This is a genomic window from Nonomuraea cavernae (genome assembly GCF_040655715.1).
Lineage (GTDB): Bacteria > Actinomycetota > Actinomycetes > Streptosporangiales > Streptosporangiaceae > Nonomuraea > Nonomuraea cavernae_A.
Map to the genome: position 1 here is coordinate 238,461 of NZ_JBFAKL010000008.1, position 55,624 is coordinate 294,084.

The window sequence follows — 55,624 nt, forward strand, 5'->3', positions numbered from 1 at the left end:
GCGCCTCATGGACGTGACCAGGCCCTATCTCGACGACGACCTTCCGGGTGATCAGCGGCGCCGCAGGTAGGAGGCGGAGTCCACGGGCGTGACCGGGCCGCCGTGCGGCCCCCTCCGCTCAGAACATCCTCGGGATGAGGCTGCGCGTCCCGTGGATGAGGAACTTCTGGTACATCTCCTGCTCGGTCAGCCCGTGCTCGGACCCGGGCAGCGGATTGTCGCCGTGCTGCGCGTCCAGGGTCATCGAGTACGTGGTCGACGCGGCCATCCGGGGGACGAAGTTGCCGGTGTTCAGCGTCACCCCGTTCGGCAGGGCGACGTTGGTGCCGAGCACCCGCAGGCCGGGCACCTTCGACATCAGCGCCACGCCACCGTCGATGACCCCGTTGAAGGCCATGTTCGCCACGAAGTGCTCGCGGTAGGCGGTGAGGTTGTATCCGGCCGACCTGACATCGTTGCCGGCCAGGTCCGTCTTCATCCCGCCCAGGTAGTTGAGGCCCAGCGGAAGCACCACTTCGCCCGTGGCATAGGCCACGCTGTCGGCGACCCAGTAGAAAAAGGTGGGCAGGAGTAACTGGACGAACCGGTTGGCGGAGACCTTGAGCAGGATCGCCTTTCGTTTCATGATCGCCAGAAACAGTTTCCAGGTGAGCACCTGATAGCCGATGGTGTACATCATGTCCACCGTCAAAATCCAGCAGAGCACTTTCAGTGCGTGATTGATCTGCTCGATGACATTGGCGTAGGCGCGGCACGCCATCGCCGCCTTGCGATGCTTGAGAGAGACCTGGTAGACGGCTGGACCGTATTTCGTCGTCCAGAACTCCTTGAAAGCGTCGACCTCCGTACCGGAGCTCTTCTTCCACACCTCGGCGGCGGCCGAATTGGCCTCCTGAAAGTGACTGTCGATCTTGTCGGCGATGGCGTCGAGTTTGTCGGCCGCCTCGCGGATCCGGTCCGGGTCGCCTTCCAGGTAACGGATTCCGAACAGGAACTCGGGTGCGAACGCGCCGGCGAGTCCGGCGCCGGCCATGCCGCCCAGTGCGATCTTGCTGGCCAGCCCGATGGGCATGACGGCTTCCTCCGCTCAGTCGCTCTCGGCCAGCGTCACCGGCACGGCGATGTCCTTCTTGTCCTTGGCGAATTCGAGGAGCGCCATGATGGGGCCACTGTCGATCATGCTCGCCCAGTCGGCCGTCTTGACGTTCTCGCTCATCGCCAGCAGGCCCTTACCAATGGCCGCATAGGCGGCTCCGATGTCCTGCACGGCCTTTTCCAGGGCGTCGTCCGCGGCGTCGAAACCCGGGTGACCGTCCTGGCCCTTGCGGAAGATCTGGGCGGCCTCGTCGGTCGCCGGGTTGCCGAAGTAGGGGACGAGAGAGTCGAGGTCGCTGCGAGGCTGGGCGACGGCGCTCCTGAACTGGATGTCCTCGTCACGGATAAGCCTGCCGCTGTTCTCCATGCTTTCGTGGTCGGTGTGCCCCAACTTGCCTCCTTGATCGAATGAATGATCAATTCGCAAATCGTAAGGCTAGATATCGACGCCGTACGTTTCCATGACGTTAATCTTTTCGCTGCCGGACCGGAACGCGAATGTGCGAAGACCGTCACCTTGTCCGACGGTTAAGGTTCGAGAGAAGTTCGTCCGGCCGGAGCCCCGCCATGCCCCGCACGAACCTCGCCCACGCGCTCTAGACGGCGCGGCGCAGCGTGAGGGTCCACGATTGCTCGTTGACCTCGATCCCGTTCTCCGTCCCCCGCTCCTCCGACTCCAGCTCGAACCCGGCCTCCTGGTAGAGGCGCCGGGCGCCGGCCAGGCAGTCGCGGGTCCACAGCGTGATCCGCTCGTAGCCGCGCTCGCGGGCGTGGCGCACGCACTCCTCGACGAGCGCGCGCCCGAGGCCGAGGCCCCGGGCGGACGGCTCGACCAGCAGCATCCGCAGCTGCGCGGTCGTGTCGTCCTTGTGCACGCAGAACACGCACCCCGCACGCTCGCCGCCGACCTCGGCGATCCACCCCGCGTCGCGCGCGGGGTCGTAGTCGGCCACGATCCGGGCCACGAGCCGCTCGAATTCCATGCCCCAGCCCCACTCGGCGCTGTAGAGCTCGCCGTGCCGGTTGACCACCCAGCCCAGGTCGCCCGTGCGGGGCGGCCTGATGAGGTACGGCTCGCGCTCCGCCCGCCCGCCGAGCAGCTCCCGGATCGTCGCCATGCCGGCCACCATCCGCCGCTGCCGCTCGTCGGACAGCCCGGCCAGCACCTGCTCGATCCGCTCGCTGGAGCGCGCGTCGAGCTCGCCGAAGGTGGCCACGCCCGTCTCGGTCAGGCTCACCACCTGCTTGCGCGCGTCGGTGGCCGAACGCTCCCGTGAGATCAGGCCGCCGGCCTCGAACCGGCCGAGGATCCTGCTGAGGTAGCCCGCGTCGAGGTCGAGCAGGGCGCGCAGCTCGCCGGTCTCCAGCTGGCCGGCGTGCGCGAGCTCGAACAGCACTCTCACCTCGGTCAGCGAATAGGGCGAGTCGAGCATGCCCGCCTGGAGGATGCCCATCACCTTCGTATAGAACCGGTTGAAGGCCCTGACCTCAGAAACCCTTGCTTCTGTCAACAAATTCATTGCCTCAGTCAAGCATGAGAGGAACACTTTTGTGAAGTGCCTGTACATCGGCGGTTACGGTCCCGGCATCCAGACGATCGGCGACGGGCTGACCCGCCTCGCCTCGCCGTCGTTCCTCGCCGCGCATCCCACGCTGCCGGTGCTGTACGCCGTCGGGGAGCTGGCGCAGGGCTGGATCACGGCGTTCACGACCGAAGGCGGCCTCGCACCGCTGGACGAGCGCTCCAGCGACGGCGACAGCCCCTGCCACGTCGCGGTGCACCCCTCGGGCACGTTGCTCGCCGTCGCCAACTACGGAGACGGCACCGCCGGCCTGCACCACCTCGGCCCCGACGGGGCGTTCACCGGCGAGCCGATCGTGCTGCGCCACGAGGGGGCGGGCCCGGTGCCCGACCGGCAGGAGAGCTCACACGCCCATCAGTGCGTCTTCCACGACGACGTCCTGCACGTCAGCGACCTGGGCACCGACGAGATCCGCCGCTACACGCTCGACGGCACGCCGCTGGAGTCGCTGCGGCTCGACCCCGGCACCGGCCCGCGGCACATGGTCTTCACCGGCTCGCGCCTCTACGTGGTGGGCGAGCTCGACGGCATCGTCACGCTCATCGACGGCGAGAGCAGGCAGGGCACGCCCGCGTCCAGGCGTGAGGTGGTCAACCAGCCCTCCCACCTCGCCGTGGCGAACGGCCTCGTCTACGTGGGCAACCGCGGCCCCGACACGATCTCGGTGCTGCGGGCCGACGACCTCTCGCCCGTCGCCGAGGTCCCGTCGGGCGGCGACTGGCCGCGGCACTTCGCGATCGACGGCGACCGCCTGTACGTGGCCAACCAGCGCTCCGACAGCGTCACGGTGTTCGCGCTGGAGGACGGCGTCCCCGAGCCGACCGGCCAGGCGTACGAGGTCAGGAGCCCGTCCTGCGTGCTCCCCGCCTAGCCGGGGCCCCGGGACACCGGCCCGGGCGGTGCCGACGGTGCGCCCGGCTCCCAGGCCCGCGGAGGGTGTGACGTACGCACGGCCCCGCACCGGCCCGACGGGCGCCCGCGCGTCAGGGACGGGCAGGTCTCCGGTAAGGACTTCGCCAAGGGGGAGGAGCGTCCGGGGCCCGGCCCCGACCATGGGTGCTCGTGCGCCATGTCCTCGCCGCCCTCGTCCTGCTCGCCGCCGGTTGCGGCACCGCCTCCGCGCCCACCGGCCCCGAGCCCGCCCCGGCGTCCGCGCCCGTGGCCGCCTCCGAGCGGGCCGCGCCCGCGCCGCCCGCGGGAGCGGACCGGCCGTGGCGCATCACCGAGCGCGGCGGTGAGCACGAGATCGAGGGCTACGCCGACCGGGTCAGCGTGCTGCCGGGGGAGAGGTTCCGGCTGCTCGTCTCCACGTCCGCGCCGCGCTTCACCGCGTCGGCGTTCCGGATGGGCGCCCGGCCGGTCTCCGTCTGGCGCTCCGCGCGCACCGGCGGCGTACGTCAGCCGCCCCCGAAGGTCGTCGAGGGCATGGTGACCGCCGCCCACTGGAAGCCCTCGCTCACCGTCGACACCACCGGCTGGGCCGAGGGCGCCTACCTGGTGCGGCTGGACGCCTCCACGGGCGGCCAGCGCTACGTCCCGATCACCGTGCGCTCGGCCTCGGCCGAGGGCCGGGTGGTGATCGTCAACGCGGTCACCACCTGGCAGGCGTACAACCTGTGGGGTGGCCGCAGCCTGTACACCGGGCCCGGCGGCTACGACGACCGGTCGCGCAAGGTCACCTTCGACCGCCCCTACGACGGCTCGGGCGCCCGGCTCTTCCTCGACTTCGAGCAGACCGCCATCCAGCTGGCGGAGCGGAGCGGGATGCCACTGGCCTACCTGACGAGCCTCGACCTGCGGCCCGGCGCGCTGCGCGGCGCCCGCGCCGTGGTGTCGCTGGGGCACGACGAGTACTGGTCGCCGGAGATGCGGCAGGCCGTCACCCGGGCCCGCGACCGGGGCGTGAACCTGGCCTTCCTCGGGGCCAACGCCGTCTACTGGCGGATCGGGCTGTACGGCAGGATGATCATGTGTGACAAGGAGACCCAGTGCCCGCTCTGGCGGCACTCGGAGCCGGAGAGCGGGCTGGTCGGGCAGATGTACGACTGCTTCCCGGCCGAGGCGACCTACCGGGTGAGCCGGCCGGGCCACTGGATCTTCAAGGGCACCCGGGGCCGGAGCTTCCCGGGGCTCGCGGGCGTCGAGACCGACAAGGTGTCGCCCGATTCGCCGGTCAACGTCCAGGTGCTGGCCGAGTCGCCGGTCGACTGCGGCGGCCGGGCCACGGTCAGCAACACCACCTACTACACCGCCCCCAGCGGAGCCGGGGTGTTCGCCTCCGGCACGATGCGCTGGGTGTGCGGCATGAAGGGTGAGGCGTGCGGCCACGGCGTGACGCGGGCCGCCTCCGACTTCACCCGCCGCGCGACGCTCAACCTGCTGACCAGGTTCGCCAAGGGACCCGCCGGGCCGGCCTAGGACTGCTTCCCCCTGGCCCGCGTGATGGCGTCGAGCATCCGCCCGATCTCCCGCTCGGCCGGCTCCTTGGTCACGCCGAGCCCGGCGAGGGCCGCGACCGCCGGGTCGCCCTCCAGGGTGAGGGCGGCGAGCAGCAGGTGCTCGGTGCCCACGTAGTTGTGGCCCAGCCGCAGCGCCTCGCGGACGGTCAGCTCCAGCACCTTCCTGCCCTGCGTGCTGAACGCCGGAACTCCGGACGGCGGGTCGGTGGCGGGGCCGAGCGTGGGCGTCACCGCCTCCCTGACCTCGCCGAGCGTGACGCCGAGCGCCTCGACGGTCTTGGCGGCGAGAGCCTCGGGCTCGTGCAGCAGGCCGAGGACGAGGTGGCCGACGTCGATGTGGTCGTGCCCGGCCCCGCCGGCCTCCTCCTGCGCCTGCTTCAGACCCGTCAACCGCGCGTTGACGATCAGGATCAGTCGTGCGTGGACGCCAGCCGGACGGCCGCCTGCCAGCGCCGGTAGGCGGCGTCGTCGCGCTCACCGGGCTCGAACCGGCGGTCGAGCTGCCACGTCTTGCGCAGCTCGTCGGCCGAGCCCCACACCCCCGCGCCGAGCCCCGCCAGGAAGGCGGCCCCGAGAGCGGTGGTCTCCTGGATCACCGGCCGTTCGACCACCGCGCCGAGCTGGTCGGCCTGCAGTTGCATCAGCAGGTCGTTGGCGCTGGCCCCGCCGTCGGCCTTGAGCACCGGGGCCGACCCGCCGGTCATCACCTCGACCACGTCGCGCACCTCGAACGCGATCGCCTCCAGCGTGGCCCGGACCAGGTGCGCCCTGGTCGTGCCGCGGGTGATGCCGGTGATCAGGCCGCGCGCCTCCGGGTCCCAGTGCGGCGCGCCGAGCCCGGTCAGCGCGGGGACGAACACCACGCCCCCGCTGTCGGGCACCGTGCGCGCCAGCGCCTCCGACTCGGGGGCGGTGCCGATCAGCCCCAGCCCGTCGCGCAGCCACTGCACGGCCGCTCCGGTCACGAAGATCGACCCCTCCAGCGCGTACGTCAGCTCGCCCGAGGGTTTCTGCCAGGCGACCGTGGTGAGCAGCCCGGCCGCCGAGCGGACGATCTCGCCACCCGTGTTGGTCAGGATGAACGACCCCGTGCCGTACGTGCACTTGACGTCGCCCACGGCGAAGCAGGTCTGCCCGAACAGCGCCGCCTGCTGGTCGCCCGCGACGCCCGAGATCGGCAGGTCGAGCCCGAGGAAGGCGCCGGGGGCGGTGCGGCCGAGCTCGCCGTAGTTGGGCACGATCTCCGGCAGGGCCGCCTCGGGCACCCCGAACAGCTCGCACAGCTCCGGCTCCCAGCCGCCCGAGGCCAGGCCGTACAGCAGGGTGCGGGAGGCGTTGGACGGGTCGGTAATGTGCCGCGCGCCGCCGGTGAGCCGCGCGATGAGGTAGGAGTCGACGGTGCCGATCACCACGTCGCCGTCGGTGACGCCCGCCCAGGCGCGCGGATCGTGCTCGGCCAGCCAGGTCAGCTTGGAGGCGGTGAAGTAGGGGTCGAGCCGCAGCCCGGTCAGCTCCGAGACGCGCGGCTCGTGCCCCTGCTCCCGCAACCGGGCGCAGCTGCCGGCGGTGCGGCGGTCCTGCCAGACGATCGCCCGCCGCGGCGCGGCCAGGGTGCGCCGGTCCCACAGCACCGCGGTCTCCCGCTGGTTGGTGATCCCGACACAGGCCGGTGTCGAGGTCGCCCCGCGCAGCGCGGCGGCGCAGGCGCTCAGCGCGGCCTGCCAGATCTCCTCGGGGTTGTGCTCCACCCAACCCGGCTCTGGGAAATGCTGGGCGAACTCCTGGTAGCCCCTTGACTCGATCCGGCCGTCGTCGGTCACCACCAGTGCCGTGACCCCCGTCGTGCCCGCGTCTATCGCCAACACGCTCACGAATTCTCCTCCCGGAAGACGTTTCGCTCGGTACGCTCGCATTTGGTCTAGACCAATGCCCGCACAGGCGGGCACAATGCGATGCTGGTAGTGAAGCTCATCGGGAGGAACCCGTCATGCGTATTGGAGTGCTCACCGGGGGTGGCGACTGCCCCGGTCTCAACGCGGTTATCCGGGCCGTCGTCAGAAAGGGAGTGGGCGCCTACGGCCACGAGTTCGTCGGCTTCCGTGACGGCTGGCGTGGCCCCCTCGAAGGCGAGACCATGCCCCTGGACATCCAGGCCGTCCGCGGCATCCTGCCACGAGGCGGCACGATCCTGGGCTCGTCGCGCACCAACCCCATGAAGATCGAGGGGGGCGTCGACCGGATCAAGGACAATCTGGCGGTCACCGGCGTCGACGCGTTGATCGCCATCGGCGGCGAGGACACCCTCGGGGTGGCCAAGCAGCTCTATGACCGAGGCGTCAGGGTCGTCGGCGTGCCCAAGACGATCGACAACGACCTGTCCGGCACCGACTACACCTTCGGCTTCGACACCGCCGTCAACATCGCGGTGGAGGCCATCGACCGCCTGCACACCACGGCCGAGTCCCACCACCGGGCCTTGATCTGCGAGGTGATGGGCCGTCACGCGGGCTGGATAGCGCTGCACGCCGGCATGGCGGGCGGCGCCAACGTCATCCTCATCCCGGAGAAGCCGTTCGACATCGACCGCGTCTGCGAGTACGTCGAGTCCCGCTTCCGCACCCGCTACTCGCCGATCCTCGTGGTCGCCGAAGGGGCGCACCCGATCGAGGGCCAGATGGAGCTGCAGGCCGGCGAGCTCGACGCGTTCGGCCACGTGCGGCTCGGCGGCATCGGCGAGGTGCTGGCCCGGGAGATCGAGAAGCGCACCGGCAAGGAGGCCCGCACCACCGTGCTCGGCCACATCCAGCGCGGCGGCACACCGACCGCGTTCGACCGGGTCCTGGCCACCAGGTTCGGCCTGCAGGCGATCGACGCGGCTCACGAGGGCGACTTCGGGAAGATGGTCGCGCTGCACGGCACCGACATCGTGCGCGTCGGCCTCGACGAGGCGACGGCCGAGCTCAAGACGGTGCCCGTGTCGAGGTACGCGGAGGCCGAGGTCTTCTTCGGCTGACTGTAAGCGGCTTGCAAGCGGCGGGCCGTACCTTCTGAGTCAGCGGGGTTACCCACTACAACCCCCCTCAGGGTACGGCTTGCGCCGCGGCGAGTCGGCGGCCCACTACGCGTCGCAAGCCGTACCAGGAGATAGCTCAACCGCGGGGCGTGCCGAAGAGATTGGCTGACGGCGCGCCCTCGTCGCTTTTCTCCGCCTCCGTGCGGGACAGATACTCCTCCTCGCCGCGCAGCTCGCGTTCCGACGGCGACAGCATGACGGCGAGCAGGAGACCCACGGTGATCAGGCTGATGCCGACGATCAGCGGCAGCAGGAAGTCGATCCCCTTGGACCCGGTCAGCGGGGCCGTCGTCTCGTGCACGTCGACCGCCATCGCGAACATGCCGGTGTAGTGCATGCCCGTCACCGCGATGCCCATGATCAACGCCGCGCCGATCCGCTTGACGGCGCCCGTGACGCGGATGGTGAACCAGAGCGCCACGGTCGCGGCGGCGATCGCGATGAGCACGGAGAGCGTGACGACCAGCGGGTCGTAGCTGACGTGGCCGGACATGTTCATCGCGATCATGCCCAGGTAGTGCATGCCCGCCACGCCGACGCCCGTCAGCAGGCCGCCGCCGAGCAGGTACGCGATGCGCTCGCCGTGGTAGGAGACGAGGAACAGCCCGGCGCCCACGACCACGACCGCGAGGAGCGCCGAGGCGACGGTGAGCGGCACGTCGTAGCGGATCACCGTGCCGCGCACCCCGAAGCCCATCATGGCGATGAAGTGCATCGTCCAGATGCCCGTGCCGCCGAGCGCGATCGCTGCCCCGGCCAGCCAGAATCCTCGTTCCCTGCCCTCGACGAGGCGGGCTCGCGAAGCCAGCAGCAGCCCGAGCATGGATCCCACGCTGGACATGGCGTAGGCGAGAACGGGCGTGATGATCCCGTAGGAGAAATGGTCGATCGGCGACATGAGCCCCCCTCGGCAATTAAGGGAGTATGGGCGGTGTATCGCGGAAAGCACAACTACCTGTGTCGGGATCGTGACCTAGAGGAAGATGGGACACCACGGGAGGGGGCGGGATACATGGGTGGTTCCATGCCCCACTCCTGAACGGGCACCCGTGCGGCCGGCGGGGGCGGTTGGACGGGTCCGGTGAGGTGCGCCTGCCGCTGGGTGACGAGCCTGCGCCGCTCCAGCCGGGCGTCCAGCTCGGCGTCCTCGTGCAGCTCCTTCTCCGACGGCGCCAGGATGACCATGAGCAGCATGGTCAGCGTGATGAGGGAGATCGCGGTCATCAGGGGCACGAGGAAGTCGAGCGCGTCGGCGCCCGGCACGGCCCCCGGCTCCGCGTGGGGCGTGACGGCCATCGCGTACATCCCCGTGTAGTGCATCCCGGCCACGGCCGCGCCCATGACGAGCGCCGCCCCGGTGATCCAGATCGGTTTCCTGACCCGCATGGTGAACCAGAGCGCGACGGTCGCGGCCACCACGGCGATCACCACGGAGGCGGCCACGATGCCGCGGTCGTAGGAGACGTGCGCGGACATGTTCATCGCGTACATGCCCAGGTAGTGCATGCTGGCCACGCCCAGTCCGGTGAGCACGCCGCCGCCGAGCAGGGGGAGCGGCCGGCCCCCGCCGTGCGAGACGAGGAACAGGCCGGTGCCGACGACCACGATGGCCACGATCGCGGAGGCGGCGGTCAGCGGCACGTCGTACCTGATCTGGGTGCCCTCGACCGCGAAACCCATCATGGCGACGAAGTGCATGACCCAGATGCCCGTGCCGCCGATGGAGACGGCCGCGCCGAGCAGCCAGCGCACCCGGGCGCCGCCTCGGGAGGCCTGCGCCTGGGCGGTGAGCCGCAGGCCGAGCATGCACCCCAGGCACGACATCAGGTAGGCGAGCACGGGCGTGAGCGGGCCATGGGTGAAGTGATTCACAACCGACATTCGTCAAAGCTTCCTTGCGATAGGGGTCTCCCGGATCATGCCAGCCATCCTGTCCGATTCGCATGGATATCTCGACTATCTGTCAATTTTTCTTGTCGGAAGGGTGAAAAATCCTCATCCGCGACAAAGCGAGTACGGGCGTGGCGGCGGACTAAACTCCATGGGTCGCGGCGTTGCTTCTAACGCCCGTATCCCCGTCTTCCCCGGAGGTTCAGCCATGATGACGATGTCCGCCCTGGGCGAGCCGTGCGTTCTGCTCAAGCTGGGCGAGATCGTCCTCAAAGGCAAGAACCGCGAGCTGTTCGAGCGCCGCCTGATCAGCAACATCCGCGAAGCGCTCCAGGAGCTCGGCCTCAAGCTCGACGTCCGCCGCCGCCACGGAGTCGTCGCGATCTTCCTGCCCCCGGGCGCCACCGTCGAGGAGTCCGAGGCCGTGGCCCGCCGGGTCGCCGACGTGCCCGGGCTGGTCTGGATCCACCCCGCCTGGCGGGTCGCCAAGGACCCCGACTCGGTGCTCAAGGCCGGGATCGAGCTCTTCCGCGACCGCGAGGAGGTCAAGCGCGGCGCGGCGTTCGCGGTCCGCTCACGCCGCCGCGACAAGCGCTTCCCGATGCGCTCCAACGAGCTCGACCGGTTCGTCGGCGGGGCCATCAACGACGAGTACGGCCTGCCGGTCGACCTGCGCAACCCCGAGCTGACTCTCTCTATCGAGGTCGACCGCGACGAGGTGTTCGTCTTCACCGGGGGCATCCCCGGCCAGGGCGGGCTCCCGGTCGGCAGCAGCGGCCGGGCCCTGGTGCTCATGTCGGGCGGCATCGACTCGCCGGTGGCCGCCTACCGCATGATGCGGCGCGGCCTGCACGTCGACTTCCTGCACTTCTCGGGCATCCCCTTCACCACGTCCGAGTCGATCTACAAGGCCTACGCGCTGGTCAGGAAGCTCGACCGGTTCCAGGGCAGGTCGCGGCTCTGGGTGGTGCCGTTCGGCAAGGCCCAGCAGTCGATCCGCTCCTCGGGCCAGGACCGGCTCGCGGTGATCGCGCAGCGGCGGCTCATGCTCAAGACGGCCGAGGAGGTCGCCCACCGCATCCGCGCCTCGGCGCTGGTCACCGGCGACGCGCTCGGCCAGGTCTCCTCGCAGACCCTGACCAACATCACCGCCCAGGACCACGCGGTCGAGCTGCCGATCCTGCGGCCGCTGATCGGCTGGGACAAGACCGAGATCATGGCCGAGGCGCGGCGCCTCGGCACGCTGGAGATCTCCGAGCTGCCCGACGAGGACTGCTGCAGCCTCCTGGCGCCCAAGCGGGCCGAGACTCGCGCCAAGATCGAGGACCTGAAGCAGATCGAGAAGCGGCTCGACGCAGAGGAACTGGCCGTGCAGCTGGCCGACTCGATCCAGGAGTACACACTCTGACACCCGGCCTCCTCCACCCGGCGCGTGGGTGGAGGAGGCGGACGGTCCGCCGGTCAGGCGGGCTGTGCCACCGCGGCCGACTTGCCGAGGAGCGCCGGGAGGTCGCGCATGACCCCCGCCAGCTCCTCCAGGTCGCCGTCGATCAGCGCCTGCGGGCCGTCGCACAGCGCCAGCTCGGGCTGCGGGTGCACGTCGATGATCACGCCGTCGGCGCCGACCGCGATGGCCGCCCGGGTCAGCGGCAGCACCAGGTCGCGCCGGCCCCCCGAGTGCGACGGGTCGACGATCACCGGCAGGTGCGACAGGCGCTGGGCGACCGGCACCGCCGAGACGTCGAGGGTGTTGCGGGTGGCGGTCTCGAACGTGCGGATGCCCCGCTCGCAGAGCACGATGTCGAGGTTTCCGCGCTGCGCGATGTACTCGGCCGCCATCAGCCACTCCTCGATGGTGGCGTTCATGCCGCGCTTGAGCATGACCGGCCGGCCCGCCGCGCCGACCGCCTGCAGCAGCGCGAAGTTCTGCGCGTTGCGGGTGCCGACCTGGAGCATGTCGGCGTAGGACGCGACCAGCTCCACGTCCTGCGCGTCGACGACCTCGGTGACGATCGGCATCCCGGTCTCCTCGCGTACGTCGGCCAGGATGCGCAGCCCCTGCTCACCCAGCCCCTGGAAGGCGTACGGCGACGTGCGCGGCTTGAACGCCCCGCCGCGCAGCAGCGTCGCCCCCGCCGCCTTGGCCATCAGGGCCGCGCCGAGCGTCTGCCCCGGCGTCTCCACCGCGCACGGCCCCGCGATCAGGGTCACGGTGCCGGGACCGATCGGCACCCCGCCCACGTGCACGGTCGAGCGCTCCGGGTGGTTCTCGCGGCTCACCAGCTTGTACGGCGTCGACACGCGCATCACGTCGCGTACTCCGCGCATGCCCCGCAGGCCGGCCGCGTCCAGCTGGGTCACGTCGCCCACCAGACCTACGATCGTGCGCCGCACGCCCCTGCTCACGAACGCCTCCACGCCGGCCGCCTGGACGACCCCGACGATCGACTCGATGTCGTCCTGGGTGGCCTCCGGGCCCATAACGATGACCATCTGCTCTTTCTCCTCCGGAAACACGAGAAGGCCCCGGGTCCTTTCGGACCCGGGGCCTTCTGTTCGCCTGTCTGCTGGTTAGCGCAGCGTCAGATGGCGAACGGACTCGGGTCCGTCGCCATACCAAAACAGGAACGCCTGGCGCATAGGGCCCAACAATAGCGCACCCAACCCGGGCGCGAACCGGGGGCGGTCCGGTGGCAGGATGGCTCAAGACCACGAGAGCGTGCGATTGGAGTGATCGTGCAGGAGCCGCGCCTGCCCCCAGGCCAGTACGTCCCGCGCGGCCGTCCCGTGATTCACTACGGCAGGGTCCCCAAGTTCAGGCCCGACAGCTGGGATTTCCGCGTCTTCGGCGCCACCGCCTCCGGCGAGGAGCACCGGTTCGCCTGGGACGAGTTCGAACGGCTGCCCCGCACCGAGGTGGTGGCCGACTTCCACTGCGTCACCAAGTTCTCGCTCATGGGCATCGAGTGGCGCGGGGTGAGCCCGGCCACCATCATCGACATCGCGCCACCCGATCCAGGTGTCCGTTATGTGATGATCTGGGCAGAGTACGGCTACAGCGCCAACCTCAGGATGTCCGACTTCACCGCACCTGGCACCCTGTTCGCCATGGAGGTCGACGACAAGCCGATCGGCCTCGACCGCGGCTTTCCGGTGCGGATCGTGGTGCCTCACCTCTACGCGTGGAAGAGCGTCAAATGGGTGCGCGGCATCGAATATCTGCTGGAGGATCGGCGGGGGTTCTGGGAGGAGCGCGGCTACCACAACGTGGCCGACCCGTGGGGCGAGCAGCGTTACTCCTACCAGGAAGAACCTGGCGACGGCCCTCCGTAGGGTTTCCGCCCGCACACGGTCCGTGGCCCGCTACGGTTGCCCGCATGCTGACCACCGCATGTGTGGGGCTCTCCTCCTTGACCTTCGTCCTCGGCTACGGCCTTGCCCGGATCTCGCGGCGCGGCCCACGGACGCCCGAACGCCGGTACAAGGACGAGGCGATCTTCACCACGCTGCACCTCGCCGCGATGGCCGCCCCGGCGCTGCGCACGGGGCTGCACCGCGACTCGGCCCGTAAGGCCGTCCGTCACCTGCACGCCCTGCTCGGCACCTACGCCGTCGCGATCACCTCCACCGACGCGGCGCTGGCCTGGGACGGGCCGTGCACCGACGAGGTGCTCACCTACGCCCGCACGGCGCTGGCGGCCGGCCGGGCGCAGGTGTTCGAGGGGGAGCCGTACGGAGCGGTGGTGGTGCCGCTGACCGTGGACGGAAAGATCGTCGGGGCGCTGGCCGCGTTCGACGACGAGCTGAGCGCGGGGCTGGTCCGCACCGTCACCGAGGTGGCCGGCTGGGTGTCGGGTCAGCTGGAGCTGGCCGAGCTCGACTCGTCGCGCCGACGGGCGATGGAGGCGGAGATGCGGGCGCTGCGGGCCCAGATCTCGCCGCACTTCGTCTACAACGCGCTGACCACGATCGCGTCGTTCGTCCGCACCGACCCCGTGCGCGCCCGCGGGCTGCTGCTCGACTTCGCCGACTTCGCCCGCTACGCGCTGCGCCGGGCCCACGACTTCACCACCTTGGCCGACGAGCTCACCTGCGTCGACCGCTACCTGCTGCTGGAACGTGCCAGGTTCGGTGACCGGCTGCGCTTCAGCCTGCAGGTGGCGCCGGAGGTGCTGCCGGTGCCGGTGCCGTACCTGTGCCTGCAGCCGCTGGTGGAGAACGCCATCAAGCACGGCATGGGCAGCCGGGGCGGCAGCGGCGAGGTGCGCGTCGTGGCGCGTGACGCGGGCCCGGAGGCGCACATCTCGGTCGAGGACGACGGCGCCGGCATGGACCCTGAGCACGCCCGCCGGGTGCTCGACGACGATCCCCGGCGGGAGGGCAACGGCATCGGGCTGGCCAACGTGGACGTGCGAATGCGGCAGATCTACGGCGAGGGCTACGGCCTCGTCGTGGAGACGTCCCTGGGCGCGGGCACGAAGGTGCGGCTGCGCGTTCCCAAGGCTCAATTTAGCTCTTTGTAGCCAAATCTTTACGCGACGTTGGCATGTCCCTTGTGACCTTGGTGTTCATGCGGCAGCGTAGGACACATGCTGCGTCTGCTGGCCGTTGACGATGAAGTGCCCGCGCTGGAGGAGTTGGCATATCTCCTGCGCCAGGACGGCCGGGTCGAGCACGTCGCGACCGCGTGCGACGGGGTCAAGGCGCTGCAGGAGATGGTCCAGATGATCGGCACCGGCGAGCGGCTCGACGGGGTGTTCCTCGACATCCGGATGCCCGGGCTCGACGGGCTCGACCTGGCCAGGCTGGTGGGCGGCTTTCCCAGCCCGCCGCGGCTGGTGTTCGTGACCGCGCACGAGGAGTGCGCGGTGCAGGCGTTCGAGCTGGAGGCGGTCGACTACCTCCTCAAACCGGTCCGGGCCGAACGCCTGGCCGAGGCCGTGCGCAGGCTGGAGGCCGCCACCGCCCCGTCGGCCGAGCCGGGCCAGGACGACGTCATCCCGGTCGAGCTGGGCGGCCGCACGAGGTTCGTGCCGCAGCAGTCCGTCCTGTTCGTCGAGGCCCAGGGCGACTACGTGCGGCTGCACACGGTCGACGGCAGCTACCTCCTGCGCATGTCGCTGGCGGCCCTGGAGCGCCGCTGGGCCGAGGCGGGCTTCATCAGGGTCCACCGGAGCACCCTGGTCGCCGTGCGGCACGTCAACGAGCTCAGGTTCGAAGGCGGGAAGGTGACGCTGACCGTGGGCACCGAGACGCTCCAGGTCAGCCGGAGGCACAGCCGCGAGGTGCGCGAGCTCCTGGTCCGCCAGCACCGCAGCGTCATCGCCTAGAGAGCCGATCCGGCGCCGCCGCGGGCGGGTGTGAAGTGGGTGGCGGCGTGTCCGCGCCGCCGAGCCCATGGCCTTTGCCGTGATGGTTGCGATTTCCCTGGTCACGCCGGGGCGGCCCCGCATGTGCTGAATCGGGTACCCCTGCGACTCCCGTGCGCGAGGCGTTCACGAGCCCCATAGTCGACCGTTCGTCGAATCGGAAGGACCGCTCATCGCGCACGCACTCTCCGTATGACGATGACTACAGACCGTTCGACGAGCTGTGACCCAACGGGGTTTCGCCTTCAAGATCGCGACCGTAGTGTTTCGGCATCGGAAGCCACCCGGGGCATCGGGGGACAGGGCCGAGAGGCCCGCGTGATGCTCCGGTTCCAGGTGACCAGCTGGTCACCACGGTTGTCGGGCCCTTGACCGGGGGGTAGGGCCCGCCTGCCGGATACGTGAAGGGGCGCCCGCAGCGGCCGCGGAGACTCGGCGGCGATCCGGCCTTCCGGGGCGGTCGGATCGCCGGCGCGGGCGCCCCAACACGACGGCGAAACAGCCCAGCGGGTGGTGGATCACCCCGACACGGCGGTCGAACAGCTCAGCAGGTGGCGGGTCAGCCGTCGCGCAGCGACTTGAGCAGCTCGATGTCGGCGCGGTGCTTGTCGGCCTTGCCCGGCGTCTCGATGCAGATCGGCACCCCTGCCACCGCCGGGTGGCGCATCAGGGCGGCGAACGGCGCGCTGCCGATGTGGCCGGCGCCGATGTTCTCGTGGCGGTCCTTCTTGGACCCGCACACGTCCTTGGAGTCGTTGGCGTGGATCAGCTTCAGCCGGCCCGGGGCGATCCGGTGCAGGAGGTCGAAGGTCTCGTCCACGCCGCCCTCGGCCGCCAGGTCGTGGCCCGCAGCGAAGGCGTGGCAGGTGTCGAGGCAGACGCCCGCGCGCGGGTGCCAGTCGAGCGCCGCGAGGTAGGGCTCGAGGTCCTGGATCGTGGCGCAGAGCATCGCGCCCTGCCCCGCCATCGGCTCCAGCAGCAGGTCGGGCCCACCTTCGGGGATCTCGTCGAGCAGCGGCAGCAGGTGCTCGCGCACCTGGCGCATCGCGTCGTCACGTGACCCGGTGACCGCCGAGCCGGTGTGCACCACCACCCCCTTGGCCCCCGTCTCGACGCCGCGGCGCAGCGTGTGGCGGACCAGCGCGATGGAGCCGGCCAGGGTCGCGGGGGTCGGCGAGCCGAAGTTGGCCAGGTAGGGGACGTGGATGAAGGCGTCGACGCCCGACTCGGCCAGCTTGGCGTCCTCGTCGGGCCGGCCGGGAGTGAGGGCCCACGCGCGCGGGTTGGTGACGAACACCTGGATCATCTCGGCGCCGATCTCGGCCATGTACTTCAGGCCGCCCGTCGCGAGGCCGCCGGTGACGAGGACGTGCCCGCCGATGAGAGAACGTGGGGTCATGATGCGTGACAGTCTAGGCCGCTCACGCTGGCGTCCGGGCAGGTGGGGAGCCCTGCCCGGGGCGGCGCTTGGAGCATGACACGAAAAGTCCTGGCCAACCGGTTGCGCAGTTCAGAGTTCTTACGGATGGACCGGGCACGACGGGCATGTGTGTACTTCTGGCATGCCCAACACGCTCACCGGCCTGGCCGCCTTCAACGCCCGTGAACCGGCCGAGGCCGAGCGGGAGCTGCTGACCTGCTGCGCCTCCCGCGCCTTCGCCCGGACGGTCGCGGCCGGCCGGCCCTACCGCGACCCGGCCGGGCTGGCCGACGCCGCGGACGCGGCCGTACATGACCTGACCTGGCCCGACGTGCTGGAGGCGCTCGGCGCGCACCCGCGCATCGGCGAGCGCGCGGCCGGCGCGGACCGGGAGTCGGCCTGGTCACGGCAGGAGCAGGCAGGCGTGCGGGACGACCTGCGGGAGGCGCTCGCCGAGGGCAACCGCGCCTACGAGGACCGTTTCGGCCACGTCTACCTGATCTGCGCCACCGGCCTGTCCGGCGACCGGATGCTGGCCAGGCTGCGCGAGCGGCTGGAGCACGACGACCAGACCGAACGCCGCACGGTCCGCGACGAGCTCGCCACAATCACCCGGCTGCGGCTGGTCAAGCTCCTCGGGGAGGCGCCGTGAGCTTCTCGACGCACGTGCTGGACGCCGTCACCGGCCGCCCCGCCACCGGCGTCAGCGTGCGGCTGGAGCACGACGGGCGGGTCGTGGCCGAGGGCCGCACCGACGACGACGGCCGCCTCAAGGGCTGGCAGCCGGGGGCCGGAGTCCACCGGGTCGTCTTCGACACCGGGGCCTACCTCGCCGACACCTTCTACCCCGAGGTGGTCATCACCTTCGCCGTGACCGACCCGGACCAGCACTATCACGTGCCGCTGCTGCTCAGCCCGTACGCCTACTCCACCTACCGAGGGAGCTAGATGCCGATCATCCTGGGCCCGAACCGCTACGGCAAGGCGGAGACCAGGCTCGTCCGCGTCGTCAGGGACGGAACGGTGCACCACCTCAAGGACATCAACGTCAGCTCCTCGCTCTCCGGCGACATGGAGGCCGTCCACCTGACCGGCGACAACAGCGCCGTGCTGCCGACCGACACGCAGAAGAACACCGCGTTCGCCTTCGCCGGGAAACACGGCGTCGACCAGATCGAGGACTTCGCGCGGCTGCTGGCCCGGCACTTCGTGGACACGCGGCCGCCGATCCGGCACGCCCGGGTGGAGATCGAGGAGTACACCTGGGGCCGGATCCCCGTCTCGGGGCACTCGTTCGTGCGCGACGGCGGCGAGGTGCGCACCTGCGTGGTCCACCACGACGCCGACGGCAGCACCACCGTGGTGTCCGGGCTCAAGGACCTCGTGCTGCTCAACACGACCGGATCGGAGTTCCACGGCTTCGCGGTCGACGAGTACACCACGCTCCAGCCGGCCACCGATCGGGTCCTGGCCACCGCCGTGACCGCCCGGTGGCGCCACGCGAGCGCCCCGGACTCCTTCGGCGAGTCCTACGCCGAGGTGCGGCGGTGCCTGCTGGAGGCGTTCGCCGGAACGCACAGCCTGTCGCTCCAGCAGACGCTGTACGCCATGGGCAAGCGGGTACTGGACACCTGTGACGGGATCTGCGAGGTCCGGCTGGCGATGCCGAACAAGCACCACTTCGCGGTGGACCTGTCGCCGTTCGGGCTGGACAACGCGGGCGAGGTGTTCCACGCGGCCGACCGTCCGTATGGCCTGATCGAGGGCGGCGTGCTGCGCGAGGACGCCCCCGACGCCGGATTCGCCTGGGAGTAGCGATGGACTTCTTGCGCCCCACGACGTGGGAGGAGGCGCTGGCCGCCAAGGCGGACCAGCCCGAGGCGGTGCCCATCCAGGGCGGCACCGACGTGATGGTCGAGATCAACTTCGACGTGCGCCGGCCCGTGGCGCTGCTGGACCTGGGCAACGTGGCCGAGCTGCGGACCTGGAACCTGGCCGGCGGCGTCTGCCGGGTGGGCGCCGCGGTGCCGTACACCAGGATCATCGACGAGCTGGGCGAGGCGCTGCCGGGGCTGGCGCAGGCGTCGCGGACGGTGGGCTCGCCGCAGATCCGCAACCGCGGCTCGGTCGGTGGCAACCTGGGCGCGGCCTCGCCGGCGGGGGACAGCCACCCGCCGCTGCTCGCCGCGGGCGCCGTGGTCGAGGCCGAGTCGCGCGACGGCGGTGTGCGGATGATTCCGGCCGACGAGTTCTATCTGGGCGTCAAGCGGTCGGCGCTGCGGCCCGACGAGCTGATCCGGGCCTTCCACCTCAGGCCCGCCACCGGTCCGCAGTACTTCTCCAAGGTCGGCACCCGCAACGCCATGGTCATCGCGGTGTGCTCGTTCGCCGTCGCGCTGCACCCTGAAGAGCGGCGGGTCGGCACCGGCCTCGGTTCGGCCGCGCCCACGCCGCGCAGAGCGGTGGAGGCCGAGGAGTTCCTGAGCCGGGAGCTCGACTGGGACTCCCGGCTCGACCCCGCGCTGCTCGGCCGGTTCGGCGAGCTGTGCGCGGCGGCCGCCTCGCCGATCGACGACGTGCGCGGCACCGCCGCCTACCGCAGGCACGCCATCGCCGTGCTCGCCCGCCGCACGCTCACCTGGGCGTGGAACGACCACCGAGGAAGGAGGGCCGCCTGATGCGCGTCACGTTCACCGTCAACGGCCGCGAGCAGGTCGCCGACGACGTGTGGGAGGGCGAGAGCCTGCTGTACGTGCTTCGCGAGCGGCTCGGGCTGCCCGGCTCGAAGAACGCCTGCGAGCAGGGCGAGTGCGGATCGTGCACGGTCTACCTGGACGGCACGCCGGTCTGCGCCTGCCTGGTCGCCGCCGGGCAGGCCGAGGGCCGCCGGGTGCGCACCGTCGAGGGGCTCGCCGAGGGCGACCGGCTCGACCCGGTGCAGGAGGCGTTCGCGGAGTGCGGGGCCGTGCAGTGCGGCTTCTGCACCCCCGGCCTCATCGTGCAGGCGCACGACCTCATCGCACGGGTCGGGCAGCCCTCCGACGCCGACATCCGCGAGGCACTGGCGGGCAACCTGTGCCGCTGCACGGGCTACGAGAAGATCCTCGACGCGGTACGGCTGGCGGCGGCGCGGAAGGCGGCGGCCAGGTGACCGGCGTGGCGGCTGGAGCCGTACTGATCGAGAACGTGTACGTCGCGCCGGTCGCCGGCCCCGAGATCGAGTCCGGATATATCCGGATCGAGGGTGATCGGATCGCCGCCGTCGGCCCGATGACGGACCTGACGCACGGACGGGAGCAGCCGGATCGCCCCGACCGGCCCGACCGCCCCGACCGCCCCGACCGGCCGGATCGGCCCGATCGGCGGGATGGGACGAATCGGGTCGTCCTGCCGGGGCCGGGCGGAGTGGCGCGGATCGACGGCACCGGGTGCCTGGCCACGCCCGGCCTGGTCAACACCCATCACCACCTCTACCAGTGGGCCTCGCAGGGCCTCGCGCAGGACGCGACCCTGTTCGAGTGGCTGGTGGCGTCGTACGAGGTGTGGGCCGCGATGGACGCCGAGGTCGTCAGGGACGCCGCGATCGCGGGCCTCGGCCACCTGGCGCTGTCCGGCTGCACGACCTCCAGCGACCATCACTACCTGTTCCCCAAGGGCCGGGGCGACCTGTTCGCGGCCGGCGTCGAGGCCGCCCGGGAGCTGGGCATCCGCTTCCACCCGGCGCGCGGCTCGATGGACCGGGGCACGTCGCAGGGCGGGCTGCCGCCCGATGTCGTCGTCGAGCGTCTCGACGAGATCCTCACCGCCACGGCCGGCGCGATCGACGCCTACCACGACCCGTCGTTCTCCTCGAAGCTGCGGGTGGCGGTCGCGCCCTGCTCGCCGTTCTCGGTCAGCGCCGACCTGATGACCAAGGCCGCCGAGCTGGCCAGAGACAAGGGCGTACGTCTGCACACGCACCTGGCCGAGACCCTGGACGAGGAGAGGCTCTGCCTGGAGCAGGCGGGTGTGCGGCCGGTCGACTACATGGAGAAGCTCGGCTGGCTGGGACCCGACGTGTGGTTCGCGCACACCGTGCACCTGAGCGACTCCGACATCGACCGGTTCGCCGCCACCGGCACCGGCTCGGCGCACTGTCCCAGCTCCAACGGGCGGCTCGGCGCGGGCATCGCCAGGGTGTCGGAGATGCTGCGGCGCGGCGCGAACGTCGGCCTCGGCGTCGACGGGGCCGCCTCCTCCGAGCTGACCACCCTGTCCGGCGAGATGCGGCAGGCGCTGCTGTTCCAGCGGGCGAGGTACGGTCCTGCCGCGCTCACCGCCCGGCAGGCGCTGGAGCTGGCCACGCTCGGCGGCGCCCGCAACCTCGGCCGCCAGGACGAACTCGGCTCGCTCGAACCGGGAAAGCTCGCCGACCTCGCGCTGTGGCGGGTCGACGAGCCCTTCGCGAGCGCGGTGACCGATCCTGTCTGCGCGCTGGTGTTCGCGACGCGCCAGCCGCCCCTGGCCCGCCTGCTGGTCGGCGGCGAGACGCTGGTCGAGGACGGCGAGTTGCGGACCGTCGCGCATGACGCGGCCGGACGGGCGGGCGCCCGGGCGCACCGCCGCCTGATGCGCCTGGCCGAAGATCGAGGGGTCGCCACCGCCAGGGAGATCCGACCGTGACCCCGCCGGCCGGTCCGCGAGCACGCGCACGGCGACCCAGCCGAGGGCGGGCCCGTGGCGTGCTGCGGCCGAGGGTGGCCCACGGCGCCCCGGCGGTCCGGGGAGCGAGCACGGCGACCCCGCGGGCCGAGGGCGGGCTCGCGGCGACCCGGCGGGCCGAGGGCGGGCCCACGGCGCCCCGGCGGCGTACGGCGCGACCGGCCGGAGACGCCGCGGGCAGGAGTGTGATGATGAAGCGGCAACGGCACGCCCGCTCGCAGCGGGGGAGTGCCCGCCCGCTGACCGCCCAACGCGTGGGAGTACGTAGTGGTTGATCATGTGCTTGTCGCCCCGGACAAGTTCAAGGGGTCGCTGACGGCGGCTGAGGTGGCGGCCAGGGTGTCGGCCGGGCTCGGCGTACCGGCGATCGAGCTGCCGGTGGCCGATGGCGGCGACGGCACCGTTGACGCGGTCGTGGCCTGCGGCTTCACCCGGATCACGCGCGAGGTGACGGGGCCCACCGGCCGGCCGGTCCAGGCCTCCTACGCCTGGCACCCTACCGGCGATCCCACTGGTGACCGGTCCGCCGGATCGGCGCCGCCTCCCGCACGCGATGTCCGGCCTCCCGAGCCTGACGTCCGGCCGGCCGCGCCGGGTGTCCGGCCTTCCGCTCCTGACGCGCGGCCGTCCGCGCCAGACGTGCGGCCGACCGCCGTCATCGAGCTCGCCGAGGCGTCCGGCCTGCGGCGGCTGCCGGGCGACCGGGAGCCGCTCACCGCCACCAGCTACGGCACCGGTGAGCTCATCGCCGACGCCGTCGAGCGGGGCGCGCGACGTGTCGTGCTCGGCCTCGGCGGCAGCGCGTGCACCGACGGGGGAGCGGGCATGGTGCAGGCCCTGGGGGCGCGGCTCCTGGACGCGGAGGGCAGCGAACTCGGCCCGGGAGGGGCGGCCCTGCGAGAGCTGGACCGCATCGACCTGGCCGGCTTCATGGATGTCTCCGGCGTCGAGTTCGTGGTGGCGAGCGACGTCGACAACCCGCTCCTGGGCTCCCACGGGGCGGCGGCGGTCTACGGTCCCCAGAAGGGGGCCACCGCGGACGACGTCAAGACCCTGGAGGCCGCACTCGGCAGGCTGGCCGCCGTCGCCACCCGGACCCACGGCCTCGTCGGCGCGGTCGAGCACGACGGCGCGCCCCGGCCCATGGGCGTCGCCGGAGCCCCGGGAGCCGGGGCCGCCGGCGGGGTCGGCTTCGCCGCCCTCGCCTTCCTGCGTGCCGACATCCGTCCCGGCATCGACTACCTCCTCGACCTGCTGGGCTTCGGTGAGCTCGTCCAGGGCGCCCGGCTGGTGATCGTCGGCGAGGGGTCGCTGGACGAGCAGTCTCTGCGCGGCAAGGCCCCGGTCGGGGTCGCGCAGGCGGCGGCCAAGGCGGGGGTTCCCGTGGTCGCGGTCTGCGGTCGCCGCACCCTGTCCGACGCCGAGCTCCAGGTGGCCGGCATCAAGGCGGCGTACGCGCTCACCGACCTGGAGCCCGATCCGGCCCGCTGCATGGCCGAGGCCGGGCCCCTCCTGGAACGCCTGGCGGCCCGGCTGGCCGCCGACCGCCTGTGACCGGTCCTGACCGTCAGCTCTGAAAGGAAGCCATGACCTCGTACGACCTGGTCGTCCGATCCCGGCGGGCCGTGCTGCCCGAGGGAGAGCGCGCCGCGGCGGTAGGCGTGCGGGAGGGGAGGATCGCGGGCCTGCACGAGTACTCCGCGGAGCTGGAGGCGGCCGAGGACGTCGACCTGCGCGGCATCGCGCTGCTGCCCGGCCTGGTCGACACGCACGTGCACGTGAACGAGCCGGGCCGTACGCACTGGGAGGGGTTCGCGTCGGCCACCCGCGCGGCGGCGGCGGGCGGCGTCACCACGATCGTCGACATGCCGCTCAACTCGGTCCCGCCCACCGTGGACGTCGCGGCCCTGGAGGCCAAGCTGCGCGCCGCCGAGGGCCAGTGCCACGTCGACACCGCGTTCTGGGGCGGCGCGGTCCCCGGCAACCTCAAGGACCTCCGGCCGCTGCACGACCGGGGGGTCCGCGGCTTCAAGTGCTTCCTGTCACCGTCGGGAGTGCCGGAGTTCCCGCCGCTGGACGAGACGGGGACGAGGCGGGCGCTGGAGGAACTCGCCGGGTTCGGCGGGCTCATGGTGGTGCACGCCGAGGATCCGGCGCTGCTGGCCGAACCCGGCGGCCCGACGTACCGGGAGTTCCTGGACTCGCGGCCCGGCGCGGCCGAGCGCGGCGCGGTCGAGCGGGTGATCCGGCTGGCCGGGGAGACCGGCGCCCGGGTGCACATCCTGCACGTGTCCAGCGCCGACTGCCTGGAGCCGCTGGCAGCCGCCCGCGCCGAGGGGCTGGCGATCACCGCCGAGACCTGCCCTCACTACCTGACGCTGACCGCCGAGCAGGTGCCCGAGGGCGACACGAGCTTCAAGTGCTGCCCGCCGATCCGCTCGGCGGCCAACCGTGACCGGCTCTGGGAGGGTCTGGTGAGCGGCGTGCTGAGCTGCGTCGTGTCCGACCACTCGCCCTCGCCCGCCGACCTCAAGGTGCCCGACTTCGCCGCCGCCTGGGGCGGCGTCGCCTCCCTGCAACTGGGCCTGTCCGCCGTCTGGACCGAGGCGTCCCGGCGGGGGTACGGGCTGGACGACGTGGTCCGCTGGATGTCCACCAATCCCGCCGCAATAGCCGAAATTTCGGCGAAAGGTGGGATAAAGCCCGGCAATGACGCCGACCTGGTCGCCTTCGACCCCCGAGCCGTCACCTCCGTCGACGCCCACCGCCTGCATCACCGCAACCCCGTCACGCCCTACCACGGCCGCACCCTCAAGGGCGCCGTCCTGACCACCTGGCTGCGCGGCCGGCCCGTGGACGGCGAGCCGCGCGGCACCCTGCTCCTGGGAGGGCGCTAGATGGCCGGCTTCACCGCACTGCCCGACCTGGCGCTGCGCACGCTCGGCGGCTCGGTCGTGGCCGCCAGCGACGAGTCGTTCGCCGAGAAGGAGAGCCTGATCCGCCCCGGCCGGCCCGGCTTCCAGGCGGCCACGTTCGGCAGCAAGGGGCAGGTGTACGACGGGTGGGAGACCCGCCGCCGTCGCGAGCCGGGCCACGACTGGGCGATCGTCCGGCTCGGGGTGCCCGGCGTGATCCGCGGCGTGCTGATCGACACGGCCTGGTTCAGGGGCAACTACCCGCCGCAGGCCTCGGTGGAGGGCACGGCGGCCGGCGGCCACCCGTCACCCGCCGAGCTCCAGGCCGCCGAGTGGACGGAGCTGGTGCCCAGGTCGGACCTCAGGGGCGACGCCGAGCACGCCTTCGAGGTGTCCGACGAGCGCCGCCACACGCACGTACGGCTCACCATTTTCCCCGACGGCGGCGTCGCCCGGCTGCGCGTGCACGGCGAGGCACGTCCCGACCTGTCCGTCTACGACGGCCTCGGCCTCGACCTGGCCGCGCTCCAGAACGGCGCCCTGGTGACCGCCTGCTCCGACGACTTCTACTCCTCGCCGAACAACGCCATCGCCCCCGGCCTGGCCCGCCACCAGGCCGAAGGCTGGGAGACCGCGCGCCGGCGCGACGGCGGCAACGACTGGCTGGTCATCCGGCTGGCCGGGCGGGGCCACATCCGGCTGGCCGAGATCGACACCACCAACCTGCTGTTCAACGCCCCCGGCGCGGTGTCACTGACCGGCCTCGACGGCGACCGCGAGATCGGCCTGCTGCCGCGAACCCGGCTGCAGCCCGACACCCCGCACCGCTTCCGGATCGAGCACACCGACCCGGTCACCCACGTGCGCGTCGACATCCACCCCGACGGCGGGCTGGCCCGGGTGCGGCTGCACGGCCATCTCGCCTGAACCCGGGCGCCGGGCCGGCCTCACTGCCAGAGGTAGACCAGCGAGCCCGGCGGCCGCTCGCTGTTGGGCGGCGGCCGCTGGAACTGCACCACACCGCCGTTGCCGAGCCTGCGCACCTTGACCTTGAAGCCGAGCTGCTCCAGCTCGGACTTGGCGTCGCGGACGTTCTTGCCCATCACCTGGGGAACCAACCGGAACTCCTGGTCGTCACGGCCCTCGTTGTCGCCCCGGAACCAGTCCCAGAAGTCGGTCTGGCAGCGCGCCACCGTGATCGTCGCCGCCGAGCCCGGATCGACCTCCGCGTTGACCTTGGGCGACTGCGCGATGACCGTACACGGCTCGGCGTCGTCGTCGACCTCGTTGGCCTGCACCTGGAACCCCTGCTGCTGCAGGTAGCCGACGGCCTGGTCCTTGGGCATGCCGCCGACGTCGGGCATCACCAGGCCCGCGCTCACGTAGATGGCGACCTTCGAGTCCTCCTTGACCTTGTCGCCCACCTGCGGCGAGGTGCGGATCACCTTGTTGCGCTCGACCTGCTGGCTGGGCAGCCGCTTGACCGTGCCGACCTCCAGCCCGGCGCGGGCGATGGCGTCGCGGGCGTCGCCCTCGGACATGCCCTCGACCTTGGGCACCAGCACCCGCTTGGGACCGAGTGAGGGCACCAGCGTGATCGTCGCGCCGCTCTCGACCTCCTGCTTGGAGACCGGGTCGGTGCTCAGCACCAGGCCCTCGGCCATCTTCTCGTCGTACTGGCCCTCCGCCCTGTGCACCTTGAAACCGCGCGCGGTGAGGTTGCTCTCGGCCACCGAGATGTTCTTGCCCACCAGGTCGTCGGGCACGGCGACGAGCTTCGTCTGCGAGAAGTACCAGCCGGTCAGCCCGATCGCCACCACCATGACGGCGGCCAGCGTGACCAGGAACCAGTTGGGCCGGAACCCCGCCCGCCGGTGGCCGGTCGGCGGCGGCTGCGCGGGCACCTCGACCCGGGGCTGGATGAGCGTGTGGGCGGGGGCGACCTGCGGCATCGAGTGGGCCTGCGAGTGCGCCCCGGACTGCTGGGAGACGGGCGGGTGGGAGACGGGCGGGTTGGTCAGGCGGGGCAGCATCCGGTGCGCGTCGACGGCCGCCACCAGCATGGCGGTGGCGTCGGCCGGGCGGTCGGCCGGCTCGCGCGCCGTGGCGTGCGCCACCAGCGTGTCGATCAGCGGCGGCACCTCGGGCACCAGCGACGACGGTGCCGGGACCCGGTCGTGAACGTGCCGGTAGGCCACCGACATCGGCGTCTCGCCGTCGTAGGGCTGCTGCCCGGTCACCAGCTCGAACAGCATGATGCCCGCCGCGTAGACGTCGCTGCGCACGTCGGCGCCGCCGGTCATCACCTGCTCGGGCGACATGTAGCCGATCGTGCCGATCATCACGCCGGTGCGGGTCTGATTGGTCGCCTCGATCGCCCTGGCCAACCCGAAGTCGACGACCTTGATCCGGCCGTCGTCGGTCAGCAGGACGTTCTCGGGCTTGACGTCGCGGTGCACCATCCCGGCCTGGTGGGCCGCGCCCAGCGCCGCGAGCACCGGGATCATGATCTCCAGTGCCTCGCGGGCGGGCAGCCGCCCCCGGTCGCGCAGGGTGTCGCGGAGCGTCCGGCCCGGGACGTACTCCATCGAGAGGTAGACCACGTCACCGTCGGTGCCCTGGTCGAAGACGTGCACCACGTTGGGGTGGGAGAGACTGGCCACCGATTTGGCCTCGCCGATGAACCGCCGCACGAACGCCGGGTCCTCGGCGAGCGAGCGGTGCATGACCTTGAGCGCGACCGTACGGTCAAGCCGGATGTCCAGCGCCAGGTAGACGGTGGCCATGCCGCCCCGCGCGATGCGGGACTCGATCCGATAGCGCCCATCGAGCAGCCGCCCGACCAGGGGGTCCGCAGTCGTCGTGTCCACCCCGCTGAGTTTACGGGCGTTTTGCCACCCGCAGGGCCTGACCGCCCGAAACCGATGCCGAGACGTGCCCCTCCGTTACGCCCGGTTCACGGGCCCACCGGCGACGACGCCTCCGCGTAGCGGCGGCGGGGGATCCGGCCCGCCAGCCGGGCGAGCCGGCCCGCCTCGACGGCGCCCCGCATGGCCGCCGCCATCAGGTCGGGCCGCTGCGCCCGGGTGACCGCGGTGGCGAGCAGGACGGCGTCGCAGCCGAGCTCCATCGCCAGCGCGGCGTCGCTCGCCGTGCCGATGCCGGCGTCGAGGATCACCGGCACCCCGGCCGCCTCGACGATGAGTTCGATGCTGTGCGGGTTGCGGATGCCCAGGCCCGAGCCGATGGGCGCGCCGAGCGGCATCACCGCCGCGCAGCCCGCCTGCTCCAGCCGCCGCGCCAGCGCGGGGTCGTCGCCGATGTACGGCAGCACCGTGAACCCGTCGGCCACCAGCCGCTCGGCCGCGTCGAACGTCTCGATCGGGTCGGGCAGCAGGGTCCGCTCGTCGGCGATGACCTCCAGCTTGACCCAGTCGGTGCCGAGCGCCTCCCTGGCCAGCCGGGCGGTCAGCACCGCGTCGCCCGCGGTGAAGCAGCCCGCGGTGTTGGGCAGCACCTTGATGTCGCGCCGGCGCAGCACGTCGAGCACCGAGCCGCGCGCGGCCGGGTCGAGCCGCCGCATCGCGACCGTCGTCAGCCGTGTGCCGGAGGCGACGAGCGCCCGGTCGAGCACGTCGAGCGACGGGGCGCCGCCGGTGCCCATGATGAGCCGCGAGGAGAACTTCTCCCCGGCGATGATCAGGTCATCCACCTTGCACCGCCGTGAGCACCTCGACGCGGTCGCTGTCGCTCAGCGCCGTGGTCTCCCACGTGCCGCGCGTCACCACTTCGTCGTTGACGGCCACCGCGACGCCGGTGGTGGCGCTGGTCAGGATGCGTACGGCCTGGGCCACGGTCGTGCCGTGGGGCACCTCGCGGGCGCTGCCGTTGATCGTCACCTTCATCGTTCCTCCGTGTGCGCGGTCGCGGCCCGGTCGGGGGGCGCCGGCCGCGGGGCCGGCGGCCGGCCGCGCGGGGCCCGCGCGGCGTCGGTGCTCTCGGTCTCTTCTGTGGCGCCGGCGCCGGCGCCGGTGGTGCCAGTGGTGCCGGCGGTGCCGGTGTCCGTGGTGCTCGCGTCGTCGAAACGCGCGGGGGAGCACAGCGCGGCCAGCTCGGGCTCCTCACCCAGCAGGATGGCCGCCGTCAGCGGCGCCAGCAGCACCCCGCCCCGGTGGTGACCGGTGGCCAGCACCAGCCCCGGGACGGCGCTCGGGCCGATGATCGGGACGTTGTCCGGGGTGCCCGGCCGCAGCCCGGCCACGATGTCGGCCACCTCCAGCTCGGTGACGCCCGGCACCAGCTCCCGCGCGTCGCGCAGCAGCTCGTAGAGCCCGCCGGCGGTCACCCGGGTGTCGAACCCGAGCTCCTCCTGGGTGGCGCCGACCACCAGCTCGCCGTCGCCGCGCGGCACCAGGTAGACGGGGGTGCCGTGCACCGTGCCCCGCACGCACCGGCCGAGCAGCGGCTCGGTGGAGCGCAGCCGCATGATCTGCCCCTTGACCGGGCGCACCGGGACGTCGGCCAGCTCGGCGCTCCACGCCCCGGCCGCCAGGACGACCCGGTCGGCCCGGATCTCCGGCGGGACGCCCGGCGGCTCCAGCCGTACGCCCGCGACCGTGTCGCCGTCGCGCAGGAGCTCGCTCACCCGGGCCCGCACCAGGGGGACACCGCGCCGCTCCAGGGCGGCGAGCAGCGCCGCCGTGACGCGGCGCGGGTCGACCCAGGCGTCGCCCGGCGCCAGCAGCCCGCCGCGCACCGACGGCGCCAGCATCGGCTCCAGGCGGCGGCACTCGCGTCCGGTCAGCCGCTCGACCGGCAGCCCCAGCTTCTCCATGTACGCGGCCAGCTCGTCCAGCGCGGCCAGGTCGTCGGCCCCGAACGCCACGTCGAGGGTGCCGTCGGCGCGCAGGCCGAGCCCGATCCGGGCCGCCTCCGCCGGGTCGCCGGCCGGCTCGAACCCCGCCTCGGCGGCCAGTTCGGCGGCGAACGACGGCCAGCCGCGCAGCGAGGCCGCGCCCAGCCGGAGCAGCGGCTGCTCGGTGTAGGAGACCTCGCTGACCGGCGCCAGCATGCCCGCCGCGGCGTGCGAGGCGCCCGCGGCCGGGGCCGGGTCGACCACGGTCACGTCCTGGCCGGCGCGGCTCAGCCGCCAGGCCACCGACAGCCCGACGACGCCGCCACCCACGATCACATCCACTCGCGCTCCCTTCGCCGGCATGATCCGGATCAGGTGTCTTGCGGTCGAAGGCCCGGTGCAGCCTTCCTCTCAGCCCGGTCACGGCCGGACTCCCGCGCGTCATGCGCCTTCCACCCTAAGGCCTCGGCGCGGCGGGCCGGCACGGGCCCCGTTATGGTCTTGACCGTGAAGCATGTCGTGGTGGTGGGAGCGGGCCTGGCTGGCCTGCGCAGCGTCGAGGCACTGCGCGCCCGTGGTTTCGGCGGCGAGATCACGCTGGTCGGGCAGGAGCGGCACCGTCCGTACGACCGGCCGCCGCTGTCCAAGGCGGTGCTGCTCGGCGACACCGACTCCAGCTTCGTCGACTCCGACCTCGCCGAGCTGGAGGTCGACTTCCGGCCCGGCGTTACGGCCACGTCGCTGCGGCCGGGCACCCTGGTCACCAGCGAGGGCGAGCTCGGTTACGACGGCCTGGTCATCGCCACCGGCGCCGATCCCGTCCGGCTGCCCGGAGACGGGCCCCAGCACGTGCTGCGCACCCTCGACGACGCGCTGGAGCTGCGCGCCCTGCTGGTGAGCGACGCCCGCGTGGTCGTCATCGGGGCCGGCTGGATCGGCGCCGAGGTGGCCGGCGCCGCGCGCCGGTCCGGCTGCGCGGTCACCGTGATCGAGGCGGGCCCCGCCCCGCTCGCGCAGGCCGTCGGCGCCGAGATCGGCGCCCGCACCCAAGGCTGGTACGACGGCATCGACCTGCGGCTCGGCGCCCTGGTCGGCTCGGTCGACGAGGGCGGCGTGCGGCTGGCCGGCGGCGAGTTCGTCCCGGCGGACGTGGTCGTCACCGGTGTCGGCGTCCGCCCGGCCGTCGAGTGGCTCGCCGACGCCGACATCGACCTGCACAACGGCGTCGTCACCGACGAGCACCTGCGCACCTCGATGCCCGGCGTGGTGGCGGTGGGCGACTGCGCCGCCTGGTGGTCGCGCCGCTTCGGCGCCAGGCTCAGGGTCGAGCACTGGGACACCGCGCTCAGCGCCCCCGACGTCGCCGCGGCGACCCTGATGGGGCAGGAGGCGGTGTACGACCCGGTGCCCTACTTCTGGTCGGAACAGTTCGGTCACATGGTGCAGTACGCCGGTCACCACCAGGCCGGGTCTCGCCTGCTCTACCGGGGCGCACCGGCTGAAAAGTGGTCGGCCTGCTGGCTCACCGCCGACGGCGCGCTGGCCGCGGTGCTGGCCGTCGACCGGCCTCGCGACCTCGTCCAAGGGCGCCGGATCATCGGCGACGGTCAGCGACTTGACATGGAACGCCTGGTAGATCCCGATGTCTCTCTACGAGATTGTGTTGTTTGAGCAAGCACGGCATGTGGTAGTTGTGGTTTCGTGACGCTTTCTGTTGCACAGATCGACCGGGAGACCGACCAGCTCGTCGACGAGTGGCTCACTCTTCCTCAAGTGGCCGAGCGCCTCGACCTTTCGATCGGCCGTGCCAAACAACTCCTCAAGGACCACAAACTGCTCGGCGTACGCCGGGGAGGGGGCGGGCCACAGGTGCCCGCGGTGTTCCTCGACGGAAAGGACGTGATGAAGGGCCTGCCGGGCACGCTGACCGTGCTCCGCGACGCCGGCTACGACGACGTCGAGGCGCTGCGCTGGCTCTTCACCCCCGACGACTCCCTGCCAGGCTCGCCCGTCCAGGCGCTCAGGGCGGGTCGTCATACCGAGGTCAAGCGGCGTGCCCAGGCTCTCGGTTTCTGACGCGCGGCTCTACCTCTGCACCGACGGCCGGCGTGACCGCGGTGATCTGGCCGACTTCCTCGACGCGGTGCTCGCGGGCGGTGTCGACATCGTTCAGCTGCGGGAGAAGGGCCTGGAGGCGCGCGAGGAGCTCGCGCTGCTCGAGGTCTTCCGCGACGCCTGTGACCGCCACGGCAGGCTGCTGGCGGTCAACGACCGGGCCGACGTGGCCTACGCCGCCCGTGCCGACGTGCTCCACCTGGGGCAGGACGATCTGCCGGTGAGGGTCGCGCGAGAGATACTCGGCGACGACGTCCTCATCGGAAGATCCACTCACTCCACCGCCGAGGCGTCCGCCGCCGCGGTGCAGGACGGCGTCGACTACTTCTGCTGCGGCCCGATCTGGCCCACGCCGACCAAGCCCGGCCGCCACGCGCCGGGGCCGCCCCTGCTCAGGCACGCGGCCTCGCTCGGCACGGACCGGCCGTGGTTCGGCATCGGCGGCATCGACCTGGCCAACCTCGACGAGGTCATGTCCTGCGGGGTCACCCGGGTCGTGGTGGTGCGGGCGATCACCGAGGCCGACGACCCGGGCGCCGCGGCGGCTGAGTTCGCCAAGCGCCTGGCCGCCTGACCGCCCGCGACGGCCACCCGGCAGGGGCCGCGCGGCAGTGGCGCGGCGGCGCGACGCTCGTCGAGCGCGCCCATCACCGCCATCGGGGGCCGGCCGCGGGCTGCCGCCGTCGGCCGCTCAGGTGCGGTAGGAGGTGGCGCGCCGGCCTTGCGTCGCCGCCGTCGACTGCTCAGGTGCGGCGGGAGGTGGCGGCGACGGCCAGCGCCGCGAGGGCCGCACGCGCCTCGGCCGTGATCGGCGCCTTCTCCAGGGAGGCGAGCGCCTCGGCGAGGTAGTCGCCGATCAGGTCCTCGCACTCCCGCAGCGCGCCGGTGTCCTCGATGACGGCCCGCAGGGCCGCCACGCCCCGCGCGTCGAGGTCGGGGTCGCCCAGCAGGCGGCGCACCGTCTCGGCCTGCCCGGGGGAGGCGGCCGCCAGGGTGCGGGCCACCAGCATCGTCCGCTTGCCCTCACGCAGGTCGTCGCCGGCCGGCTTGCCGGTGCGCGCCGGGTCGCCGAACACCCCCAGGATGTCGTCGCGCAGCTGGAACGCGATGCCCACCCGGGTGCCGTAGGTCGTGCACAGCTCGTCCATCCAGGGCGCGGGCCCGCCTGCGGCCAGCACCAGGCCGAGCCGGAGCGGCTGCTCGACGGAGTACTTGCCGCTCTTGTAGAGGGCGACCCGCAGGGCCGACTCGAAGGTGTTCTCGCCGCCCGCCTGCTCCAGCAGGTCGAGGTACTGGCCGCACATCAGCTCGGTGCGCATGTGGTCGTGCACCGGCTGGGCCGCCGCCAGCGACTCGGGCGGCAGGCCGCTGGTGCGCCACATCTCGCCCGACCAGATCAGCAGCAGGTTGCCCAGCAGGATCGCCGCGCCCTCGCCGAACTGCTCGGCCGAGCCGTGCCAGCCAGACTTCGCGTGCATCGACTGGAAACGGCGGTGGGCGGACGGCATGCCCCGGCGCAGGTCGCTCTTGTCCATCACGTCGTCGTGCACCAGCGCGCTGGCCTGCAGCAACTCCAGTGACGCCGCCGCCGTGAAGATCTCGGGCAGCTCGGCGCCGCCCGCGCCCCGCCAGCCCCAGTAGCAGAACGCGGGGCGCAGCCGCTTGCCGCCCGACAGTAGCTCCTCGGCGGCCAGTCGCAGGGGCTCGAACTCGGGGGCGCCGGTGGCGGGAAGCCGCCGTCCGACGAACTCGCGCAGGGAACGGTCAACCTGCTCACGAAGGACGTCCATGCTCGCGACCTCGGTGCTCATGCCCTTGAGACTAGTGGCCGGGCGGCCGGCCACAGATCTCCAGGCGCCGCTTCGACCGACCGTTCCAGGGTTGTCACGGTAACCTGGGGCCATGGCACTTGGCCGACCCTCCGTCCTGCCCGACCGGGTTCCCACCGTCCGCGAGCTGCTCGCCGCGGGTGGGCGGTCCTTCTCCTTCGAGTTCTTCCCGCCGAAGACCGACGAGGGCGAGCGCCTGCTGTGGCGGGCCATCCGGGAGCTCGAGTCGCTCCGGCCGACCTTCGTCTCGGTGACCTACGGAGCCGGCGGCTCCAACCGTGACCGCACGGTCGACATCGTGGAGCGGCTCGCCCACGGCACCACACTGACCCCTGTGGCCCATTTCACCGCGGTCAACCACTCGATCAAGGAGCTGCGCCACCTGGTGGGCCGGTTCGCCGACGCCGGGGTGCGCAACATCCTGGCCGTGCGCGGCGACCCGCCCGGCGACCCCACGGGCGAGTGGGTCCGCCACCCCGAGGGCGTGCGCTACGCCGAGGACCTGGTGCGGCTGATCCGGCAGTCCGGCGACTTCTGCGTCGGCGTGGCCGCGTTCCCCTTCAAGCACCCGCGCTCGCCGTCGATCGAGTCCGACACCGAATACTTCGTGCGCAAGTGCGAGGCCGGTGCCGACTACGCGATCACCCAGATGTTCTTCCAGGCGGAGGACTACCTGCGGCTGCGCGACCGGGTGGCGGCCCGGGGGTGTGACACGCCGATCATCCCGTGCATCATGCCCGTGACGCAGATGAGCACGATCGCGCGGTCGGAGCAGCTGTCGGGGGCGCCCTTCCCGCCCGACGTGGCGGCCCGTTTCGAGGCGGTGGCCGACGATCCGGCCGCCGTGCGCCGGCTCGGCATCGACCACGGGGTCGAGCTGTGCCAGCGGCTGCTCGACGAGGGCGCGCCGGGCATCCACTTCATCACGTTCAACCGGTCGAGCGCCTCTCGCGAGGTCTTCCGGCGGCTCTCGCCCGCCGCGGCGCTGCCGGTCTGACACCTGGCGACGCCACGAAGCGCCCGCTCCCGTGAGGGGGCGGGCGCTTCGCGTGTGGGTGGGGTGCGGGTTTCGGATGGGGGCCGCCACCCGCCCGCAGGGGGACCGGGCGGGTGGCGGTAGGGGACGGGTAGACGCGGGGTAAAGCGTCCATTACCTTGCGTAGCTAATGTTGCCCCGAGTAATGGCGACCAAACTCACAGGTCAAGGCTTTACCAGCGGAGATGTCAGCGGAGGGGGAGAGGAGCGCCCGCGATCGCGTACTCTTCGTGACCGCCCGGGAAGACGAAACCGGTCAGCAGGTCGACGAACCCCATGCTCCGGTAGAGGTGGCGGGCCATGGTGGGCCGGTCGTGGGTGGAGAGCACGGCCGAGCGCTCCCCGCGTCCGGCGCACAGGGTCGTGACCATCGCGCGGCCGATGCCCTTGCCCTGGTAGTCGGGGTGGACGTGGATCTCGGCCAGCTCGAACGCGCTGCCCAGCCAGGCGTCGGCCGCCTCGGGGCCGGATCTCTCCTCCACGGCCCGGTACACGACGTCGTGCCACCACTGGCCGGGGGCGCCGCGGAACCCGTAGGCGAAGCCGACGATGATCGCGGGCGGGGCGCCCCGCCCGCTGCCCCGGGCGCCGTGGCTTCCCGGGGCGTTCGCAGAGATTTCGTAGTCCGGCGCTCGCAATTCTGCGAAATAGCACTGAAAATACGGATATGTCCCGTGGTTTCGCATGATGCTGGCGCGGCCGGAGATCTGGTCCGCGGGCGGGCGCATGGCGGCGGTGTAGATGTCGATCACCGTGTCCAGCCGTTCGCCGAACTCGTCAGGTCCCGCGCCGCGAAACTCGATCACGCGTCGCACCCTACTCGACGTCGACGGGGTCTCCGCCGGTGATGCGCAGCAGCTCGTCGTAGGAGGTGGGGAAGACCGTGAGCGGATGGCCGCCGGCTGCCCACACCACCTCGTGCTTGGCCAGCCAGTTGTCCACCAGGGTCCGCACGGGCGCCGGATGGCCGACGGGGGCCACGCCGCCGATCGGCTGGCCCGTCGCCTCGCGGACGAACTCAGGGGTCGCCCGCCGTACGCGCTGGACTCCGGCGGTGCGGGCGACGAGTTCGACGTCGACGCGGTGCGCGCCGCTCGTCAGCACGAGCAGCGGTGCGCCGTCGGCCTCGAAGATGAGGCTGTTGGCGATCGCCCCGACGTCACAACCGAGCTGGGCGGCGGCGGTGGCGGCGGTGGGCGCCTTCTCGGGCAGCACCACGATCTCTCCCGTGGCTCCTCGCTCACCCAGGGCCGACTGGACCAGAACGCTGTTGGCGGGCAACTTCTCAGACATGTGGACACTCTAAAGCGAGTGATGGCGGCATTACCGCGCCATGGTGGTGGTGTAGTGTCCTTTGCTTTGAATAGGACGGAATGAGAGGTGGTTTTGGTGGTGGCACGACGCCTGCCCGGAATGGCTGCTCTCGTAACGGCGAGCACCCTCGTCCTGGCGGGGCTCGGCGCGTCCGGCGCGCACGCCCGGCCGCTCGCCGCCTCCGTCACGACTCCCGTCGCTCTCCCGGCGCCCGTCGCGGCCGTGGCCGCGCCGATCACGGCGCCGCGTAAGACGCTGCGGCTCGGCGCCAAGGGCGAGGCGGTCGTCTGGCTGCAGGAGCGCCTCACCGGGCTCGGCTACCGCCCGGGCAAGGCCGACGGACGCTATGGCGGCGCCACGCTGGCAGCCGTCTGGGCGTTCCAGAAGGTCAACGGCATCAAGCCGAGCAGCACCGTCGCCCGGCGAACCTGGGCCGCGCTGGAGCGGCCCAAGGCGCCCAAGGTGCTGGTCGCGGGCGGCCGGCCGACCCGCGCCGAGGTCAACCTGTCCAAGCAGATCATGGTCCTGTACGTGGACGGCGCGCCCCGGCTGATCACCCATATCTCCTCGGGCAGCGGCGTCCCCTACTGCGAGACCGCCGTGTGGCAGGGCAAGAGCCAGCGCTTCTGCGGCTCGGCCCGGACACCCACGGGCGACTACCGGACCACGTGGCGCGCCTCGGGATGGCACAAGTCCTACCTGGGCCGGCTCTACAACCCGATCTTCTTCAACGGCGGCATCGCGTTCCACGGGGCGCTCTCGGTGCCGCTTCACCCGGCTTCGCATGGATGCGTCCGGATGCCGATGAACGTGGCCGAGGTGCTGCCCGGGATGCTCGGCAAGGGCGTGCCGGTGCACGTGCGTGGCGCCTTCGGCAGGGCCTAGCGGCCGGTCGGCAGGTCGAGGGAGGCGAGGCCGCGGACGGTGATCTCGGCGGCCTCCAGGGCGGCCTCGGCGGCCCGCTCCGTGGAACCGTCACGGTTGAGACTGACCACGGCGGCCAGTTTGGTGGCGCCCACCACGGCGCCCACCGCCGCGGCGGCCTCCACCGGGTCGAGCCGTCCAGGGTAGGCCTCGTGCAGCGTCCGCGTGAGCCGGAGCTGGCTGTCGAACAACAGATGCAGGGCGCGGGCCTGTAGCGCGGGGACGGTCATGATGAGCCGCATCCGCAGCTGTGCGTCCTCGGGCCGGAAGTCCTGGTCGTCGACCGTCCAGGCGAGATTGGCGCGCACCATCCGCATGAGCAGCTCCGACGGGGCCTCATCCGCTCGCCTGGACGCGACCAGGGCGAGCATTCCGTCGAGGCGGCCGTCGGTGTCGTGGAAGAGCACGTCCTCCTTGCTGGCGAAGTAGCTGAAGAACGTGCGAGTCGACACGTCGGCCTCCGTCGCGATCTCCGCCAGGGTGGTCTCCTCGTAACCCTGCTCGTCGAACAGCCGGAGCGCGGCCTCGATCAGCGCGCGGCGCGTGCGCTGCTTCTTGCGCTCCCGAATTCCCACCATGTCATGAACTGTACTGCACAGAATAATGATTTACATCCGTTGAAACTTTGCATTGAATGTTGTTTTGTGGATGGTGACCCGAAGGGAGCCATCACATGACCGACGTGACCCTGACCACCGCCCGCCAACGCCCGTTCGATCCTCCCGACGAGCTGGCCGAGCTGCGAAAACGGGGCCCGATCCACCGCATGACCTACGCCGACGGCCACCGGGGCTGGCTGGTCACCGGCTACGCGGCGGCCCGCGCGGTGCTCGCCGACCCGCGCTTCAGCAACCGGCCCGAGCACATGCACCCACCGATCCCGGGGCGGCTGGAGCTCAGCAACGAGTTGCGCGAGAACGAGTTCCGGATGCCGCCGGGGTTCTTCCTGCGCATGGACGCGCCCGAGCACACGCGCTACCGCAAGCTGCTGACCGGGCAGTTCACCGTACGCAGGATGAAGCAGCTGGAGTCCAGGGTCGAGGAGATCGCCGAGGCGTGCCTGGACCGGATGGAGGCCGCGGGCAGACCGGCCGACCTGGTCGAGCACTTCGCGCTGCCCATCCCGTCGCTGGTGATCTGCGAACTGCTCGGGGTGCCGTACGACGAGCGCGGGCGGTTCCAGGACGACTCCAAGGTGCTCTTCGCGCTCGGCAGCAAGGCCGAGGACGTCGTCGGCGCGATGTCCCGGATCTCCGCCTACCTCTACGGCCTGGTCCAGCGCAAGCGCGCCGAGCCGGCCGACGACCTGCTCAGCGGGCTGGTCACGGGCGGCGAGCTGAACGACGAGGAGCTGACGGGCGTCGCGTTCCTGCTGCTGGTGGCCGGCCACGAGACCACCGCCAACATGCTGGGCCTCGGCACCTACGCGCTGCTCGCCGACCCCGGTCAGCTCGCGGCCATGCGCGACGATTCGGCCGTGGTCGACAACGCCGTCGAGGAACTGCTGCGCTTCCTCACGATCATCCACATCGGCCCGATCAGGACCGCGCTGGAGGACGTCGAGATCGAGGGCACCCAGATCGGGCGGGGCGAGGCGGTCACGCTCAGCCTGCCCGTCGTCAACCGCGACCCGGAGCGCTTCCCTGAGCCCGACCGGCTCGACGTCACCCGGCCGGCCGGCGGGCACCTGACGTTCGGCCACGGCATCCACCAGTGCCTCGGCCAGCAACTGGCCCGGACCGAGATGCGCGTCGGCTTCCCGGCGCTGCTGCGCCGCTTTCCCGATCTACGCTTGGCCGTATCACCGGAGGAGGTGCCGATGCGCTCCGACATGAGCATCTACGGCGTGCACCGCCTCCCCGTCACCTGGTAGGTCGCCATGAAGATCAAAGCAGACACGACGGTGTGCATCGGCGCGGGCATGTGCGTGCTCACCGCTCCGGAGGTGTTCGACCAGAGCGAGGACGACGGCACGGTGGTCCTGCTCCAGCCGTCGCCGCCGGCCGGCCTGCAGGACGCCGCGCGCCGCGCGGTGGGCCTGTGCCCTTCCGGCGCTCTCTCCGTCGTTCCCTAGCCGGGAGGTCTCGGGGGCGGCGCGCGGGACCGCCGGGAGGTGGCAGGAGTGTGCCGTTTCGGTGTACGCGCAGGCGGGAACAGGTTCATCGAACCTGTGTTCGTGGAACAGGTTGACACAGAGCGTGATCGAAATTATGTTCGACCTAGTGACGTGAGGCTCGCGGCTCACGTCGAGGACCTGGTCGCGGGCCACGCTTCCCCCAAGCGAGACCCGCGATCAGGCTCCAAGGGCGAAGGGTGTGTCCTCGTCGTCGGCGGAGACGAGTGGGCGCGTCCTGGCCGGACGGGGAGAGGGGAAGCTCCTCGTCCGGCCGGCCCGGCGGAAATGTCGGTGGTGTCTGCGATCGTGGGCTTCACCGGTGGCAACGCCGGGCGCCGTCACGACCCCAAGGAGGCGTGCACATGGCACCACGGTCTAGAGACCCGCAGGGTCCCCGGCTGTCGCCCGCGGTCCGGGCGCACCTGACGGATTCACGTTCCTGCCTGGCGGAGGCGGCGGCTGCCCGCACCCCGGCATCCCGATATGTGGCGGCGCATCTGGCGGCCCTGCGCGCCGCCGCCGCGATCCTGGCCGCCCGGCCCAGGCCCATGGAGGGCCGCCGACGTCGGCTGCGCAGCGCCTGGGAGCTCCTGCCCGAGGCGGAGCCGCAGCTGGCCGAGTGGGCCGCCTACTTCTCGGTGACCGCCGCCAAGCGCGCGGCCGCCGAGGCGGGCATGGTGCGTGGCGTCTCGGCCGCCGACGCCGATGAGTTGCTGGCCGAGGCGGAGACCTTCGTCTGCACAGTGGAGGGCATTCTGGGCGTTCCCGCCCAGCCCCAACTTCCCGTCGACGTTCCCCTGGCCGGCTGACCCCGACCAGCGATAGCCCCGGACCGCCGGCCGGAGTGGGCGGTGGGCCCGCCTGAGGCGGCGCGACGCCGGGGAAGAGTGGGCCAGAACGGCGCGAAGGGCGCGCCGTCGTCGCGGCGCGCCCCTCGTCCGAAGCGGTGTCAGAAGGACTCGACGGCCCTGCGGGCCTCGGCGTCGAGCACTCCCCAGCTGATGAGTTCCTCGGTCAGCTCGGTGGGTGACTTGTCGTAGATCACGGCCAGCGAACGCAGATCCTCCTGGCGGATCGACAGCACCTTGCCGTTGTAGTCGCCACGCTGACTCTGGATGGTGGCGGCATAGCGGGCGAGGGCGCCCGCCTTCTCCTTCGGCAGTGTGGCCAGTCGCTCCAGGTCGATCACAAGCTTGGGCGTCGGGCCGAGCGGGCTGGGGGCGGCGCCACCGGGCAGCAGCTCGGAGACGGGCACCCCGTAGAAATCGGCAAGCTCGGCAAGTTTCTGCACCGTGACCGCGCGGTCGCCACGCTCGTACGATCCCACGACAACGGCTTTCCACCTGCCACGCGACTTTTCCTCGACTCCGTGCAGGGACAGGCCCTGCTGGGTGCGGATGGCGCGGAGTCGTGCACCCAGCGACTTTGCGTACTCAGACGGCATCGTGTGGCCCCCCGGCTCTCGTATGTAGCGCTCTCAGTAGATTGTGCCCCTCCGCGGCGTTTGCCGGAGCCACCGGGGGGTCTGGTGCCAGACTCGGCACCATCGGTAGCCATGGCTCTGGGGTTTCGCCCAGAACGCCACGCAGTGTGGTTACGCACAGTGACGGTAAAGGGGTGGACGCCGAAGGTCAAGCTGATTGGAAAAAAGATGTCGAATCCGGTCCGGCGGGATTCGCCTCAAACGCCCCTCTTATCCCGTGGGGGTAACAGTACTTCGTCCATGTTTCCCGAGCGAACCAGTTCGATCAAGCCTGGCGGGTGAGCATCATCACCGGGCGGCACGCGGCACGGACGATCTTCAGCGAGGTGTCACCGAGGAAGACCCGCCGCAGCGGTCCGGTGCCGCTCGACGCGCAGATGAGCAGCTCCCCGGGCAGCCACGCCGTCTCCGCGAGGGCCTGGGCCACGGTCCGCCCCTCCAGCACCTCGACCTCCACCTCGACACCCCGCCGGTGCCCACGGGCCGCCACCTCGAGGTCGGCCACCGCCTGGTCGCGCAGCCGCGCCAGCATCTCCTCCTCGATCCTGGCCCGCCGGCCGCTCCTGACCACCAGCGTCACCAGCCGGAGCGGCACGTTCAGTGAGACGGCCACCTCGGCGGCCGCCATGACCGCCGCGTCGGCGCCCGTGCCGCGCCGGTAGGCGACGGTGAGCCGGTCGAAGGCGGCGGGCGGGTCCTCGGCGTAGCCGCGCGGCGCCAGCAGCACCGGCACGGACGAGGAGTGCAGCAACTGGTCGGCGGTGCTGCCGACCGAGATCCGGCCGCGGGCGCCCTGTGGCGCCGAGCCGATCACGACCACGTCGGCCCCGCGCTCGCGAGCCAGCTCCACCAGCCCGCGCCCGCTGCCCTTGTCGGTCCGCACGACGTAGTCGACGCCGTCACCGGCCAGCTTGCGCGCCTGCGCGAGCGCGGTGTCGGCCTGCTCCTCCAGGTAGGCGCGCCAGATGGTCTCCTCGGCCTTGCCCGGTCCGGGGGCCGACCAGGCGGGCGGCTGCACGAACGCCACCGCGAGGTGCGCCCCGGCCTGGCCGGCCAGCAGCATGGCCAGGGTGAGCCCGTCACGTCCCCGCGGCTCGGGGATGAACCCGCTCAGCACGTTCTTGAGGATCATCAGCGGACCTCGGTGTTCAGCCGCGAGTAGCGGAAGCCGTACAGGAAGTAGCAGGCGAGGCCGAGCAGCATCCAGAGACCGAACGCGATCCAGGTGACACCGGCGAGTCCGGCCATCACGACGCCGCAGAAGATCGCGCCGAGCACCGGCGTGAGGGGGAACAGCGGCGTGCGGAAGCTGCGCGGCAGCTCCGGGCTGCGGTAGCGGAGCACGAGCACGCCGATGTTCACGATCCCGAACGCGAACAGCGTGCCGATGCTGGTGGCCTCGGCGAGATGGCCGAGCGGCACCAGCCCGGCCAGCACGGAGATGAACACCGCGACGATGAGCGTGTTGGCCACCGGCACCTGGCGGCGCGGGTTGACCTTCTGGAACACGCGGGGGATCAGCCCGTCGCGGGACATGGCGAACAGGATGCGGGTCTGGCCGTAGATGACGGTCAGCACCACGCTGGCGATCGCGATGACCGCGCCGAACGAGACGATGAGGCCCGCCCACGTCGAGCCCGTGGCGGCGTCCACGATCTGCGAGAGGCTGCCCTCGGTGCTCTCCGGGTCGAACGAGGTCCACGGCATGGCGCCGACGGCGGCCACGGTCACGCCCACGTAGACGACCGTCACGATGACCAGCGACAGGATGATCGCCAGCGGCAGGTCGCGCCGGGGGTTCTTGGCCTCCTCGCCCGCCGTGGAGGCGGCGTCGAAGCCGATGTAGGAGAAGAACACCTGGGACGCGGCAGCCGTGATGCCGGCGACGCCGAGGGGCGCGAAGGGCGTGAAGTTGGCCGCCTGGAAGGCGGTGAAGGCCACCACGCAGAAGAACAGCAGCACACCGATCTTGATCAGCACGAAGACGGCGTTGGCCGTGGCGCTCTCGGAGGCGCCGCCCAGCAGCAGCCAGGTCGCCAGCGCCACGATGAGGATGGCCGTGAGATTGATCACGCCGCCGTCCTGGCCCGGGGACCCGATGATCGCCGCGGGCAGCGTCCAGCCGAACAGGCTCTGCAGGAACGAGTTGAGGTACTGGCCCCAGCCGACGGCCACCGCGGCGACCGACACGGCGTACTCCAGCATCAGGCACCACCCGCAGACCCAGGCGATCAGCTCGCCCAGCGTCGCGTACGCGTAGGAGTAGGACGACCCGGACACCGGGATCGTGCCGGCCAGCTCCGCGTAGGACAGCGCGGAGAACAGCGCTGTGACGGCGGCGAGCAGGAACGACACCACGACCGCCGGACCGGCCTTCGGCACGGCCTGGCCCAGGATGACGAAGATGCCGGTGCCGAGCGTGGCGCCCACGCTGAACAGGGTCAGCTGCCACAGTGACATCGTGCGGCGCAGCTCACCGCCCTCGCCATGGCCGCCCTCCGCCACGATCTGGGCGGTCGGCTTGGTGCGGAAGAGCCGCTGGGCCAGTGTCACGGTGAACCTCCTCCACGCCTAGAGCGTGCTGGTCAGCGGCCACCTGGCGTTGGGCGTGACGATCGTGCCCGCCGTGCCCTCCAGGATCTGCTCCGCCTGGTCGAGCCGGCCGATGGCGGCCATGTCGCCGGTGGTCTCCACGAACCGGCAGACCGCCTCCACCTTCGGCCCCATCGAGCCGGCCGGGAACTCCAGGTCGCGCAGCTCGTGCGGCGTGGTGTGGCCGATCTCGCTCTGCCGGGGCGTGCCGAAGTCGCGCATCACCCGCGGCACGTCGGTCAGGATCAGGAAGGCGTCGCAGTCGAGCGCCTCGGCCAGCATCGACGCGGTCAGGTCCTTGTCGATGACCGCCTCCACGCCCGACAGACGGCCGTGCTCGTCGCGGATCACGGGGACGCCCCCGCCGCCCGCGCAGATCACCACGACCTGCTCGCGCAGCATCCGGCGGATCAGCCGGGTCTCCACCACGCGCTGCGGCGCGGGGGAGGGGACGACACGCCGCCAGTACGGGCCGTCGGGCCTGACGGTCCAGCCGTGCTCCTGGGCCAGCTTCTCGGCCTCCGCCTGGCCGTAGACGTGGCCGACGAACTTGGTGGGATGCTCGAAGGCCGGATCGACCGCGGAGACGAGGGTCTGGGTGACCATGGCCAGGATCTGCCGGCCGGGCAGGGCGTTCTGCAGGGCCTGCAGCATCCAGTAGCCGATCATGCCCTGGGTCGCGGCGCCGAGCGAGTCGAAGGGGTAGGGGCTGCTCAGGCCGAGGTCGGCCGCGCTCTGCAGCGCCAGCATGCCGACCTGCGGGCCGTTGCCGTGGGTGATGATCAGCTCGTGCTTCTCCGCCAGCCTGGCGAGCGCCTTGGCCGAGAGCGCGACGCGGGCGATCTGGGTGTCGGCGTCCGGCTGCCGCCCGCGCTCCAGCACCGCGTTTCCGCCGAGCGCGACGATGACCCGCATACGGTCTCCTAGGGTTCGCGAGGTGTGAGGTGACCGGACGGCACGCGCCCGGGGGCCATCAGATGCCGTCCCGTTCGAGCGGGCAGCTCATGCAGCGCGGCCCGCCGCGGCCGCGGCCGAGCTCGCTGCCCCGGATCGTGATGACCTCGACGCCGTGGTCGCGCAGGTAGTTGTTGGTGGTCGTGTTGCGCTCGTAGGCGACGACCACGCCCGGCTCCACGGCCAGCACGTTGCAGCCGTCGTCCCACTGCTCGCGCTCGGCGGCGCGGACGTCCTGGGTGGGGGTGAGCACGGTGATCTCGTCCAGGCCGAGCGCGTGGGCGATGGCCCGGTGCATGTCCTCGGGGCGGTGGTCGGTGACCTTCAGCTCCTTGTCGGTGTCGCCCGGCTCGATCGTGTAGGAGGGCAGCATGCCGAGCCCCGCGTACTTGGTGAACACGCCGATGTCGACCATGGTCATCACGGTGTCGAGGTGCATGAAGGCGCGGGCCTGCGGCATGTGCAGCGCGACGATCCTGCTGGCCGAGCCGGCCTGGAACAGGCGCTGGGCGAGCATCTCGACCGTCTGCGGCTGGGTGCGCTCGCTGATCCCGACGAGCACCGCGCCCCGGCCGAGGACCAGCACGTCGCCGCCCTCCAGCGTGGCCGGCGCGATCGCCTGGCCGGGCAGCCAGATCCGGTAGCCGCCCGTCGCGGGCCGGCTGAAGCCGTCGGCGAAGGTGGGGTGGAACTCGTAGACGGCCTCCATGTTGACCGTCTCGCGCATCCGGGCCTTCTTCTTCATGGCGTTGATCGACACGCCGTCGTACACCCAGCAGGAGGTGTCGCGGGTGAACAGGTGGTTGGGCAGGGGCGGCAGCACGAAGTCGTCGTCGGCCAGCGTGTGGTAGGCCACCGACTTGGGATCGCAGCCGGCGGCGAGCAGCTCGCGCTTGGTGATGCCGCCGGTCAGGTACGTCTGCAGCGTGGCGGAGTCCATCGCGTCGAGCGTGTTGCGGATGCCGTCGACGGCCAGCGGGCCCATGAAGCGCTCGTCGATGCTCGCGTCGAGGATGTGCTTGCGCGCCTCGGGGATCTCGACGGTCTCGCGCAGGAGGTCGGCCAGCAGGAGGACCTCGACCCCGCGGTCGCGCAGCACCTGCTGGAACTCCTCGTGCTCCTCCATCGCCCGGTGCACCCACAGCACGTCGTCGAAGAGGAACGCGCGGGCATTGGTCGGGGTGAGCCGCTTGAGCGCCAGGTCGGGCTGGTGCAGGAGCACCCGGCGAAGGGTGCCGACTTCGGAGTCGACGTGGAATGTCATCACTCGTATATCCCCCCATAACCGGCAAATGCACGCCATGCCGGGGACGGGGACGCCGGCCGTCGATCCGCTGGAGCCGCACGTTTCGCAGGGCTGCCGGAGACGTGCCCTGACGGCGAGGGGCTGACACGAGGTCCGCCGGGAAATTACCCGTTCGCGGGGAGGGGCGGGGGTTCGGCGGGGCGGCGCCGGTCCTGTTGTGGCTGGTAGCCCCTGGTACTGTGTGTCCCGACCAGACCCTTTAAGACCCGTCCCGTGAGGCGGGAAAGGTGGTGAGTTTTCCCATGTCCGAATCCAGGGCCGTGCTCGAAGGCCCGGACATCCACCGGGCACTGACCCGCATCGCGCACGAGATCCTCGAACGCACCAAGGGCGCGGACGAAGTCGTCCTCCTCGGCATCCCCACCCGCGGCGCCACCCTGGCCCGCCGGCTCGGTGACCGCATCGAGCGGTTCGAAGGGGTCAAGATCCCCGTCGGCTCGATCGACATCACGATGTACCGCGACGACCTCCGGCTCCGCCCCGCCCGCCCGCTCGGCCGCACCGAGCTGCCGCCCGACGGCATCGACGGCAAGACCGTCGTCCTGGTCGACGACGTCCTCTACTCCGGGCGCACCGTCCGCGCCGCGCTCGACGCGCTCAACGACCTCGGCCGCCCGACCGCCGTGCAACTCGCCACCCTGGTCGACCGGGGCCACCGCGAGCTGCCCATCCGCGCCGACTACGTCGGCAAGAACCTCCCGACCGCCAAGAGCGAGAAGGTCAAGGTCTACCTCCAGGAGATCGACGGCCGCGACGCCGTCCTGCTGATGAAGGAGGGCGCCCGGTGAACCGCCACCTCATCTCCGCCGGAGACCTCTCCAGGGACGACGCCCTGCTCATCCTCGACACCGCCGAGGAGCTGGCCAGGGTCTCGGAACGTTCCATCAAGAAGCTGCCCACGCTGCGCGGGCGCACGGTGGTCAACCTGTTCTTCGAGGACTCCACCCGCACCCGCATCTCCTTCGAGGCGGCGGCCAAGCGGCTGTCGGCCGACGTGATCAACTTCTCCGCCAAGGGCTCCAGCGTCTCCAAGGGCGAGTCGCTCAAGGACACCGCGCTGACCCTGGAGGCCATGGGCGCCGACGCCGTCGTCATCCGCCACGGCGCGTCCGGAGCCCCCCACCGGCTGGCCAACTGGGTGCACGGCAGCGTCGTCAACGCCGGAGACGGCACCCACGAGCACCCCACCCAGGCGCTGCTCGACGCCTTCTCGATGCGCCGCCGGCTCGGCGGGCTCGACGGACGCCGCGTCACCGTCGTCGGTGACGTGCTGCACAGCCGGGTCGCCCGCTCCAACGTGCTGCTGCTGCACACGCTCGGCGCCCAGGTGACGCTGGTGGCCCCGCCCACCCTGCTGCCCGTCTCGGTCGGCACCTGGCCGTGCGAGGTGTCCTACGACCTCGACGCGGTGCTGCCCAAGTCCGACGTGGTGATGATGCTGCGGGTGCAGAAGGAGCGGATGAACGCCGCCTTCTTCCCGAGCGAGCGCGAATACTCGCGCCGCTACGGCCTCGACCGCGACCGCTTCGCCAAGATGCCCGACGACGCCATCGTCATGCACCCCGGCCCGATGAACCGCGGCATGGAGATCGCCGCCGAGGTGGCCGACTCCGCGCGCTCGACGATCGTCGAGCAGGTCGCCAACGGCGTGACCATCCGCATGGCCGTCCTGTACCTGCTCCTCGGGGGAGAGATCGCACAGTGAGCGAGCACACCGACCACACCGGCGGCGAAGGGGGCGCGTTGATCATCCGTAATGTCCGGATCGTCGGCGCGGAGCCCACCGACCTGCGCGTCGAGAACGGCCTGATCGCGGAGATCGGCCCGCAGCCGCCCGGCGGCCGGTCCGTCGACGGCGGCGGCGCGGTCGCCCTGCCCGGTCTCGTCGACCTCCACACGCACCTGCGCGAGCCCGGCCGCGAGGACGCCGAGACCGTGCAGACCGGCACCCAGTCCGCCGCCCGCGGCGGCTACACCGCCGTGCACGCCATGGCCAACACCTCACCCGTCGCCGACACCGCCGGCGTGGTCGAGCAGGTGTGGCGGCTCGGCCTCGAGTTCGGCCACTGCGACGTGCAGCCGGTCGGCGCGGTCACCGTCGGCCTGGAGGGCAGGCAGCTCGCCGAGCTCGGCGCGATGGCCGACTCCGCCGCCCGCGTCCGGGTCTTCTCCGACGACGGCAGGTGCGTCGACGACGCGGTGCTCATGCGCCGCGCCCTGGAGTACGTCAAGGCGTTCGACGGCGTCGTCGCGCAGCACGCCCAGGAGCCCCGGCTCACCGAGGGGGCGCAGATGAACGAAGGCGTCGTCTCCGGCCGGCTCGGCCTCACCGGCTGGCCCGCGGTCGCCGAGGAGGCGATCATCGCCCGCGACTGCCTGCTCGCCGCGCACGTCGGCTCCCGGCTGCACATCTGCCACGTCTCCACGGCCGGCTCGGTCGAGATCATCCGCTGGGCCAAGTCCAAGGGCTGGAACATCACCGCCGAGGTCACCCCGCACCACCTGCTGCTCACCGACGACCTCGTCGAGCACTCCCCGGCCGGCGCCTACAACCCGATCTACAAGGTCAACCCGCCGCTGCGCACCCGCGCCGACGTCGAGGCCGTGCGGGAGGCGCTGGCCGACGGCACGATCGACATCGTCGCCACCGACCACGCGCCGCACCCGGTCGAGGACAAGGAGACCGAGTGGGCGGCCGCCGCCATGGGCATGGTCGGCCTGGAGACCGCGCTCAGCGTCGTGCAGGAGGCCATGGTCGACACCGGGCTGCTCGACTGGGCGGGCGTCGCCCAGCGCATGTCGCTCGTGCCCGCGCGGATCGGCCGCCTGACCGGCCACGGGCGGCCGATCGAGCCCGGCGCCCCGGCCAACCTCACCCTCTACGATCCGGCCGCCCGCACCCTGGTCGACCCCGCCGCCTTCGCCTCCAAGAGCCGCAACACCCCCTACGAGGGGATGACGCTGCCGGGGCGGGTAGTGGCGACGTTCCTGCGCGGCAAGCCCACAGTCCTCGAAGGGAAGCTCACGTGACCGACGCGCTGCTCGTACTCGAAGACGGGCGGATCTTCCACGGCACCCCCTACGGCGCGGAGGGGGAGACGTTCGGCGAGATGGTCTTCAACACCGGCATGACCGGCTACCAGGAGACCCTCACCGACCCGTCCTACCACCGCCAGATCGTCGCGATGACGGCCCCGCACATCGGCAACACCGGCGTCAACACCGAGGACCCCGAGTCGCGCCGCGTCTGGGTCGCCGGCTACGTCGTGCGCGAGCCGTCCCGCGTGGTCTCCAGCTGGCGGGCCACCGGCTCGCTCGGCGACTACCTCAAGGAGCAGGGCGTCGTCGGCATCGCCATCCCCGGCACCCGCGCCCTCACCCGCCACCTGCGCGAGCGCGGCGCCATGCGGGCCGGCATCTTCACGGCCCCCACGGAGCCGGTCGAGGACCTGGTCGAGCGCGTCCGCCGGGCGCCCCGCATGGAGGGCGCCGACCTGGCCGCCGAGGTGGCCACCACCGAGCCCTACGTGGTGCCGGCCATCGGCGCCAGGCGCTTCACGGTGGCGGCCGTCGACCTCGGCATCAAGGGCATGACGCCGCACCGGATGGCCGAGCGCGGCTGCGAGGTGCACGTGCTGCCCGCCACCGCGACCTTCGACGACATCATGGCCGTCGGGCCCGACGGCGTGTTCTTCTCCAACGGGCCGGGCGACCCGGCCACCGCCGACGTCTCGGCGCTGCGCGGCGTGCTGGAGGCCCGGGTGCCCTTCTTCGGCATCTGCTTCGGCAACCAGCTCTTCGGCCGCGCGCTCGGGCTGTCCACCTACAAGCTGCGCTACGGCCACCGCGGGGTCAACCAGCCGGTCCAGGACGTACGCACCGGCAAGGTGGAGATCTCGGCGCACAACCACGGGTTCGCCGTCCAGGCGCCGCTCGACGGGCCGTTCGACACGCCCTTCGGTCAGGCCGAGGTGAGCCACGTCAACCTCAACGACCGCTGCGTGGAGGGCCTGCGCCTGCTCGACGGGCGGGCGTTCAGCGTGCAATACCATCCCGAAGCCGCCGCCGGTCCCCATGACGCGGCCTATCTCTTCGACGAGTTCTGCGAGGTCATGACCCGTGCCCAAGCGTGAGGACATAAGGTCCGTCCTGGTGATCGGCTCCGGGCCGATCGTGATCGGGCAGGCGTGCGAGTTCGACTACTCCGGCACCCAGGCCTGCCGCGTGCTGCGCGACGAGGGCTTCCGGGTGATCCTGGTCAACAGCAACCCGGCGACGATCATGACCGATCCCGAGTTCGCCGACGCCACGTACATCGAGCCGATCACCCCCGAGTTCGTCGAGAAGATCATCGCCAAGGAGCGGCCCGACGCGCTGCTGCCGACGCTGGGCGGCCAGACCGCGCTCAACACCGCGGTCGCGCTGCACGAGTCGGGCGTGCTGGAGCGCTATGAGGTCGAGCTGATCGGCGCCGACTTCGACGCCATCCAGGCGGGCGAGAACCGCGAGCGGTTCAAGGAGATCGTCGCCAAGGTGGCCCGCGAGCACGGGTTCAACGCCGAGTCGGCCCGCTCGGTCGTCTGCCACACCATGACCGAGTGCCTGGCCGCCGCCGGTGAGCTGGGCTACCCGCTGGTCGTGCGGCCCTCGTTCACGATGGGCGGCGTGGGCTCCGGGTTCGCCTACGACGAGTCCGGCCTGCGGCGCATCGCCGGCGCCGGGCTCGACGCCTCGCCGACCACCGAGGTCCTCCTGGAGGAGTCCATCCTCGGCTGGAAGGAGTACGAACTCGAGGTCATGCGCGACAGGGTCGACAACGTGGTCATCGTCTGCTCCATCGAGAACATCGACCCGATGGGCGTCCACACCGGCGACAGCGTCACCGTCGCCCCCGCGCTGACCCTGACCGACCGCGAGTACCAGAACATGCGCGACGTCGCGATCGCCGTCATCCGCGAGGTCGGCGTCGACACCGGCGGCTGCAACATCCAGTTCGCGGTCGACCCGCGCACCGGCCGCATGGTCGTCATCGAGATGAACCCGCGGGTGTCGCGCTCGTCGGCCCTGGCGTCCAAGGCGACGGGGTTCCCGATCGCCAAGATCGCCGCCAAGCTGGCCATCGGCTACACCCTCGACGAGATCCCCAACGACATCACCCGTGAGACGCCCGCGTCCTTCGAGCCGACGCTCGACTACATCGTGGTCAAGGTGCCGCGGTTCGCGTTCGAGAAGTTCAAGGGCGCCGACCGGACCCTCACCACCCACATGAAGTCGGTGGGCGAGGCCATGGCCATCGGCCGCTCCTTCCCGGAGGCGCTGCAGAAGGCGCTGCGGTCGCTGGAGAAGAAGGACTCGTCGTTCACCTGGGCGGGCGAGGTGTCCGCCAAGGCCGAGCTGCTCGACGCCTGCCGCACCCCGCACGACGGGCGGCTGCGCACCATGCAGCAGGCCATCAGGGCGGGGGCCACCACGCGCGAGCTGTTCGAGGCCACCAGCGTCGACCCGTGGTTCCTCGACCAGCTGCTGCTGCTCGACGAGGAGGCCCGGGAGCTCGCCGAAGCGCCCGAGCTGACCGTCGAGGGGCTCCAGCGGGCCAAGCGCCACGGCTTCAGCGACGCGCAGATCGGCGAGATCCGCGGCATCGACGAGGCCCGCGTCCGCGACCTGCGGCACGCGCTGGGGCTGCGCCCCGTCTACAACACGGTCGACACCTGCGCCGCCGAGTTCGCCGCCCAGACGCCCTACCTCTACTCCGCCTACGACGAGGAGAGCGAGGTGCCCTTCGGCGAGCGGCCGAAGGTGATCATCCTCGGCTCCGGGCCCAACCGCATCGGGCAGGGCATCGAGTTCGACTACGCGTGCGTGCACGCCTCGTTCGAGCTGTCCAGGGCCGGGTTCGAGACCGTCATGGTCAACTGCAACCCCGAGACCGTCTCCACCGACTACGACACCTCCGACCGGCTCTACTTCGAGCCGCTCACCCTGGAGGACGTCCTGGAGGTGGTGCACGCCGAGCAGCAGACCGGGCCCGTCGCGGGCGTCATCGTGCAACTGGGCGGGCAGACGCCGCTCGGGCTGGCCCAGGAGCTGAAGGACGCGGGCGTGCCCGTGGTGGGCACCTCGCCCGAGTCCATCCACCTGGCCGAGGAGCGCGGCGCCTTCGGCCGCGTGCTGGCCGAGGCGGGCCTGCCCGCGCCCAAGCACGGCACGGCGCTGACCGTCTCGGAGGCGCTGGAGATCGCCGAGGACATCGGCTACCCCGTGCTGGTGCGCCCCTCCTACGTGCTGGGCGGGGCCGGCATGGCCATCGTCTACGACGACGAGACCCTGACCCGCTACATGGCGGCCCAGGAGGGCGGTCACCCGGTGCTGGTCGACAAGTTCCTCGACGAGGCCGTGGAGATCGACGTCGACGCCCTCTACGACGGCTCCGAGCTCTACCTGGGCGGCGTCATGGAGCACATCGAGGAGGCCGGCATCCACTCCGGCGACTCGGCGTGCGCGCTGCCGCCCATCACGCTCGGCAGCCACGACATCACCCGCATCCGCGCCGCCACCGAGGCCATCGCCAGCGGCGTCGGCGTGCGCGGGCTGCTGAACGTCCAGTACGCCATGTCGGCCGGCGTCCTCTACGTGCTGGAGGCCAACCCGCGGGCCAGCCGCACCGTGCCGTTCGTGTCCAAGGCGACCGGCGCCCCGCTGGCCAAGGCGGCGGCCCGGGTGATGCTGGGCAGCTCGATCGCCTCGCTGCGCGAGGAGGGCATGCTGCCCGCCTCCGGCGACGGGGGCACGCTGCCGCTGGAGGCGTCGATCGCGGTCAAGGAGGCGGTGCTGCCGTTCAACCGGTTCCGCGGCGTCGACATCGTGCTCGGGCCGGAGATGCGCTCGACCGGCGAGGTCATGGGCATCGACGAGTTCTTCGGCATCGCCTACGCCAAGTCCCAGGCCGCCGCCTACGGCGAGCTGCCCACCAAGGGGCGGGCGTTCGTGTCCGTGGCCAACCGCGACAAGCGTGCGATGATCTTCCCGGTGCGGGCTCTGGCCGACCTCGGTTTCGAGATCCTGGCCACCGAGGGCACGGCCGAGGTGCTGCGCCGCAACGGTGTCCATGCCAAGATCGTGCGCAAGCACAGCGAGGGACCCGGACCGGGAGGTGAGCCGACGAGCGTGCAAGCCATCCTGGACGGTGAGGTCGACCTGATCGTCAACACGCCGTTCGGCAGCCCGGGGCAGTCCGGCCCGCGGCTCGACGGTTACGACATCCGCACCGCCGCGGTGCTGCGCGGCATCCCGTGCATCACCACGGTCGCGGGACTGGCGGCGGCCGCCGCGGGCATCCAGGCCATCGTGCGGGGCGATGTCGGCGTACGGTCCCTCCAGGAGCACGCGAAGGCGCTTCGGGGATAGCTCCCACGGGAGGTGAACGAGACTGGCCGGCACACCTGTGCAGGTGACGGGCACGGTGCTGACGACGCGCCGGGTCGACGCCTACCATGCGCTGACGGTGGTGGCGCCCGGCATCGCCGAGCGCTACCGCCCCGGTCACTTCGTGTCCGTCGCGGTCGGCGGGGCGCACACGTCGATGGTGACCCGCCGGGCTCTCACCGTCCACGACGTCAAGTCCGACTACGGCGGCACGGTGGAGCTCGTCTTCATGGTGCGCGGGCCCGGCACCGCCTGGCTCGCCGAGCGCCGTGCCCGCGACACCCTCGACCTGGTGGGTCCGCTCGGGCGGCCGTTCCCGCTGCCGCGCGACCCCGTCCACTGCGTGCTGGTCGGCGCCGAGTACGGCGCGGCGGTGCTGTTCCCGGTGGCCGACGCGCTGCTGGAACGGGGCTGCCGGGTCGACTTCGTGCTCGGCGGGGCCGGCGCCGACCGGGTGTTCGGCGCGATGCGGGCCCGGCGGATGGCCGCCACCACGACGCTCACCACCGAGGACGGCTCCCTGGGCCTGCGCGGCAAGGTGACGGACGCGCTGCCGTCGGTGATCGCCGACACCCGGGCCGACGCCGTCTACGCGTGCGGGCCGATGGAGACCCTGCGGGCGGTCACGGCCGTGGCGATGGAGTTCGACATTCCGGTGCAGGTGGCGGTGGAGGAGTCGATGGCGTGCGGCATCGGCGTGTGCATGACGTGCGTGCTCCCGGTCATCGGCGACGACGGGGTGACCAGGATGCTGCGAGCCTGCGCCGAGGGCCCGGTGTTCCGGGGGGAGCGGGTGCGGTTCGAGGACGTGGGAACGATCCCGTTCGACGCTCTCGGCGCGCCCGGGGGCGGTGCTCGCCATGCGGGCTGAGTGGTGACCTGACATGTCCGTAGATATGCGTACATTTCTGGCACACGTGGAGCTGGCGAACCCGATCACCACGGCCGCCGGATGCGCCGCCTCCGGCCGCGAGCTCGCCCAGTTCTTCGACCTGCACCGGCTGGGAGCGCTCGCCACCCGGTCGATCACCATGGCCCCGCGCGCCGGCCGGCCGACGCCGCGCATGGCCGAGACGCCGTCCGGCATGCTCAACGCCGTCGGCCTCCAGGGCCCCGGCATCGACGCCTTCCTCGAACGCGAGCTGCCCTGGCTGGCCCAGCGCGGCATCCGCACCATCGTCTCGATCGGCGGCGGCACCGTCGCCGAATACTCCGAGCTGGCCCGCAGGCTCGCCGACGCGCCCGGGGTGACGGCGCTCGAGGTCAACCTGTCGTGCCCCAACATGGAGGACCGCGGCCGGGTCTTCGCCCGCGAGGGCGGCGCCGCCGCCGAGGTCATCGCCGCCGTGCGGTCCATCATGCGTTACGACGTGCCGGTCGTCGCCAAGCTCGCGCCCGACGTGGCCGACATCGTCGCCGTGGCCCGCGCCTGCGCCGACGCGGGCGCCGACGCGCTGTCGATGATCAACAACCCGCTCGGCATGGCCATCGACACCGAGACGCTGCGGCCCTCGCTCGCCGCCGTGACCGGCGGACTGTCCGGCCCGGCCATCCTGCCGCTGGCCGTACGGTGTGTCTGGCAGGTGCACGCCGCGCTCCCGGGAGTGCCGTTGATCGGCGTCGGCGGCGTGATGACCGGCAGAGACGCCTTCCAGCTCATCCTGGCGGGCGCCTGCGCGGTCGGGGTGGGCACCGCCCTGTTCCACGACCCCTACGCGTGCCTGCGGATCGAGCGCGAGCTCGAGGACCTGCTGCGGGCCCGCGGCTTCCAGCGGCTGGCCGACGCCGTCGGCCTGGCCCACCGTCCACCGGGCGGCGCCCCCCGGCACCTGCTCGTCGACACCGAGGAGAGCTCCCCTTGACCCCCGCACCCATCGCCGTCGCCCTCGACGCTCCCGACCTGGAGACCGCCGCCAGGTGGGCCGCCCTGGTGACGCCCCACGTGAGCACCGTGAAGGTGGGCCTGGAGCTCTATCTGCGCTACGGCCCTGATGTGATCGCCTCCGTGCGGGGAGCCAGCGGCGTCAGCGTCTTCCTCGACCTCAAGCTGCACGACATCCCCAACACGGTGGCCGGCGCGGCCCGCGCCGTCTCCCGGCTGCGGCCCGCCATCCTCACCGTGCACGCCACGGGCGGACCCGCGATGATCAGGGCGGCGGTGGACGCCGCGCCCCACACCCAGATCGCCGCCGTCACGGTGCTGACCTCCCTCAGCGAGGCCGACCTGGGCAGCATCGGCCTGATCGGCCCGGCCGACGACGCGGTGCGCCGGCTGGCCGCCATGTCGGTCGACGCCGGCGCGACCGCCCTGGTCTGCAGCCCCAACGAGGTCGCGGCGGTGCGCTCGGAGGTCGGTCCGGGCATCACCCTGATCACGCCGGGCGTGCGTCCCACGGGCGCCGACACCCAGGACCAGGCCCGGGTCGCCACCCCCGAACAGGCCCTCGCCGATGGGGCCGACCTGCTGGTGATCGGTCGCCCCATCACCGCCTCGCCGGACCCGGGGGCCGCGGCCGCCGCCGTGGCCGCCGCACTCAGGCGCACCGCGACGCCTTCCTGACGGCGCGGCCCGCTCGCCGCACAAGATCGAATGATGTCACAACCGTGGCGATCCCGCGACGTGCGAGCCCGCCGGGACGAGGTTTGGGACACAGGTCGGCGGGTGGTTTCGGACAGAGACGGGCAGCTGGAATGTGATCTTCGTCCGCTTCGGCGTGCCCCAGAAGAGCCTGGGGACGAACCGGGAAGTGAGGACGTTTTGCTCACCAGACTGTAGTTTTTTCTACACGGAGAGCGACGAAGTAGATTTTGTCGCGAGAGAAACTGCTCTTGACGTTGCTTAGGGGGCGATGACCAGCTAGTTTCCCTTCCCGTCCGAGTACATCGACAGAAATTCGAGGTGACCCGGCGTGGCTCTTCCTCCCCTGACCCCTGAGCAGCGCGCCGCAGCCCTGGAGAAGGCTGCCAAGGCCCGTAAAGAGCGTGCCGAGGTCAAGAACCGGCTCAAGCATGGCGCGGTTTCTCTGGCTGAGGTGCTCAAGGATGGGCAGACCGACGACGTCATCGGCAAGATGAAGGTGTCGGCCTTGTTGGAGTCGCTCCCCGGCGTGGGCAAGGTCCGCGCCAAGCAGCTCATGGAGCGGCTTGCCATCGCCGAGTCCCGCCGCGTG

At 71.7% G+C, this 55,624-nt stretch carries 56 protein-coding genes and 1 riboswitch (2 of these 57 only partly in view); of the genes, 34 read left to right on the plus strand and 22 right to left on the minus strand.

What is annotated here, in order from left to right:
• Window positions 1-70, plus strand: the 3' end of a protein-coding gene (locus tag AB0I38_RS14700; protein WP_358467005.1) for a YbaB/EbfC family nucleoid-associated protein. 275 nt of this gene lie to the left of the window's left edge; the window shows 70 of its 345 coding nt (coding positions 276-345); the start codon falls outside the window, past its left edge; it ends in the stop codon at window positions 68-70.
• A gap of 48 nt (window positions 71-118) precedes the next feature.
• On the opposite strand, the gene AB0I38_RS14705 is transcribed toward AB0I38_RS14700, so the two are convergent.
• The 3 genes from AB0I38_RS14705 to AB0I38_RS14715 form a co-directional block, all read right to left on the minus strand.
• A complete protein-coding gene (locus tag AB0I38_RS14705) occupies window positions 119-1,072 on the minus strand; it encodes a hypothetical protein (protein WP_358467007.1) in 954 nt (317 codons plus the stop codon).
• A gap of 15 nt (window positions 1,073-1,087) precedes the next feature.
• Window positions 1,088-1,486, minus strand: coding sequence for a hypothetical protein (locus AB0I38_RS14710; RefSeq protein ID WP_358467009.1), 399 nt, complete (start codon window positions 1,484-1,486; stop codon window positions 1,088-1,090).
• A gap of 205 nt (window positions 1,487-1,691) precedes the next feature.
• Window positions 1,692-2,549, minus strand: a complete 858-nt coding sequence (locus AB0I38_RS14715; protein ID WP_358467124.1) for a bifunctional helix-turn-helix transcriptional regulator/GNAT family N-acetyltransferase — start codon at window positions 2,547-2,549, stop codon at window positions 1,692-1,694.
• Window positions 2,550-2,646: 97 nt separating this feature from the next.
• Here AB0I38_RS14715 and AB0I38_RS14720 point away from each other — a divergent pair, with 97 nt between their 5' ends.
• Window positions 2,647-3,549 carry a lactonase family protein gene (locus AB0I38_RS14720; RefSeq protein ID WP_358467011.1) on the plus strand — a complete coding sequence of 301 codons (903 nt, stop codon included), beginning with the start codon at window positions 2,647-2,649 and terminating at the stop codon, window positions 3,547-3,549.
• Window positions 3,550-3,740: 191 nt separating this feature from the next.
• Entirely contained in the window at window positions 3,741-5,096 is a 1,356-nt protein-coding gene (locus AB0I38_RS14725; protein ID WP_358467013.1) for a N,N-dimethylformamidase beta subunit family domain-containing protein, read from the plus strand.
• Here AB0I38_RS14725 and AB0I38_RS14730 read toward each other — a convergent pair.
• Both AB0I38_RS14730 and glpK read right to left on the minus strand, forming a co-directional pair.
• Window positions 5,093-5,527, minus strand: coding sequence for a Clp protease N-terminal domain-containing protein (locus tag AB0I38_RS14730; protein ID WP_358467015.1), 435 nt, complete (start codon window positions 5,525-5,527; stop codon window positions 5,093-5,095). The two genes, AB0I38_RS14725 and AB0I38_RS14730, sit on opposite strands and share 4 nt — an antisense overlap.
• A 20-nt stretch (window positions 5,528-5,547) precedes the next feature.
• The gene (gene glpK, locus AB0I38_RS14735) at window positions 5,548-7,008 is read right to left on the minus strand and encodes a glycerol kinase GlpK (protein WP_358467017.1); all 1,461 of its coding nucleotides are present in this window, start codon (window positions 7,006-7,008) and stop codon (window positions 5,548-5,550) included.
• A gap of 116 nt (window positions 7,009-7,124) precedes the next feature.
• Here glpK and AB0I38_RS14740 point away from each other — a divergent pair, with 116 nt between their 5' ends.
• The gene (locus AB0I38_RS14740; protein WP_358467019.1) at window positions 7,125-8,150 is read left to right on the plus strand and encodes a 6-phosphofructokinase; all 1,026 of its coding nucleotides are present in this window, start codon (window positions 7,125-7,127) and stop codon (window positions 8,148-8,150) included.
• A 136-nt stretch (window positions 8,151-8,286) separates the two neighbouring features.
• Here AB0I38_RS14740 and AB0I38_RS14745 read toward each other — a convergent pair whose 3' ends face one another.
• Entirely contained in the window at window positions 8,287-9,108 is an 822-nt protein-coding gene (locus AB0I38_RS14745) for an MHYT domain-containing protein (RefSeq protein WP_358467021.1), read from the minus strand.
• 53 nt (window positions 9,109-9,161) lie between these two features.
• The gene (locus AB0I38_RS14750; RefSeq protein ID WP_358467023.1) at window positions 9,162-10,091 is read right to left on the minus strand and encodes an MHYT domain-containing protein; all 930 of its coding nucleotides are present in this window, start codon (window positions 10,089-10,091) and stop codon (window positions 9,162-9,164) included.
• Between the two features lie 220 nt (window positions 10,092-10,311).
• Here AB0I38_RS14750 and thiI point away from each other — a divergent pair, with 220 nt between their 5' ends.
• A complete protein-coding gene (gene thiI / locus AB0I38_RS14755) occupies window positions 10,312-11,508 on the plus strand; it encodes a tRNA uracil 4-sulfurtransferase ThiI (RefSeq protein WP_358467126.1) in 1,197 nt (398 codons plus the stop codon).
• 53 nt (window positions 11,509-11,561) lie between these two features.
• Here the strand turns inward: thiI and aroF are convergent, their stop codons facing one another.
• The gene (gene aroF / locus AB0I38_RS14760; RefSeq protein WP_358467025.1) at window positions 11,562-12,593 is read right to left on the minus strand and encodes a 3-deoxy-7-phosphoheptulonate synthase; all 1,032 of its coding nucleotides are present in this window, start codon (window positions 12,591-12,593) and stop codon (window positions 11,562-11,564) included.
• A 243-nt stretch (window positions 12,594-12,836) separates the two neighbouring features.
• Between aroF and AB0I38_RS14765 the strand changes: the two genes are divergently transcribed.
• The 3 genes from AB0I38_RS14765 (at window position 12,837) to AB0I38_RS14775 (ending at window position 15,430) form a co-directional block, all read left to right on the plus strand.
• Complete coding sequence (locus AB0I38_RS14765) at window positions 12,837-13,433, plus strand: molybdopterin-dependent oxidoreductase (protein ID WP_358467027.1); 597 nt, start codon at window positions 12,837-12,839, stop codon at window positions 13,431-13,433.
• A 44-nt stretch (window positions 13,434-13,477) separates the two neighbouring features.
• A complete protein-coding gene (locus tag AB0I38_RS14770) occupies window positions 13,478-14,623 on the plus strand; it encodes a sensor histidine kinase (RefSeq protein ID WP_358467029.1) in 1,146 nt (381 codons plus the stop codon).
• A 66-nt stretch (window positions 14,624-14,689) separates the two neighbouring features.
• Window positions 14,690-15,430: a LytR/AlgR family response regulator transcription factor gene (locus AB0I38_RS14775; protein WP_358467031.1), complete on the plus strand. Its 741-nt coding sequence runs from the start codon at window positions 14,690-14,692 to the stop codon at window positions 15,428-15,430.
• Window positions 15,431-16,028: 598 nt separating this feature from the next.
• Here AB0I38_RS14775 and AB0I38_RS14780 read toward each other — a convergent pair.
• A complete protein-coding gene (locus tag AB0I38_RS14780) occupies window positions 16,029-16,868 on the minus strand; it encodes a deoxyribonuclease IV (protein ID WP_358467033.1) in 840 nt (279 codons plus the stop codon).
• Window positions 16,869-17,031: 163 nt separating this feature from the next.
• On the opposite strand from AB0I38_RS14780, the gene uraD reads away from it, so the two are divergent.
• The 9 genes from uraD to alc all read left to right on the plus strand — a co-directional run bounded on the left by uraD (window position 17,032) and on the right by alc (window position 25,432).
• Window positions 17,032-17,541 carry a 2-oxo-4-hydroxy-4-carboxy-5-ureidoimidazoline decarboxylase gene (uraD, locus tag AB0I38_RS14785; protein ID WP_358467035.1) on the plus strand — a complete coding sequence of 170 codons (510 nt, stop codon included), beginning with the start codon at window positions 17,032-17,034 and terminating at the stop codon, window positions 17,539-17,541.
• On the plus strand, window positions 17,538-17,837 hold the full coding sequence (uraH, locus tag AB0I38_RS14790) for a hydroxyisourate hydrolase (protein ID WP_358467037.1): 300 nt from the start codon (window positions 17,538-17,540) through the stop codon (window positions 17,835-17,837). Before uraD ends, uraH begins: the two co-directional genes overlap by 4 nt.
• Window positions 17,838-18,704, plus strand: coding sequence for a factor-independent urate hydroxylase (gene pucL, locus AB0I38_RS14795; RefSeq protein WP_358467039.1), 867 nt, complete (start codon window positions 17,838-17,840; stop codon window positions 18,702-18,704).
• A 2-nt stretch (window positions 18,705-18,706) separates the two neighbouring features.
• Complete coding sequence (locus AB0I38_RS14800; RefSeq protein WP_358467041.1) at window positions 18,707-19,567, plus strand: FAD binding domain-containing protein; 861 nt, start codon at window positions 18,707-18,709, stop codon at window positions 19,565-19,567.
• The gene (locus tag AB0I38_RS14805; RefSeq protein WP_358467043.1) at window positions 19,567-20,040 is read left to right on the plus strand and encodes a (2Fe-2S)-binding protein; all 474 of its coding nucleotides are present in this window, start codon (window positions 19,567-19,569) and stop codon (window positions 20,038-20,040) included. The genes AB0I38_RS14800 and AB0I38_RS14805 overlap by 1 nt, the downstream gene beginning before the upstream one ends.
• 5 nt (window positions 20,041-20,045) lie before the next feature.
• Window positions 20,046-21,551 carry an 8-oxoguanine deaminase gene (locus tag AB0I38_RS14810; protein WP_358467045.1) on the plus strand — a complete coding sequence of 502 codons (1,506 nt, stop codon included), beginning with the start codon at window positions 20,046-20,048 and terminating at the stop codon, window positions 21,549-21,551.
• A 306-nt stretch (window positions 21,552-21,857) separates the two neighbouring features.
• Window positions 21,858-23,144, plus strand: a complete 1,287-nt coding sequence (locus AB0I38_RS14815) for a glycerate kinase (protein WP_358467047.1) — start codon at window positions 21,858-21,860, stop codon at window positions 23,142-23,144.
• A gap of 32 nt (window positions 23,145-23,176) precedes the next feature.
• Complete coding sequence (gene allB / locus AB0I38_RS14820; RefSeq protein WP_358467049.1) at window positions 23,177-24,487, plus strand: allantoinase AllB; 1,311 nt, start codon at window positions 23,177-23,179, stop codon at window positions 24,485-24,487.
• Window positions 24,488-25,432, plus strand: a complete 945-nt coding sequence (alc, locus tag AB0I38_RS14825) for an allantoicase (RefSeq protein WP_358467051.1) — start codon at window positions 24,488-24,490, stop codon at window positions 25,430-25,432. It abuts the gene before it with no gap.
• A gap of 20 nt (window positions 25,433-25,452) precedes the next feature.
• On the opposite strand, the gene pknB is transcribed toward alc, so the two are convergent.
• The 4 genes from pknB to thiO all read right to left on the minus strand — a co-directional run bounded on the left by pknB (window position 25,453) and on the right by thiO (window position 29,702).
• Window positions 25,453-27,375, minus strand: coding sequence for a Stk1 family PASTA domain-containing Ser/Thr kinase (pknB, locus tag AB0I38_RS14830; protein ID WP_358467053.1), 1,923 nt, complete (start codon window positions 27,373-27,375; stop codon window positions 25,453-25,455).
• Between the two features lie 86 nt (window positions 27,376-27,461).
• On the minus strand, window positions 27,462-28,217 hold the full coding sequence (locus tag AB0I38_RS14835) for a thiazole synthase (RefSeq protein ID WP_436838742.1): 756 nt from the start codon (window positions 28,215-28,217) through the stop codon (window positions 27,462-27,464).
• Complete coding sequence (gene thiS / locus AB0I38_RS14840) at window positions 28,210-28,410, minus strand: sulfur carrier protein ThiS (protein ID WP_358467055.1); 201 nt, start codon at window positions 28,408-28,410, stop codon at window positions 28,210-28,212. Before thiS ends, AB0I38_RS14835 begins: the two co-directional genes overlap by 8 nt.
• Complete coding sequence (gene thiO, locus AB0I38_RS14845) at window positions 28,407-29,702, minus strand: glycine oxidase ThiO (RefSeq protein ID WP_358467057.1); 1,296 nt, start codon at window positions 29,700-29,702, stop codon at window positions 28,407-28,409. The genes thiS and thiO overlap by 4 nt, the downstream gene beginning before the upstream one ends.
• Window positions 29,692-29,808, minus strand: a riboswitch (TPP riboswitch). Its footprint overlaps the gene before it by 11 nt.
• Window positions 29,809-29,867: 59 nt before the next feature.
• On the opposite strand from thiO, the gene AB0I38_RS14850 reads away from it, so the two are divergent.
• Genes AB0I38_RS14850 through thiE form a run of 3 tightly spaced genes read left to right on the plus strand, consistent with a single transcriptional unit; the run spans window position 29,868 to window position 32,049 of the window.
• The gene (locus AB0I38_RS14850) at window positions 29,868-31,031 is read left to right on the plus strand and encodes an NAD(P)/FAD-dependent oxidoreductase (protein ID WP_358467059.1); all 1,164 of its coding nucleotides are present in this window, start codon (window positions 29,868-29,870) and stop codon (window positions 31,029-31,031) included.
• 30 nt (window positions 31,032-31,061) lie between these two features.
• Entirely contained in the window at window positions 31,062-31,436 is a 375-nt protein-coding gene (locus AB0I38_RS14855) for an Rv2175c family DNA-binding protein (RefSeq protein WP_358467061.1), read from the plus strand.
• A complete protein-coding gene (thiE, locus tag AB0I38_RS14860; RefSeq protein ID WP_358467063.1) occupies window positions 31,414-32,049 on the plus strand; it encodes a thiamine phosphate synthase in 636 nt (211 codons plus the stop codon). The genes AB0I38_RS14855 and thiE overlap by 23 nt, the downstream gene beginning before the upstream one ends.
• A gap of 169 nt (window positions 32,050-32,218) precedes the next feature.
• On the opposite strand, the gene AB0I38_RS14865 is transcribed toward thiE, so the two are convergent.
• Window positions 32,219-33,286, minus strand: a complete 1,068-nt coding sequence (locus tag AB0I38_RS14865; protein ID WP_358467065.1) for a polyprenyl synthetase family protein — start codon at window positions 33,284-33,286, stop codon at window positions 32,219-32,221.
• Window positions 33,287-33,377: 91 nt separating this feature from the next.
• Here AB0I38_RS14865 and metF point away from each other — a divergent pair, with 91 nt between their 5' ends.
• Window positions 33,378-34,301, plus strand: a complete 924-nt coding sequence (metF, locus tag AB0I38_RS14870) for a methylenetetrahydrofolate reductase [NAD(P)H] (RefSeq protein ID WP_358467067.1) — start codon at window positions 33,378-33,380, stop codon at window positions 34,299-34,301.
• 227 nt (window positions 34,302-34,528) lie between these two features.
• Here metF and AB0I38_RS14875 read toward each other — a convergent pair whose 3' ends face one another.
• Both AB0I38_RS14875 and AB0I38_RS14880 read right to left on the minus strand, forming a co-directional pair.
• Entirely contained in the window at window positions 34,529-35,146 is a 618-nt protein-coding gene (locus AB0I38_RS14875) for a GNAT family N-acetyltransferase (protein ID WP_358467069.1), read from the minus strand.
• Between the two features lie 10 nt (window positions 35,147-35,156).
• A complete protein-coding gene (locus AB0I38_RS14880; RefSeq protein WP_358467071.1) occupies window positions 35,157-35,633 on the minus strand; it encodes a YbaK/EbsC family protein in 477 nt (158 codons plus the stop codon).
• 120 nt (window positions 35,634-35,753) lie between these two features.
• Between AB0I38_RS14880 and AB0I38_RS14885 the strand changes: the two genes are divergently transcribed.
• Window positions 35,754-36,539, plus strand: coding sequence for a L,D-transpeptidase family protein (locus tag AB0I38_RS14885; RefSeq protein WP_358467073.1), 786 nt, complete (start codon window positions 35,754-35,756; stop codon window positions 36,537-36,539).
• On the opposite strand, the gene AB0I38_RS14890 is transcribed toward AB0I38_RS14885, so the two are convergent.
• Complete coding sequence (locus AB0I38_RS14890; protein ID WP_358467075.1) at window positions 36,536-37,156, minus strand: TetR/AcrR family transcriptional regulator; 621 nt, start codon at window positions 37,154-37,156, stop codon at window positions 36,536-36,538. The genes AB0I38_RS14885 and AB0I38_RS14890 overlap by 4 nt on opposite strands.
• A gap of 95 nt (window positions 37,157-37,251) precedes the next feature.
• On the opposite strand from AB0I38_RS14890, the gene AB0I38_RS14895 reads away from it, so the two are divergent.
• The 3 genes from AB0I38_RS14895 (at window position 37,252) to AB0I38_RS14905 (ending at window position 39,503) form a co-directional block, all read left to right on the plus strand.
• Window positions 37,252-38,451 (plus strand): cytochrome P450, encoded by a 1,200-nt coding sequence (locus AB0I38_RS14895; RefSeq protein ID WP_358467077.1) that lies wholly within the window; start codon window positions 37,252-37,254, stop codon window positions 38,449-38,451.
• Between the two features lie 6 nt (window positions 38,452-38,457).
• Window positions 38,458-38,652, plus strand: coding sequence for a ferredoxin (locus AB0I38_RS14900; RefSeq protein ID WP_358467079.1), 195 nt, complete (start codon window positions 38,458-38,460; stop codon window positions 38,650-38,652).
• 404 nt (window positions 38,653-39,056) lie between these two features.
• The gene (locus tag AB0I38_RS14905) at window positions 39,057-39,503 is read left to right on the plus strand and encodes an SAV_6107 family HEPN domain-containing protein (protein WP_358467081.1); all 447 of its coding nucleotides are present in this window, start codon (window positions 39,057-39,059) and stop codon (window positions 39,501-39,503) included.
• 140 nt (window positions 39,504-39,643) lie between these two features.
• On the opposite strand, the gene bldD is transcribed toward AB0I38_RS14905, so the two are convergent.
• The 5 genes from bldD to AB0I38_RS14930 all read right to left on the minus strand — a co-directional run bounded on the left by bldD (window position 39,644) and on the right by AB0I38_RS14930 (window position 44,987).
• A complete protein-coding gene (gene bldD / locus AB0I38_RS14910) occupies window positions 39,644-40,138 on the minus strand; it encodes a transcriptional regulator BldD (RefSeq protein ID WP_049574916.1) in 495 nt (164 codons plus the stop codon).
• 304 nt (window positions 40,139-40,442) lie between these two features.
• A complete protein-coding gene (locus AB0I38_RS14915) occupies window positions 40,443-41,309 on the minus strand; it encodes a universal stress protein (RefSeq protein WP_358467083.1) in 867 nt (288 codons plus the stop codon).
• On the minus strand, window positions 41,309-42,730 hold the full coding sequence (locus tag AB0I38_RS14920; protein ID WP_358467085.1) for an amino acid permease: 1,422 nt from the start codon (window positions 42,728-42,730) through the stop codon (window positions 41,309-41,311). Before AB0I38_RS14920 ends, AB0I38_RS14915 begins: the two co-directional genes overlap by 1 nt.
• An 18-nt stretch (window positions 42,731-42,748) precedes the next feature.
• Window positions 42,749-43,684 (minus strand): carbamate kinase, encoded by a 936-nt coding sequence (gene arcC, locus AB0I38_RS14925; RefSeq protein ID WP_358467087.1) that lies wholly within the window; start codon window positions 43,682-43,684, stop codon window positions 42,749-42,751.
• Between the two features lie 58 nt (window positions 43,685-43,742).
• On the minus strand, window positions 43,743-44,987 hold the full coding sequence (locus AB0I38_RS14930) for an arginine deiminase (protein ID WP_358467130.1): 1,245 nt from the start codon (window positions 44,985-44,987) through the stop codon (window positions 43,743-43,745).
• Between the two features lie 284 nt (window positions 44,988-45,271).
• Between AB0I38_RS14930 and pyrR the strand changes: the two genes are divergently transcribed.
• The 9 genes from pyrR to mihF form a co-directional block, all read left to right on the plus strand.
• A complete protein-coding gene (pyrR, locus tag AB0I38_RS14935; protein WP_358467089.1) occupies window positions 45,272-45,817 on the plus strand; it encodes a bifunctional pyr operon transcriptional regulator/uracil phosphoribosyltransferase PyrR in 546 nt (181 codons plus the stop codon).
• The gene (locus AB0I38_RS14940) at window positions 45,814-46,734 is read left to right on the plus strand and encodes an aspartate carbamoyltransferase catalytic subunit (RefSeq protein WP_358467091.1); all 921 of its coding nucleotides are present in this window, start codon (window positions 45,814-45,816) and stop codon (window positions 46,732-46,734) included. Before pyrR ends, AB0I38_RS14940 begins: the two co-directional genes overlap by 4 nt.
• A gap of 38 nt (window positions 46,735-46,772) precedes the next feature.
• Window positions 46,773-48,059 (plus strand): dihydroorotase, encoded by a 1,287-nt coding sequence (locus AB0I38_RS14945; protein ID WP_436838745.1) that lies wholly within the window; start codon window positions 46,773-46,775, stop codon window positions 48,057-48,059.
• Entirely contained in the window at window positions 48,056-49,162 is a 1,107-nt protein-coding gene (carA, locus tag AB0I38_RS14950) for a glutamine-hydrolyzing carbamoyl-phosphate synthase small subunit (RefSeq protein WP_358467095.1), read from the plus strand. The genes AB0I38_RS14945 and carA overlap by 4 nt, the downstream gene beginning before the upstream one ends.
• On the plus strand, window positions 49,149-52,436 hold the full coding sequence (gene carB, locus AB0I38_RS14955) for a carbamoyl-phosphate synthase large subunit (RefSeq protein WP_358467097.1): 3,288 nt from the start codon (window positions 49,149-49,151) through the stop codon (window positions 52,434-52,436). The genes carA and carB overlap by 14 nt, the downstream gene beginning before the upstream one ends.
• Window positions 52,437-52,473: 37 nt before the next feature.
• Window positions 52,474-53,325, plus strand: coding sequence for a dihydroorotate dehydrogenase electron transfer subunit (locus AB0I38_RS14960; RefSeq protein WP_358467098.1), 852 nt, complete (start codon window positions 52,474-52,476; stop codon window positions 53,323-53,325).
• Window positions 53,326-53,338: 13 nt separating this feature from the next.
• Complete coding sequence (locus AB0I38_RS14965; protein WP_358467100.1) at window positions 53,339-54,316, plus strand: dihydroorotate dehydrogenase; 978 nt, start codon at window positions 53,339-53,341, stop codon at window positions 54,314-54,316.
• Window positions 54,313-55,014, plus strand: coding sequence for an orotidine-5'-phosphate decarboxylase (gene pyrF / locus AB0I38_RS14970; protein WP_358467102.1), 702 nt, complete (start codon window positions 54,313-54,315; stop codon window positions 55,012-55,014). Before AB0I38_RS14965 ends, pyrF begins: the two co-directional genes overlap by 4 nt.
• Before the next feature lie 349 nt (window positions 55,015-55,363).
• On the plus strand, window positions 55,364-55,624 hold the 5' portion of the coding sequence (gene mihF / locus AB0I38_RS14975; RefSeq protein ID WP_020541698.1) for an integration host factor, actinobacterial type. The gene runs 63 nt beyond the window's last position; 261 of the gene's 324 nt are visible here — the first part of the coding sequence; the start codon lies at window positions 55,364-55,366; its stop codon lies off the right edge, out of view.

What these genes read in the sequence shown, in the direction of transcription:
- AB0I38_RS14915 (WP_358467083.1), bottom strand. Translation starts at nt 41,309, where the DNA reads ATGATCCTCAAGAACGTGCTGAGCGGGTTCATCCCCGAGCCGCGGGGA.
- thiI (WP_358467126.1), top strand. Translation starts at nt 10,312, where the DNA reads ATGACGATGTCCGCCCTGGGCGAGCCGTGCGTTCTGCTCAAGCTGGGC.
- AB0I38_RS14740 (WP_358467019.1), top strand. Translation starts at nt 7,125, where the DNA reads ATGCGTATTGGAGTGCTCACCGGGGGTGGCGACTGCCCCGGTCTCAAC.
- AB0I38_RS14705 (WP_358467007.1), bottom strand. Translation starts at nt 1,072, where the DNA reads ATGCCCATCGGGCTGGCCAGCAAGATCGCACTGGGCGGCATGGCCGGC.
- thiS (WP_358467055.1), bottom strand. Translation starts at nt 28,410, where the DNA reads ATGAAGGTGACGATCAACGGCAGCGCCCGCGAGGTGCCCCACGGCACG.
- AB0I38_RS14930 (WP_358467130.1), bottom strand. Translation starts at nt 44,987, where the DNA reads ATGACATTCCACGTCGACTCCGAAGTCGGCACCCTTCGCCGGGTGCTC.
- uraD (WP_358467035.1), top strand. Translation starts at nt 17,032, where the DNA reads ATGCCCAACACGCTCACCGGCCTGGCCGCCTTCAACGCCCGTGAACCG.
- pyrR (WP_358467089.1), top strand. Translation starts at nt 45,272, where the DNA reads ATGTCCGAATCCAGGGCCGTGCTCGAAGGCCCGGACATCCACCGGGCA.
- alc (WP_358467051.1), top strand. Translation starts at nt 24,488, where the DNA reads ATGGCCGGCTTCACCGCACTGCCCGACCTGGCGCTGCGCACGCTCGGC.
- AB0I38_RS14905 (WP_358467081.1), top strand. Translation starts at nt 39,057, where the DNA reads ATGGCACCACGGTCTAGAGACCCGCAGGGTCCCCGGCTGTCGCCCGCG.
- AB0I38_RS14775 (WP_358467031.1), top strand. Translation starts at nt 14,690, where the DNA reads ATGCTGCGTCTGCTGGCCGTTGACGATGAAGTGCCCGCGCTGGAGGAG.
- AB0I38_RS14715 (WP_358467124.1), bottom strand. Translation starts at nt 2,549, where the DNA reads ATGGGCATCCTCCAGGCGGGCATGCTCGACTCGCCCTATTCGCTGACC.
- AB0I38_RS14865 (WP_358467065.1), bottom strand. Translation starts at nt 33,286, where the DNA reads ATGAGCACCGAGGTCGCGAGCATGGACGTCCTTCGTGAGCAGGTTGAC.
- pucL (WP_358467039.1), top strand. Translation starts at nt 17,838, where the DNA reads ATGCCGATCATCCTGGGCCCGAACCGCTACGGCAAGGCGGAGACCAGG.
- AB0I38_RS14750 (WP_358467023.1), bottom strand. Translation starts at nt 10,091, where the DNA reads ATGTCGGTTGTGAATCACTTCACCCATGGCCCGCTCACGCCCGTGCTC.
- AB0I38_RS14885 (WP_358467073.1), top strand. Translation starts at nt 35,754, where the DNA reads ATGGCTGCTCTCGTAACGGCGAGCACCCTCGTCCTGGCGGGGCTCGGC.
- arcC (WP_358467087.1), bottom strand. Translation starts at nt 43,684, where the DNA reads ATGCGGGTCATCGTCGCGCTCGGCGGAAACGCGGTGCTGGAGCGCGGG.
- AB0I38_RS14780 (WP_358467033.1), bottom strand. Translation starts at nt 16,868, where the DNA reads ATGACCCCACGTTCTCTCATCGGCGGGCACGTCCTCGTCACCGGCGGC.
- AB0I38_RS14900 (WP_358467079.1), top strand. Translation starts at nt 38,458, where the DNA reads ATGAAGATCAAAGCAGACACGACGGTGTGCATCGGCGCGGGCATGTGC.
- AB0I38_RS14745 (WP_358467021.1), bottom strand. Translation starts at nt 9,108, where the DNA reads ATGTCGCCGATCGACCATTTCTCCTACGGGATCATCACGCCCGTTCTC.
- aroF (WP_358467025.1), bottom strand. Translation starts at nt 12,593, where the DNA reads ATGGTCATCGTTATGGGCCCGGAGGCCACCCAGGACGACATCGAGTCG.
- bldD (WP_049574916.1), bottom strand. Translation starts at nt 40,138, where the DNA reads ATGCCGTCTGAGTACGCAAAGTCGCTGGGTGCACGACTCCGCGCCATC.
- metF (WP_358467067.1), top strand. Translation starts at nt 33,378, where the DNA reads ATGGCACTTGGCCGACCCTCCGTCCTGCCCGACCGGGTTCCCACCGTC.
- allB (WP_358467049.1), top strand. Translation starts at nt 23,177, where the DNA reads ATGACCTCGTACGACCTGGTCGTCCGATCCCGGCGGGCCGTGCTGCCC.
- AB0I38_RS14770 (WP_358467029.1), top strand. Translation starts at nt 13,478, where the DNA reads ATGCTGACCACCGCATGTGTGGGGCTCTCCTCCTTGACCTTCGTCCTC.
- AB0I38_RS14890 (WP_358467075.1), bottom strand. Translation starts at nt 37,156, where the DNA reads ATGGTGGGAATTCGGGAGCGCAAGAAGCAGCGCACGCGCCGCGCGCTG.
- AB0I38_RS14880 (WP_358467071.1), bottom strand. Translation starts at nt 35,633, where the DNA reads ATGTCTGAGAAGTTGCCCGCCAACAGCGTTCTGGTCCAGTCGGCCCTG.
- AB0I38_RS14800 (WP_358467041.1), top strand. Translation starts at nt 18,707, where the DNA reads ATGGACTTCTTGCGCCCCACGACGTGGGAGGAGGCGCTGGCCGCCAAG.
- AB0I38_RS14895 (WP_358467077.1), top strand. Translation starts at nt 37,252, where the DNA reads ATGACCGACGTGACCCTGACCACCGCCCGCCAACGCCCGTTCGATCCT.
- AB0I38_RS14805 (WP_358467043.1), top strand. Translation starts at nt 19,567, where the DNA reads ATGCGCGTCACGTTCACCGTCAACGGCCGCGAGCAGGTCGCCGACGAC.
- AB0I38_RS14965 (WP_358467100.1), top strand. Translation starts at nt 53,339, where the DNA reads ATGTCCGTAGATATGCGTACATTTCTGGCACACGTGGAGCTGGCGAAC.